Annotated in this window: 51 protein-coding genes (2 of these 51 cut by a window edge); 23 read left to right on the plus strand and 28 right to left on the minus strand. The window is 63.0% G+C overall.

What is annotated here, in order from left to right; all coding sequences use genetic code 11:
* From AC0L24_RS16205 to puuE, 12 genes are all read right to left on the minus strand, one after another.
* Positions 1-472, minus strand: partial view of a sigma-70 family RNA polymerase sigma factor gene (locus AC0L24_RS16205; protein ID WP_127268161.1) — the 5' portion only. It extends 95 nt beyond the left edge of the window; the window shows 472 of its 567 coding nt (coding positions 1-472); its start codon is at positions 470-472; its stop codon lies off the left edge, out of view.
* Between the two features lie 168 nt (positions 473-640).
* On the minus strand, positions 641-1492 hold the full coding sequence (locus AC0L24_RS16210; RefSeq protein WP_164873920.1) for an alkaline phosphatase family protein: 852 nt from the start codon (positions 1490-1492) through the stop codon (positions 641-643).
* Positions 1493-1578: 86 nt separating this feature from the next.
* A complete protein-coding gene (locus AC0L24_RS16215; protein WP_127268159.1) occupies positions 1579-3168 on the minus strand; it encodes an ABC transporter substrate-binding protein in 1590 nt (529 codons plus the stop codon).
* A 182-nt stretch (positions 3169-3350) separates the two neighbouring features.
* Entirely contained in the window at positions 3351-5006 is a 1656-nt protein-coding gene (locus tag AC0L24_RS16220) for an ABC transporter ATP-binding protein (RefSeq protein ID WP_127808227.1), read from the minus strand.
* Positions 5006-5830 carry an ABC transporter permease gene (locus AC0L24_RS16225; RefSeq protein ID WP_127268157.1) on the minus strand — a complete coding sequence of 275 codons (825 nt, stop codon included), beginning with the start codon at positions 5828-5830 and terminating at the stop codon, positions 5006-5008. The genes AC0L24_RS16220 and AC0L24_RS16225 overlap by 1 nt, the downstream gene beginning before the upstream one ends.
* Positions 5831-5839: 9 nt before the next feature.
* Positions 5840-6799: an ABC transporter permease gene (locus tag AC0L24_RS16230; protein WP_127397242.1), complete on the minus strand. Its 960-nt coding sequence runs from the start codon at positions 6797-6799 to the stop codon at positions 5840-5842.
* 15 nt (positions 6800-6814) lie between these two features.
* Positions 6815-8401 (minus strand): ABC transporter substrate-binding protein, encoded by a 1587-nt coding sequence (locus tag AC0L24_RS16235; protein WP_473563962.1) that lies wholly within the window; start codon positions 8399-8401, stop codon positions 6815-6817.
* A gap of 154 nt (positions 8402-8555) precedes the next feature.
* A complete protein-coding gene (locus tag AC0L24_RS16240) occupies positions 8556-10541 on the minus strand; it encodes a CocE/NonD family hydrolase (RefSeq protein WP_127808226.1) in 1986 nt (661 codons plus the stop codon).
* Positions 10542-10623: 82 nt separating this feature from the next.
* A complete protein-coding gene (locus AC0L24_RS16245) occupies positions 10624-11217 on the minus strand; it encodes a nucleoside deaminase (protein ID WP_127328578.1) in 594 nt (197 codons plus the stop codon).
* 67 nt (positions 11218-11284) lie between these two features.
* Positions 11285-11776: an ureidoglycolate lyase gene (locus AC0L24_RS16250; protein WP_127808225.1), complete on the minus strand. Its 492-nt coding sequence runs from the start codon at positions 11774-11776 to the stop codon at positions 11285-11287.
* A complete protein-coding gene (locus AC0L24_RS16255; protein WP_127808224.1) occupies positions 11773-12636 on the minus strand; it encodes a bifunctional allantoicase/(S)-ureidoglycine aminohydrolase in 864 nt (287 codons plus the stop codon). The genes AC0L24_RS16250 and AC0L24_RS16255 overlap by 4 nt, the downstream gene beginning before the upstream one ends.
* 10 nt (positions 12637-12646) lie before the next feature.
* Positions 12647-14065, minus strand: a complete 1419-nt coding sequence (gene puuE, locus AC0L24_RS16260; protein ID WP_292680246.1) for an allantoinase PuuE — start codon at positions 14063-14065, stop codon at positions 12647-12649.
* 202 nt (positions 14066-14267) lie between these two features.
* On the opposite strand from puuE, the gene uraH reads away from it, so the two are divergent.
* The 4 genes from uraH (at position 14268) to xdhC (ending at position 19780) form a co-directional block, all read left to right on the plus strand.
* Positions 14268-14642 carry a hydroxyisourate hydrolase gene (gene uraH / locus AC0L24_RS16265; protein WP_127808222.1) on the plus strand — a complete coding sequence of 125 codons (375 nt, stop codon included), beginning with the start codon at positions 14268-14270 and terminating at the stop codon, positions 14640-14642.
* 3 nt (positions 14643-14645) lie between these two features.
* On the plus strand, positions 14646-16127 hold the full coding sequence (xdhA, locus tag AC0L24_RS16270; protein WP_127808221.1) for a xanthine dehydrogenase small subunit: 1482 nt from the start codon (positions 14646-14648) through the stop codon (positions 16125-16127).
* 208 nt (positions 16128-16335) lie between these two features.
* Positions 16336-18696, plus strand: coding sequence for a xanthine dehydrogenase molybdopterin binding subunit (gene xdhB, locus AC0L24_RS16275; RefSeq protein ID WP_127811278.1), 2361 nt, complete (start codon positions 16336-16338; stop codon positions 18694-18696).
* A gap of 73 nt (positions 18697-18769) precedes the next feature.
* A complete protein-coding gene (gene xdhC, locus AC0L24_RS16280) occupies positions 18770-19780 on the plus strand; it encodes a xanthine dehydrogenase accessory protein XdhC (RefSeq protein ID WP_127811277.1) in 1011 nt (336 codons plus the stop codon).
* Here xdhC and AC0L24_RS16285 read toward each other — a convergent pair.
* The 3 genes from AC0L24_RS16285 to AC0L24_RS16295 all read right to left on the minus strand — a co-directional run bounded on the left by AC0L24_RS16285 (position 19777) and on the right by AC0L24_RS16295 (position 23091).
* Positions 19777-21057, minus strand: a complete 1281-nt coding sequence (locus AC0L24_RS16285) for an LLM class flavin-dependent oxidoreductase (RefSeq protein WP_127808220.1) — start codon at positions 21055-21057, stop codon at positions 19777-19779. The two genes, xdhC and AC0L24_RS16285, sit on opposite strands and share 4 nt — an antisense overlap.
* Complete coding sequence (locus AC0L24_RS16290; protein ID WP_127808219.1) at positions 21054-22067, minus strand: LLM class flavin-dependent oxidoreductase; 1014 nt, start codon at positions 22065-22067, stop codon at positions 21054-21056. Before AC0L24_RS16290 ends, AC0L24_RS16285 begins: the two co-directional genes overlap by 4 nt.
* A gap of 103 nt (positions 22068-22170) precedes the next feature.
* Positions 22171-23091, minus strand: coding sequence for a LysR family transcriptional regulator (locus tag AC0L24_RS16295; RefSeq protein ID WP_027039874.1), 921 nt, complete (start codon positions 23089-23091; stop codon positions 22171-22173).
* A 162-nt stretch (positions 23092-23253) separates the two neighbouring features.
* On the opposite strand from AC0L24_RS16295, the gene AC0L24_RS16300 reads away from it, so the two are divergent.
* The 5 genes from AC0L24_RS16300 to AC0L24_RS16320 all read left to right on the plus strand — a co-directional run bounded on the left by AC0L24_RS16300 (position 23254) and on the right by AC0L24_RS16320 (position 28358).
* Entirely contained in the window at positions 23254-24471 is a 1218-nt protein-coding gene (locus AC0L24_RS16300) for a urate hydroxylase PuuD (RefSeq protein ID WP_127808218.1), read from the plus strand.
* Position 24472: 1 nt separating this feature from the next.
* Positions 24473-25783 (plus strand): guanine deaminase, encoded by a 1311-nt coding sequence (gene guaD / locus AC0L24_RS16305; RefSeq protein WP_127808217.1) that lies wholly within the window; start codon positions 24473-24475, stop codon positions 25781-25783.
* A gap of 30 nt (positions 25784-25813) precedes the next feature.
* A complete protein-coding gene (locus tag AC0L24_RS16310; RefSeq protein ID WP_473563963.1) occupies positions 25814-26533 on the plus strand; it encodes an aspartate/glutamate racemase family protein in 720 nt (239 codons plus the stop codon).
* Between the two features lie 65 nt (positions 26534-26598).
* Positions 26599-27096: a heme-degrading domain-containing protein gene (locus tag AC0L24_RS16315; RefSeq protein WP_127808215.1), complete on the plus strand. Its 498-nt coding sequence runs from the start codon at positions 26599-26601 to the stop codon at positions 27094-27096.
* Positions 27093-28358: a glycerate kinase type-2 family protein gene (locus AC0L24_RS16320; RefSeq protein WP_292336448.1), complete on the plus strand. Its 1266-nt coding sequence runs from the start codon at positions 27093-27095 to the stop codon at positions 28356-28358. The genes AC0L24_RS16315 and AC0L24_RS16320 overlap by 4 nt, the downstream gene beginning before the upstream one ends.
* 63 nt (positions 28359-28421) lie before the next feature.
* Here AC0L24_RS16320 and AC0L24_RS16325 read toward each other — a convergent pair whose 3' ends face one another.
* From AC0L24_RS16325 to AC0L24_RS16340, 4 genes are all read right to left on the minus strand, one after another.
* Positions 28422-29879 carry a UdgX family uracil-DNA binding protein gene (locus AC0L24_RS16325; protein WP_473563964.1) on the minus strand — a complete coding sequence of 486 codons (1458 nt, stop codon included), beginning with the start codon at positions 29877-29879 and terminating at the stop codon, positions 28422-28424.
* 2 nt (positions 29880-29881) lie between these two features.
* Positions 29882-31117 (minus strand): putative DNA modification/repair radical SAM protein, encoded by a 1236-nt coding sequence (locus AC0L24_RS16330; protein ID WP_473563965.1) that lies wholly within the window; start codon positions 31115-31117, stop codon positions 29882-29884.
* An 86-nt stretch (positions 31118-31203) separates the two neighbouring features.
* A complete protein-coding gene (locus AC0L24_RS16335) occupies positions 31204-32610 on the minus strand; it encodes a glutamine synthetase family protein (RefSeq protein WP_128307375.1) in 1407 nt (468 codons plus the stop codon).
* Positions 32611-32621: 11 nt separating this feature from the next.
* Positions 32622-34001, minus strand: coding sequence for an aspartate aminotransferase family protein (locus tag AC0L24_RS16340; RefSeq protein ID WP_127808211.1), 1380 nt, complete (start codon positions 33999-34001; stop codon positions 32622-32624).
* Between the two features lie 156 nt (positions 34002-34157).
* Here AC0L24_RS16340 and AC0L24_RS16345 point away from each other — a divergent pair, with 156 nt between their 5' ends.
* Positions 34158-34610: a hypothetical protein gene (locus AC0L24_RS16345; protein WP_127808210.1), complete on the plus strand. Its 453-nt coding sequence runs from the start codon at positions 34158-34160 to the stop codon at positions 34608-34610.
* Positions 34611-34616: 6 nt separating this feature from the next.
* On the opposite strand, the gene AC0L24_RS16350 is transcribed toward AC0L24_RS16345, so the two are convergent.
* Together AC0L24_RS16350 and AC0L24_RS16355 are read right to left on the minus strand one after the other, a co-directional pair.
* Positions 34617-35591: a WD40 repeat domain-containing protein gene (locus AC0L24_RS16350; RefSeq protein ID WP_127266499.1), complete on the minus strand. Its 975-nt coding sequence runs from the start codon at positions 35589-35591 to the stop codon at positions 34617-34619.
* Between the two features lie 257 nt (positions 35592-35848).
* Positions 35849-36901 (minus strand): CobW family GTP-binding protein, encoded by a 1053-nt coding sequence (locus tag AC0L24_RS16355; RefSeq protein WP_473563966.1) that lies wholly within the window; start codon positions 36899-36901, stop codon positions 35849-35851.
* 196 nt (positions 36902-37097) lie between these two features.
* Between AC0L24_RS16355 and AC0L24_RS16360 the strand changes: the two genes are divergently transcribed.
* Positions 37098-37829, plus strand: a complete 732-nt coding sequence (locus AC0L24_RS16360; protein WP_473563967.1) for an intradiol ring-cleavage dioxygenase — start codon at positions 37098-37100, stop codon at positions 37827-37829.
* On the opposite strand, the gene AC0L24_RS16365 is transcribed toward AC0L24_RS16360, so the two are convergent.
* Positions 37793-37978, minus strand: coding sequence for a hypothetical protein (locus AC0L24_RS16365; RefSeq protein ID WP_127266502.1), 186 nt, complete (start codon positions 37976-37978; stop codon positions 37793-37795). The two genes, AC0L24_RS16360 and AC0L24_RS16365, sit on opposite strands and share 37 nt — an antisense overlap.
* Positions 37979-38044: 66 nt before the next feature.
* On the opposite strand from AC0L24_RS16365, the gene AC0L24_RS16370 reads away from it, so the two are divergent.
* Entirely contained in the window at positions 38045-38515 is a 471-nt protein-coding gene (locus tag AC0L24_RS16370) for a MarR family winged helix-turn-helix transcriptional regulator (RefSeq protein ID WP_127396003.1), read from the plus strand.
* A gap of 24 nt (positions 38516-38539) precedes the next feature.
* Here AC0L24_RS16370 and AC0L24_RS16375 read toward each other — a convergent pair whose 3' ends face one another.
* Entirely contained in the window at positions 38540-39409 is an 870-nt protein-coding gene (locus tag AC0L24_RS16375) for an AraC family transcriptional regulator (protein ID WP_292702808.1), read from the minus strand.
* A 49-nt stretch (positions 39410-39458) separates the two neighbouring features.
* On the opposite strand from AC0L24_RS16375, the gene AC0L24_RS16380 reads away from it, so the two are divergent.
* From AC0L24_RS16380 to AC0L24_RS16405, 6 genes are all read left to right on the plus strand, one after another.
* Positions 39459-39866 (plus strand): DUF2000 family protein, encoded by a 408-nt coding sequence (locus tag AC0L24_RS16380; protein WP_128307228.1) that lies wholly within the window; start codon positions 39459-39461, stop codon positions 39864-39866.
* A 192-nt stretch (positions 39867-40058) separates the two neighbouring features.
* Positions 40059-40943 carry a DMT family transporter gene (locus tag AC0L24_RS16385; RefSeq protein WP_164748949.1) on the plus strand — a complete coding sequence of 295 codons (885 nt, stop codon included), beginning with the start codon at positions 40059-40061 and terminating at the stop codon, positions 40941-40943.
* A gap of 77 nt (positions 40944-41020) precedes the next feature.
* Positions 41021-42043 carry a LacI family DNA-binding transcriptional regulator gene (locus AC0L24_RS16390; protein WP_127396005.1) on the plus strand — a complete coding sequence of 341 codons (1023 nt, stop codon included), beginning with the start codon at positions 41021-41023 and terminating at the stop codon, positions 42041-42043.
* Positions 42040-43023: a 2-hydroxyacid dehydrogenase gene (locus tag AC0L24_RS16395; RefSeq protein ID WP_127808206.1), complete on the plus strand. Its 984-nt coding sequence runs from the start codon at positions 42040-42042 to the stop codon at positions 43021-43023. Before AC0L24_RS16390 ends, AC0L24_RS16395 begins: the two co-directional genes overlap by 4 nt.
* A gap of 82 nt (positions 43024-43105) precedes the next feature.
* Positions 43106-43489, plus strand: a complete 384-nt coding sequence (locus AC0L24_RS16400; RefSeq protein WP_292702904.1) for a hypothetical protein — start codon at positions 43106-43108, stop codon at positions 43487-43489.
* A gap of 180 nt (positions 43490-43669) precedes the next feature.
* Positions 43670-44341 (plus strand): outer membrane protein, encoded by a 672-nt coding sequence (locus tag AC0L24_RS16405; protein WP_127808205.1) that lies wholly within the window; start codon positions 43670-43672, stop codon positions 44339-44341.
* A 34-nt stretch (positions 44342-44375) separates the two neighbouring features.
* Here AC0L24_RS16405 and AC0L24_RS16410 read toward each other — a convergent pair whose 3' ends face one another.
* A complete protein-coding gene (locus AC0L24_RS16410) occupies positions 44376-45149 on the minus strand; it encodes a gamma-glutamyl-gamma-aminobutyrate hydrolase family protein (RefSeq protein ID WP_127808204.1) in 774 nt (257 codons plus the stop codon).
* A gap of 263 nt (positions 45150-45412) precedes the next feature.
* On the opposite strand from AC0L24_RS16410, the gene AC0L24_RS16415 reads away from it, so the two are divergent.
* Positions 45413-46522: a TRAP transporter substrate-binding protein gene (locus AC0L24_RS16415; protein ID WP_013528215.1), complete on the plus strand. Its 1110-nt coding sequence runs from the start codon at positions 45413-45415 to the stop codon at positions 46520-46522.
* A gap of 84 nt (positions 46523-46606) precedes the next feature.
* Here AC0L24_RS16415 and AC0L24_RS16420 read toward each other — a convergent pair whose 3' ends face one another.
* The 4 genes from AC0L24_RS16420 to AC0L24_RS16435 all read right to left on the minus strand — a co-directional run bounded on the left by AC0L24_RS16420 (position 46607) and on the right by AC0L24_RS16435 (position 51112).
* A complete protein-coding gene (locus AC0L24_RS16420; protein ID WP_164873918.1) occupies positions 46607-47635 on the minus strand; it encodes a zinc-dependent alcohol dehydrogenase family protein in 1029 nt (342 codons plus the stop codon).
* Positions 47636-47653: 18 nt separating this feature from the next.
* Entirely contained in the window at positions 47654-49435 is a 1782-nt protein-coding gene (locus AC0L24_RS16425) for a TRAP transporter large permease (protein WP_473563975.1), read from the minus strand.
* Positions 49435-50019, minus strand: coding sequence for a TRAP transporter small permease subunit (locus AC0L24_RS16430; protein WP_127266510.1), 585 nt, complete (start codon positions 50017-50019; stop codon positions 49435-49437). Before AC0L24_RS16430 ends, AC0L24_RS16425 begins: the two co-directional genes overlap by 1 nt.
* Positions 50020-50206: 187 nt before the next feature.
* A complete protein-coding gene (locus AC0L24_RS16435; protein ID WP_127808203.1) occupies positions 50207-51112 on the minus strand; it encodes a branched-chain amino acid ABC transporter permease in 906 nt (301 codons plus the stop codon).
* Positions 51113-51260: 148 nt separating this feature from the next.
* Between AC0L24_RS16435 and AC0L24_RS16440 the strand changes: the two genes are divergently transcribed.
* The 4 genes from AC0L24_RS16440 to AC0L24_RS16455 form a co-directional block, all read left to right on the plus strand.
* Positions 51261-51872 carry a CGNR zinc finger domain-containing protein gene (locus tag AC0L24_RS16440; RefSeq protein WP_127271073.1) on the plus strand — a complete coding sequence of 204 codons (612 nt, stop codon included), beginning with the start codon at positions 51261-51263 and terminating at the stop codon, positions 51870-51872.
* On the plus strand, positions 51865-52401 hold the full coding sequence (locus tag AC0L24_RS16445; RefSeq protein ID WP_127269757.1) for a hypothetical protein: 537 nt from the start codon (positions 51865-51867) through the stop codon (positions 52399-52401). The genes AC0L24_RS16440 and AC0L24_RS16445 overlap by 8 nt, the downstream gene beginning before the upstream one ends.
* A 219-nt stretch (positions 52402-52620) precedes the next feature.
* Positions 52621-56115, plus strand: a complete 3495-nt coding sequence (locus tag AC0L24_RS16450; RefSeq protein ID WP_127808202.1) for an indolepyruvate ferredoxin oxidoreductase family protein — start codon at positions 52621-52623, stop codon at positions 56113-56115.
* A gap of 144 nt (positions 56116-56259) precedes the next feature.
* A protein-coding gene (locus AC0L24_RS16455; RefSeq protein WP_127321216.1) for a putative bifunctional diguanylate cyclase/phosphodiesterase crosses the window boundary here: on the plus strand, positions 56260-57671 show its 5' portion. Its footprint extends 901 nt past the window's final position; the window shows 1412 of its 2313 coding nt (coding positions 1-1412); its start codon is at positions 56260-56262; the stop codon falls past the right edge of the window.

The following is a 57671-nucleotide window of genomic DNA, read 5'->3' on the forward strand; positions in this document are numbered from 1 at the left end:
TGTCGAGCACCTCGCCGATCTCGCTCACCGACTGTCCGTGATAATAGGCAAGATCGATGACCACGCGATGCTCTTCGGGCAAGGTGTCGACGAAGCGCCGCAGGGCGGCGGCCTTGTCTTCCTTCATGGTGACGACTTCCGGCGTGTCCGCGCCATCGGGCACCGCGGCGGCGGCCTCGTCGTCGATCCAGTCTTCCTTCTTCTTGCGCAGAAAGGACAGCGCCTTGAAACGGGCGATGCCGAGCAGCCATGTCGAGACTTCGGAACGCCCTTCGAAGCCGGGCGCCTGGCGCCATAGCTCGAGGAAGACTTCGTTGGCGATATCGTCGGCCATCATTTCCGATCCCGTCTGGCGCGCCACGAAGCGGTAGACCCGCGCGTGGTGACGCATGAACAGGAGCCGCACGGCGGCACGGTCGCCCTTCGCGACCCGGTCGACGAGAGCGCGATCGGTCTCCGTCGCTGCCGTCATGGCCGGTCGAGCCGCCTGGCTCCTGTCTGCTCTGTCGCTGATCGGTCCAAAAAGGTTCATCCTCCGCCAAGGAATTTTGCGGAGGCTAACCGAAGTAAGGAAGTGTTGCCAGAGGCAGGGTCTTCCCTTCCCCCACAAGGGGGGAAGGGAAGAGTTCTGCGCGCCCGCTCACTCCAAGAAAGATTTAGCCTTCATCGTCTCCGGTATTGCCACACCCAGCCGGCTCAGCACTGTCGGCGCCAGCTGCAGCTGGTCGAGCAGCGTGTCGGCCTGCGGACCCTTACCTTGTCCAAAATAGTACAGCGCGAAATCCTGCATCTCGTCGTCATGGCCGCCATGATGGCCACGATCGGTCTGGCCGTGATCGGCGGTGACGATCACCTCATAGCCGGCTTCGATCCAGCGCGGCAGGAAGGCGGCCAGCATCCCGTCCATCGCATAGACGGCATGGTCCATCTCGTGGCAGTCGTGGCCGAAGCGGTGTCCCATCGAGTCCAGCGTGCAGGTGTGCAGGATGCCGTAGTCGATGCCATGGCGTTTCGTCAGCATCGTCAGCGTCGCGAACAGGTCGACATCGCTCGGCGTCATCTGGTTGCGAAGATTGTACCCGGTCATGGTGTGGAAGCGGCCATGCGTGATCGGCCCGCCTGGCTCGTCGAATTCCATGTCCTCGACCAGGTCGAACGGATAGCCGCGGAAGAATTCCGACCAGTAGGAATGGGTCACCGCCCCCGTCTTGCCGCCTGCCTTGCTGACTTCGGAGAAGATATCGGGCTGCTCGACGCGGAACCGGTTCTCGTTGGAGAGAATCCCGTGCACCTGCGGTGAGACCCCGGTGTGGATCGACGCATAGCAGCAGGCCGAGGTCGACGGCAGCACCGAGCGTATCTTCCAGACGCGCGCCTCGCCCGATTGCACCCAGCCTTCGAGATTGCCCATCAGCCGGCGCCAGTTCCGGTAAGGCACGCCGTCGAGGATGATCAGCAGAAGCTTGGACTTGAGCGCCACGGGCTGCTCCATGCGGTTGGCGGTTGAAACGGGAACGCCGTGTGCCGTCTTGGGCACACGGCGTTCTTGCTAGATGAAATCGGACGATCAGAGTCCGCTCAAGCGTTGAGCCAGCACTCGGCAAGCGCGTAGCCGTCCATCATTTCGCCGATAGGGCTCTTGGCATAGCCGCCGATCTTGCTGGTGGCGGCCGCGTCGATGAACTGGTTGAAGAAGGGCACGATCAGCCCGCCTTCGTCACGCATCATCACTGCCATGTCGTGGTAGATCGCCTGGCGCTTGGCCTGGTCGAGCTCGCCGCGCGCGGTAAACAGCATCTTGTCGAATTCCGGCCGCTTGAAGCGCGTGTCGTTCCAGTCGGCGGTCGAGACATAGCCGGTGGAATACATCTGGTCCTGCGTCGCGCGTCCGCCCCAGTAGGAGAGCGAGAAAGGCTGCTTGTTCCAGACCTCCGACCAGTAGCCGTCGCCGGGCTCGCGCTTGATCTCGATCTTGATGCCGGCTTTGGCGCAGGACTGCTGATAGAGCTGTGCGGCATCGACGGCGCCCGGGAAGGCGACGTCCGAGGTGCGCAGCACGATCGAGCCGCTGTGGCCCGATTTCTTATAGGCTGCCGCCGCCTTGTCCGGATCGAACTTGCGCTGCTCGATGTCGGCGGAAAACAGCGGATAGGCCTCGTTGATCGGGAAGTCGTTACCCACCGAGCCATAGCCGCGCAGGATCTTTTCCAGCATCTCGTCGCGGTCCATGGCAAGCTTCAGCGCCATCCGCAGATCGTTGCTGTCGAAGGGGGCGGTGTCGCAGAACATGTTGAACGGATAGTAGCCCTTGCCCGAGACGTTCTCGATGGAGACGCCCGCGATGCGCTTGACCAGATCGACGACCTTCGGCTCGACGCGGTTGATCATGTGCACCTGGCCGCCCTGCAGGGCGGCAAGCCGTGCGGTCGCGTCATTGATGACGATGATCTCGACCTGGTCGGCATGGCCGGCCTTGTCGCCCAGCCAGTAATTGGCGAAGCGCTCGCCGCCATGGCGCACGCCGGGCTGGTTGACGCTAACCTTATAGGGACCGGCGCTGATGCCGGCGTTCGGATCGTCCTTGCCGCCATTCGGCTGGATGGTGAGATGGTAGTCGGCCATCAGATAGGGGAAGTCGGCATCGGCGTCGCCGAGCGTGACGATGACCTCCTTGCCGCTCGCCTTGATCCCCTTGATGTTCTTGAGGATGCCGAGTGCTCCGGACTTGGACTTCTCGTCCGCATGGCGCTCAATGGTGGCAGCAACATCCTCCGCGCCGACCGTCTTGCCATTGTGGAACTCGATGCCGTCGCGGATCTTGATTGTCCATGTCTTGGCGTCGGCCGAGGCGCCAATCTCCTCGGCAATCAGGTTGACCAGCTTGTTGTCCGGGGTGAGGCGCACGAGATACTCGCCCCAAAGCTTGCCGAAGCTGAAGGTAACCTGGCTGAGGTTCAGCGCCGGATCGAGGCTGTTGGTGGATTCACCGCCCTGCAGACCGGCCTTGATGATACCGCCCTTCACCGCCGTCTGGGCAAATGCCTTGCCGGCCAGCGCCGGCATCAGGGCCGCCGATACGCCGAGCGCGGCGGCGCGCCCAAGAAAGGCGCGGCGCGATATCCGGCCTTGACCGGCGAGTTCGGCGAGATAATCGAGTTCAGTCTTCATGTCCTACCCCTGTTTTAAAAGTCGTGCGAGCAGCGCTCGTCCCGAAGGACGTTTGGCGCTCTTGTGTTGCATCCGGATGACGGTCGCCGGCGCCCCATGTGGCGGCTTGGTCTGGTGCAATTCCCAGGGGAAGCGCCATGCGCTTCTTCTGGGAGAACCGGTTCCAGTTTCCCCGAATTGCTTTAGTTGCCCGCGCTGGTCATGCGCCGTCCCTTGATTGCCTTTTCCAGCCAGCCGATTTCCATCTCTGGAACCGAGGAGAGCAGCAGGTCGGTGTAGGCGTCGAAGGGCGGGCTTAGCACCTGGCTCTTGGGGCCGTAGCGCACCACCTCGCCGCGATACATAACCGCGATCGAATCGGCGATCGACTTCACCGTGGCGAGGTCGTGCGTGATGAAGAGGTAGGCGACGTTCTCCTCCTTCTGCAAATCGAGCAGCAGCTTGAGGATGCCGTTGGCGACCAGCGGATCGAGCGCAGAGGTCACCTCGTCGCAGATGATCAGCTTCGGCTTGGCGGCAAGCGATCGGGCAATGCAGACACGCTGTTTCTGGCCGCCGGAAAGTTCGGCCGGATAGCGGTCGGAAAAGCCCTTGCCCATCTCGATCTTGTCGAGCAGTTCGGCGACGCGCCTGTCGCGCTCGCGGCCGCGTATGCCGAAATAGAATTCGAGCGGCCGGCCGATGATGGTGCCGACGGTCTGGCGCGGGTTCATCGCCACGTCGGCCATCTGGTAGATCATCTGCAACTGGCGCAAATCTTCCTTCGGCCGGTCGGCCAGCCGATTTGCCAGCGGACGCCCGTCGAAGGTGACGGTGCCCTGTTCGGGCGGCAGCAGGCCAGTGATGGCGCGTGCCAGCGTCGATTTGCCGGAGCCTGACTCGCCGACGACGGCCAGCGTCTGACCCGGATAGATGTCGACCGAGACGTTCTTCAGCACCTTGATGTCGCTGCGGCCATAGGCGGCGGTGACGTTCTTCACCGACAGGAATGGCGACGTGCCGGGTTTCTGCTCCTGATGCTCGATCTCATGCACCGAGACCAGCGCATTGGTGTATTCCTGGCGCGGCTCCTTGATGATCTGCCTTGTGCCGCCCCATTCGACCAGCCTTCCATGGCGCAGCACCATGATCTCGTCTGAGACCTGGGCGACGACGGCAAGGTCGTGGGTGATGTAGAGCGCAGCGACATGGGTGTCGCGGATGGCATCCTTGATCGCCGCCAGCACGTCGATCTGCGTCGTCACGTCGAGCGCCGTTGTCGGCTCGTCGAAGACGATCAGGTCCGGCTCGGAGCACAGCGCCATCGCCGTCATCACGCGCTGCAACTGGCCACCCGAAACCTGGTGCGGAAAGCGCTCGCCGATGGTTTCAGGGTTCGGCAGGCTGAGCTTCTTGAACAGCGCAACCGCGCGCTTCTCGGCCTCGGCCCGCGTTGCCGTACCGTGCAGCAGCGTGGCTTCCACCACCTGGTCCATCAGCCGGTGCGCCGGGTTGAAGGCGGCTGCCGCCGATTGCGCGACATAGCAGACCTCGCGGCCGCGTAATTTGCGGAAGCCGTCCTTGCCGCCCTTGAGGATGTCGCGACCGTTCAGGATCACCTCGCCGCCGGTGATGCGCACGCCGCCGCGGCCATAGCCCATCGACGACAGGCCGATGGTCGACTTGCCGGCGCCGGACTCGCCGATCAGGCCGAGCACCTTGCCTTTTTCAAGCGTCAGCGAGACATCGTGCACCAACACGATGTTCTTTGGCGGCTCGCCGGGCGGGAAGACGGTGGCTTCGATGCGCAGGTTGCGGATGTCGAGCAGCAGGCCTGATTTCGCTTTGGTGTCGGCCATCACCCGCGTCCTCCCTTGAGGCTGGTCGTCCGGTTGAGCACCCAGTCGGCAACCAGGTTGACGGAAATCGCCAACAGGGCGATCGCCGCCGCCGGGATAAGCGCGGCCGCGATGCCGAAGACGATGCCATCCTTGTTTTCCTTGACCATGCCGCCCCAGTCGGCGTCCGGTGGCTGCACGCCAAGGCCGAGGAACGACAGCGTCGACAGGAACAGCACGGCATAGATGAAGCGTAGGCCGAGTTCCGAAACCAGCGGCGACAATGCGTTGGGAAGGATCTCGCGGAAGATGATCCAGCCGCTGCCCTCACCACGCAGTTTCGCCGCCTCGACATAGTCCATGACGTTGATGTCGACGGCGACCGCGCGCGACAGGCGATAGACGCGGGTCGAATCCAGAATGCCCATCACCAGGATCAGCGTCACCAGATTGGTCGGCAGCACTGACAGCACGACGAGACCCATGATCAGCGTCGGGATCGACATCAAGAGATCGACGAGGCGCGACAGCAGCGTGTCGAACCAGCCGCCGAAGACGGCCGCCGAGAAGCCGAGGATGGCGCCGAGCGAGAATGACAGTGCGGTGGCCAGCACCGCGATGAACAAAGTGATGCGGGCGCCGTAGATCATGCGAGACAGAAGATCGCGGCCGAGATTGTCGGTGCCCAGCAAATGGGCAGCCGACATCGGTTCCCAGACGTCGCCGACGATTTCGCCATTGCCGTGCGGCGCGATCCAGGGGGCGAAGATCGCCGCCAGCACGAACAATGCCGTCAGCACGATCCCGATCAGCGCGGGGAGGGGGATGCGTTTGATATCGAGCATATCCGCCCCCTATTTCGGATGTCTGAGACGCGGATTGGCGACGATCGCCGCTATGTCCGCAATGATATTCAGGCTGATATAAACGGCGGCGAAGATCAGGCCGACCGCCTGCACCACCGGCACGTCGCGTTTGGTGACGTGGTCGACCAGATACTGCCCCATGCCCGGATAGACGAAAATCACCTCGACCACGACGACGCCGACGATCAGGTAGGCGAGGTTGAGCATGACGACGTTGATGATCGGCGCGATGGCATTGGGGAAGGCGTGCTTGCGGATGACGTTGAAGGCCGACAGGCCCTTCAGTTCCGCCGTCTCGACATAGGCCGACTGCATGACATTGAGGATCGCCGCGCGTGTCATGCGCATCATGTGGGCGAGCACGACCAGCGTCAGCGCGGCCGCCGGCAGAGCGATCGCCTGCATGCGCTCGCCAAAAGGCATGCCGTCATAGACGGTCGAGATGCCAGGGAAGATTTGCCATTTCACGGCGAAGAAATAGACCAGCACATAGCCGATGAAGAACTCGGGAAAGGAGGTCGAGGCCAGCGCCAGCCCGGAGATCAGCTTGTCGACCCAGCCATTGCGGTAGCGCACCGCGATCAGGCCGAGAATGATCGCCAGCGGCACGGCGACGATCGCCGCCCAGAAGGCGAGAAACAGCGTGTTCCACAGCCGTCCCTTGATCGACGTGGCGATATCCTGGCCGCTCGACATGGCGGTACCCAGGTCACCTGTCACCACCCCGCCGAGCCAGCGGAAATACCTGATATAGGCCGGATCGTTGAGGCCGAGCTGCTCGCGCAGATTGGCGAGCGACTCCGGTGTCGCCGATTGCCCAAGAATGGCTTGCGCGACATCGCCGGGCAGGATCTGCGTGCCGGCGAAAATCAGGACCGAAACGGCCAACAAGAGGAGAATGCCCAGCGCGATGCGCTGGGCAATCAGTTTCAGGATGGGTGAAGACATATCCGCAAAGCCGGCTCAGGCCTGCAGCCAGCACTTCGCCAAGGCGTAACCGTTCATCAGCTCCTGATGTGGATCGTCGACCCAGCCGTCGACCTTGGCGCCTGTTGCGTCGATGAACTGGTTGAACATCGGCAGGATCAGGCCGCCTTCGTCGCGGACCATGACAGCCATGTCGTGGTACATCGCCTTGCGCTTGGTCTCGTCAAGTTCGGCCCGGGCCGCCAGCACCATCTTGTCGAAATCCGGGCGCTTGAAACGCGTGTCGTTCCAGTCCGCCGTCGACAGATAGGCGGTCGAGTACATCTGGTCCTGCGTCGAGCGGCCGCCCCAGTAGGAGGCGCAGAAGGGCTGCTTGTTCCAGACTTCCGACCAGTAGCCGTCGCCCGGTTCGCGTTTGATCTCCAATTTGATGCCGGCCTTGGCCGCGCTCTGCTGATAGAGTTGCGCGGCATCCACGGCGCCGGGGAAGGCGACGTCGGAAGTCCGTAGCAGCACGGCCCCGTCATGGCCCGACTTCTTGAAGTGGAACTTGGCCTTGTCGGGATCGTATTTCCGTTGCTCGATATCGCTGAACAGCGGGTAGGAAGCGTTGATCGGGAAGTCGTTGCCGATCGAACCGTAGCCACGCAGGATCTTGTCGAGCATTTCTTCGCGGTCGATGGCCAGCTTGAGCGCCATGCGCAGATCGTTGTTGTCGAAGGGTGCGGTGTTGCAATGCGCGATGAAGACATAGTGGCCGGGACCCGCGTGGTTGCGGATGGTGACGCCCGGCAGGCGCTTGATCAGATCGACGATCTTTGGCTCGACGCGGTTGATCATATTGACCTGGCCGCCCTGCAGGGCGGCCGTGCGCGCCGTCGCATCGTTGATGACGATGATCTCGATCTGTTCGGCGTGGCCCATCTTGTCGCCCTGCCAGTAATTGGCGAAACGCTCGCCGCCATGGCGCACGCCGGGCTCATTGGTCGTGACCTTGTAAGGACCGGCCGAGATGCCTGCGTCGGCCTTGTCCTTGCCGCCATTCGGTTGGACGATCAGGTGGTAGTCGCTGAGCAAATAGGGCAGATCGGCATTGGCTTCCTTCAGGGTCAGCACGACTTCCTTGCCGCTGGCCTTGATGGTCTCGATGCCCTTCATGTAGCCGAGCGCGCCGGATTTCGACTTCTCGTCGGAATGGCGCTCAAGTGTGGCGGCCACATCCTCGGCGGTCACCGTCTTGCCGTTGTGGAATTCGACGCCGTCGCGGATCTTCAGCGTCCACACCTTGGCGTCGTCCGACGAGCCGATCTCCTCGGCGATGCGGTTCTCGAGCTTGCCTTCCGGCGAAAGCTCGACGATCAATTCGCCCCACATCTTGCCGAAGGCGAACGGCACCTGAGTCATGAACAGTGCCGGATCAAGGCTGTTGGTGGACTCGCCGCCGACAAGTCCGGCTTTCAGTGTACCGCCCTTGACCGGACCTGCCGCGCGTGCAGCGCTTGAAAGCAGCGAGTTGGCGAAGGGCGCGGAGATACCGAGCGCCGCCGCCCGGCCGAGAAAATCACGACGGCTCAGTTTGCCCGACGCGACACGCCGGCTAAGAAATTCCAGTTCGTTCGACATTTTGAGTTCCTCACTCTGTTGGTTCGACTCTGCGGTCGTTTTTCTTATTTCTTGTGAGGAGAATAATGACCGCAAGGGAAAGCGGTAAGCAAGACCGAATGCGACATGCCGTGGCGTAAATCGTACGTCGCAATTGGACCAATGAACTCGGTGCTCAAAGAAGCGCGCGCGGCACCTTCTCCTCGAAATTGCGCTCGAAGACGAGCGTTTCGTCCTCATAGGCCTCGATTCTGGCGCTGACGATGAAGTTTTGCGCGTCCGACCGCATTTCGGCTGTCGTTTCGGTGCGTACCGACCATCCGTTTCGCGACAGGGTCTGCGTCCAGTGCGTCTTCCCCGAGGCCGACAGCGGATCATCGGGGTGGATCGTCCAAGTCTCGCGGGCGATGCTGCCATTGGCCAGGCCATGAGCGAGATCGCGCACCTCGCCGAAATCATCAACGATGGAAAGCGTCACGATTCCCGTCTTTTCGTCACGATCGATATGGCGCTCGGAATTGCTGGCGCGGATCGTCTCCGTTGCCCAGGGAGTGGCACCTTCCGGCTCGGCGAACGCCGCTTCGTCGTCTGTCGCCAGCGGCCGCAGCGGCAAGCGGAGCGTCGCCGCCGACAAGGTCAGACGGACCGGCTCCGGCGACGGCCAGATGGCAGGCCAATAGGCGTTCGAAACGGCAACGCGCAGGTGGTGGCCGGCAGGCACGCGGTAGGCGCATTGATCGAGCACTACGCGCGCAGACACGGTTTCACCCGGCACCAGCGCCTCCGGAAATTCGTGCGAATTGCGGTGGGTCAGATTGAGTACGCCATAGGAGATCAACTCCGAGGCGCCGTCGGGATGCACATCGCAAAGCCGGACCGCGATGTTGGCCTGCGGACGATCAGAGGATAGCTGCAGCTCGACCTCCGGGGCGCCGACGATGTCGATCGGCTCGCTGAGTTCCGGCTGGTCGAAACACGCCGACAGGGCATCGTCGGGGCGCTGATCGCCAGGCAGTTCGGGGCCGAAGGTGAAAGGAAAATACTCGCCGCCGGCCAGGCCGCAGCTTTGCGGCGAGGCCACGATGGCGGGTTTTTCCGTTGCGGGGATCAGATCGACCGTCTGCGTCTTGATGTTGGACGATGGCCATTCCTGCTCCGCCACCCAGCGGCCAGGCCGCTCGGGGTGCCAGCGCGCTGGGCGCACGCTGTCCATGACATAGGCGCGGTAGGCCGGGTCGGACTCGACACCGGTGTCGACACCCTTCAGCCAGCGGTCCCACCAGCGCAGAGCCTCCTGCAGGAAGCCGATGGCGGGTTTTGGTCCTGCGTAGTGCGGGTATTTGTGGATCCATGGCCCGATAATGCCCTTGACCGGGGCTTCGATGTTGCTGGCCAGATGCGAGACCGTGTTGCGGTAGCCGTCATGCCAGCCGCCGATCGACAGCACCGCGGCTTTGACGGCGGAGAAATCCTCGCAGATCGAGCCGCGCTTCCAGTAGGCATCACGGTGCTGGTGTTTCAGCCACAGCGGCGCCAGGAAGGATTGGTTCTCCAGCCGGGTCAGCCACAGATCGCGCCATCTGTTGTCGCCGGCCAGCAGCGGGTCCGGTGGCCGCGACGAGTAGGACAGCATGGTCGAGGCCCAGCCGAAGTTCTCGATCAGCAGGCAGCCGCCCTTGTAGTGGATGTCGTCGGCATAGCGGTCGACGGTCGAGCATAGGCTGATCACGGCTTTCAGCGCCGGCGGCTGCTTGGCCGCCACCTGCAGGCAGTTGAAGCCGCCCCAGGAAATGCCCATCATGCCGACATTGCCGTTGCACCAGGGCTGGCTTGCCGCCCAGGCGATGACGTCGCAGGCGTCCTGCAATTCCTGCTCGGAATACTCGTCGTCCATCAGCCCTTCGGAATCGCCATTGCCGCGCATGTCGACGCGGATCGAGGCATAGCCGTGGCCGGCGAAATAGGGATGCGTCAGCTGATCGCGAAAGATGGTGCCGTCGCGCTTGCGGTAGGGCAGGTGTTCGAGGATCGCCGGCACCGGATCGTCGCCCGCATCCTCCGGCATCCACACCCGCGCCGAGAGCCGGCAGCCGTCCGGCATGACGATCCCCATGTCCGGGAATTCGACGACCTTGCGGGAAAATTCGGTGACTGTTTTCATGGCATGCTCCAGGATCGTCAGATGATGGAGCCGGTGGGGTCGCGTCGTGGGCCAGCCAACGAATTCGGCTGGTCAATCCGCGTCAATTCAGCGGAATGTCGTTATCGTCCTTATTCGCCTGATAGACGCCGGACAACTCATCGTAGCGCGCCGAAATCGCGCCGATACGTGTTTCCAGCCGTTGCCGTTCGGCCTCGGGCAAAGCTCGCACCAGCCGGCGAATGGAAAAGCTCTTCCAGTAGGCGTTTTCGGCGTTGTAACCGCCGGGATCGAGGGTGAAGACCTCTTTCAGGATTTTCAGATCGTGCGGGATGGCAAAGCTGTCGCGCGAATCCTCGTGGCTGAACAGATAGTAGAAATTGTCGAAGCCGGTCCAGGTGATAGCCGACAGGCAGAGCGAGCAGGGTTCGTGCGTGGCGATGAAGATGGCGTCTTTCGTATCGACGCGTTCAGCCCTGGGCATTTCGTAGAAGCGCTTCAGGCAGTGCACCTCGCCGTGCCAGAGCGGGTTTTCCATCTCGTTGTTGGTTTCGGCCAGCACCAGCGACCGGTCGTCCTTGCGCAGGATCGCGGCGCCGAACAGCTTGTTGCCATGGGTGACGCCGTCGGCCGTCTTCGGCACGATGTCGTGCTCGATAACGTCGAGCAGGCGGTCGATCAGCGAAATATCCGTCATCAGGGGGTCTCCTGCCGCATGTCGCCCAAAGTGCCCCCGGGTTTGGGGTAACGACACGCACAAAAAATTAAGGGAGATGGATCTCGTAGGCGTGCGAGAAATGGAACTCTTCGAGGTTGGAGCCGTCGCCGCCACGGTCGACGATCAGGAAATCCTGAGGCTCGCCGAGCGGCGTCAGCACGCCATGCCAGAGATTGCGCCGGTAATTGATGCCTTGGCTGGGTGCGGTGATGAAGGCATGCGGCTCATCAGGCCCTTGCTTGCCGTCATGGCAGACGACGACCAGGAATGGACGCGGCGACAGCGGGATGAAGGCCTGGCTGCCGAAGGGGTGGCGCTCGACCATGCTCAGCTTCAGCGGCAGTTCGTAAGGCGTGCCGCGCACCATCGAGATTAGCACGCGGGCATTCGGTCCGATCGCCTCGGCGGTCGCCAGATCGTGATAGCGTTCCGCGCGGCCGCCATTGATCGGGTAGTGGTTGTCGCCGCCCATATCGATGACGTCGCCGAACGGAGCAAAGCTCTCGCGGGTCAGTGGCCGCGTAATGATCCGCGTCACGGCGTCCGCCCAGGGACACCGGCGCCGCCGAGCTTGGCGTGCCGGTTGACGTCCTTGTAGAGCAGATAGCGGAATTTGCCCGGGCCGCCGGCATAGCAGGCCTGCGGGCAGAAGGCGCGCAGCCACATATAGTCGCCGGCCTCGACCTCGACCCAGTCCTGGTTGAGGCGATAGACCGCCTTGCCTTCCAGCACATAGAGCCCGTGCTCCATGACATGGGTCTCGGCGAAGGGAATGACCGCACCCGGTTCAAGCGTGACGATGGTCATGTGCATGTCGTGGCGCAAATCGGCTGGATCGACGAAACGCGTCGTCGCCCAGCGGCCCTCGGTGCCGGGCATCGGCGTCGGCGCGATCTCCTGTTCGTTGGCGAAGAAGGCCTCCGGCACATCGAGACCGTCGACCGCCTCGTAAGCCTTGCGAATCCAGTGGAAGCGAACATCGGCTTTGCCTTCGTTGCGAACCTTCCAGCCGCTGGCCGGCGGCAGGAAGGCAAAGCCGCCGGGCCTTAAACTATGCTTTTTGCCCTGAAGCAGAACCGTCAGCTCGCCTTCGACCACGAACAGCGCACCTTCGGCACCGGCATCGGGTTCAGGCCGGTCGCTGCCGCCGCCTGGCGCAACCTCGACTATGTATTGCGAGAACGTCTCGGCAAAACCCGACAGCGGTCGCGACAATATCCAGACGCGGGTCTCGTCCCAGAACGGCAAGGCACTGGTGACGATATCCTGCATCACACCCCGAGGAATGACGGCATAGGCCTGGGTGAAGACGGCGCGACCGGTCAGAAGCTCGCTCTGGCCGGGGAGGCCGCCATGTGGCGCGTAATAGGTTCGCTCGGGCATCCTGATCGTATCCATGGGTTCAAACCTATTGCGGAAGCATGTCCTTGAGGCGGAGCAGTGCGATGCGCTCGACCTGTTTGCAGGCGGTCTCGAATTCAACGCCGCGATTGTTGCCGATGCGCGCCTCGAACTCCGCCAGGATTTCTTGCCTCGTCTTGCCCTTCACCGCGATGATGAAGGGGAAGCCGAAGGTGGTGACGTAGGCGGCGTTGAGCTTGGAAAACAGTTCGCGCTCCTTGTCGGTCAGCGCGTCGAGGCCGGCCGAGGCCTGTTCCCTGGTCGATTCCGCCGTCAGCCGTTTGGCCTTGGCCAGCTTGCCGGCAAGGTCGGGATGGGCGTTGAGCACCGAAAGCCGCTCGGTTTCGCTGGCGGACCGGAAGATGCGGCAAAGCGCATTGTGCAGACCGCCTGAGGTGTCATGCGCCGGGCCCAGTTCCAGTTCATAGGCGCGTTCGGCGATCCAGGGCGAATGCTCGAACACGCCGCCGAAAGTGTGGACGAAGGTCTCGAATTCCATCTTCGATGGGCGGAGCGCCGGCGGTTGATAAGGATTGACCTCTTGCCAGTGCCTGGCGATGTCGATGCGCCTCGCCAGCCAGACCTTGTCGTGCGACTTCACATAGTCGACGAAGCGCTTCAGCGCCGCCACCCGGCCCGGCCGCCCGACGAGGCGGCAATGCAGGCCAATGTTCATCATGCGCGGCCGGCCGGCCTGGCCCTCGGCATAGAGCGTATCGAAGCTGTCCTTCAAATAGGCAAAGAACTGGTCGCCCGAATTGAAACCTTGCGGCGTGGCGAACCGCATGTCGTTGGCGTCGAGTGTATAGGGAATGATGAGCTGCGCGCCGCCCTCATGCTCGAACCAGTAGGGCAGCTCGTCGTCATAGGTGTCCGACACATAGTCGAAACCACCTTCTTCCGCCACAATCCGCACTGTGTTGATCGATGTGCGACCCGTATACCAGCCGGTCGGGCGCACGCCGGTCACTTCGTAGTGCAGCTTGATCGCCGCCTTGAGGTCGCGGCGCTCATCTTCGGCGCTGTGGTCGCGGTAGTCGATCCATCTCAGCCCGTGCGAGGCGATCTCCCAGCCGGCTTCCTGCATGGCCGCCACCTGATCCGGCGAACGGGCGAGTGCGGTGGCGACGCCGTAGCAGGTGATCGGCACTTGCGACTCGGTGAACAGCCGCAGCAGCCGCCAGAAGCCGGCGCGGGCACCGTATTCGTAGATGGATTCCATGTTCCAGTGACGCTGGCCCATCCAGGGTGCCGCGCCGACGATTTCCGACAGGAAGGCTTCAGACGCCTTGTCGCCATGCAGCACGCAGTTCTCGCCGCCTTCCTCGTAGTTGACGACGAACTGCACGGCGACATGTGCCCCGCCAGGCCATTTCGGGTCCGGCGGATTGGCTCCATAGCCGCGCATGTCTCTGCAGTAACGCATCGTCCCTCCCGCCGGGCACGGCCCGAAGTATGATCAGGATATCGAAAGGGTGCTTCTCGCATTCCCCCGAAAATTTTTGAAAGTGTTTTTGTCGCACTCCGCTCGACCGGGACTTATGCATCGCCTTTAATTGGCGCACAATTCACTGTTGATACTTGATCGTACCGGGTCAATTCGCTCGTACCGGAAATGGAGGCGGCCAATGGCAGAAACGTCGAATGCCGATGGCGGGCGTCTGACGACCCATGTCCTCGACACGGCGACCGGCAAACCGGCGGCGGGACTGTCGATCGCGCTTTATCACCTCGACGGCAAGGCACGGACACATTTGAAGACCGTTGTCACCAATGCCGACGGCCGTTGCGACAAGCCGCTGCTCGTCGGCGCGGAGTTCCGCACCGGCGAATACGAACTGGTCTTCGCCGCCGGCGACTATTTGCGCCAGCAGGGGTTGAGCCTGCCGAAACCGGCCTTTCTCGATGTGATACCGATCCGCTTCGGCATGGCCGAGCCCGTGCACTATCATGTGCCACTGCTGGTCTCACCTTACGGCTACTCGACATACAGGGGGAGCTGAGGCATGGCCAAAATCAGCATCCGCAAAGAAATCCGCTTCATCCTCAACGGCAGGGACGTCGCGCTTTCGTCGGTGGCGTCAGACGCGACCCTGCTCGACTGGCTGCGGCTAGAGCGGTCGCTGCGCGGCACCAAGGAAGGCTGCGCCGAGGGTGATTGCGGCGCCTGCACCGTGTTGGTCGGCAAGCTCTCGGCCGGCGGGCTGGTCTATGAAAGCGTCAATGCCTGCATCCGTTTCCTCGGCTCGTTGGACGCCACCCATGTCGTGACCGTCGAGCATCTGCGCGGCGTATCAGGCCAACTGCATCCGGTGCAGCAGGCGATGGTCGATTTCCACGGCTCGCAATGCGGCTTCTGCACGCCGGGCTTCGTCATGTCGCTCTATGGCCTGTGGATGAAGTCATCGAATCCGTCGAACGCGGATATCGAAAAGGCCTTGCAAGGCAATCTCTGCCGCTGCACCGGCTACGAGGCGATCATCCGCGCGGCGCATGCCATTTCCAGCTACGGTAAGGCGGCGGAGGATCCGCTGGCCGCGGAGCGCAAGGCGATCACCGAGAGGCTCGAGGCCCTGCATGACGGCGCCCGGGTCGAGATCGGTTCGGCCAAGGCGCGGCTGGTCGTGCCGGCCGATGTCGATGATTTCGCCGCCGTGCTGGACAAGGAACCCGGCGCCACCATCGTCGCCGGCTCGACCGATGTCGGCCTCTGGGTCACCAAGCACATGCGCGATATTTCGCCGGCCATTTTCATCGGCAATCTCGACGGACTTTCCACCATCTCGGAAGAAAACGGCATCATTTCGATCGGCGCGGGCGTCACCTACACTGATGCCTTCGCGACATTGGCGAAGCGTATCCCGGCGCTGGGGCCGTTGTTCGATCGTATCGGCGGCGAACAGGTGCGCAACATGGGCACCATCGGCGGCAACATCGCCAACGGCTCGCCGATCGGCGACACGCCGCCGCCCTTGATAGCGCTCGGCGCGCAACTGACGCTGCGCCGTGGCAAGAAGCAGCGCACGATCGCGCTGGAGGATTTCTTCATCGCCTATGGCAAGCAGGACCGGCAGCCGGGCGAATTCGTCGAGGCGGTGCACGTTCCTGTTCCCGCCAAGGGCACAAAATTCGCGGTCCACAAAATCACCAAGCGCCGCGACGAAGACATTACCGCAGCCCTCGGCGCCTTCTTCTTGACGCTGGCCAGCGATGGCACGGTCGCGGAGGTGCGCATTGCCTATGGCGGCATGGCGGCGACGCCGAAGCGGGCGTCTTCTGTCGAAAAAGCGCTGCTCGGCAAGCCGTGGACCGAACAGACGGTTGAAGCGGCGATGGGCGAATATGCAAGGGATTTCACCCCTCTGACCGACATGCGAGCCTCGGCCGAATACCGGGCGCTAGCGGCAAAGAACCTGTTGCTGCGCTTCTTCGCCGAGACCACGGATACCCGGGCACCATTCCAAGTGTCACGCAACGAGGCGGCATGATGAGCACCAATGCCAGTGAACAAACAGCCGAACGGTCGCGAGTAGCGTCCTTCTCCCCGTTCACGGGGAGAAGATGCCGGCAGGCAGATGAGGGGCGGCGCCGTCGTCGATCTTTGTCTGCAAGGCTGTCGACGTCGGCGCTGCCCCTCATCCGACCCTTCGGGCCACCTTCTCCCCGTGAACGGGGAGAAGGGAAAGGGCGCGCATGATGAACAAGCACGCTGCCCCTAACCTCAAGGCTGAAAAGATCGCCGGCGGCGTCGCCACCGATCAGCGCCACGATTCCGCGCACAAGCATGTCAGCGGCACCGCCGTCTACATCGACGACATGCCGGAACCGGCCGGCACGCTGCATGGCTGCCTCGGGCTTTCCACCGCCACGCATGCCACCATCGCCAGCATGGATCTCTCGGCGGTGCGTACAGCGCCCGGCGTTGTCGGCGTGCTGACGGCCAGTGACGTGCCGGGCGAGAACGATATTTCGCCGACTGGCCGTCACGACGAGCCGGTGCTGGCCGACGGCAAGGTGCAATTCTACGGCCAACCAATCTTCTGCGTCATTGCGCAGACCCGCGAGCAGGCGCGCCGCGCCACCAGGTTGGCCAAGGTCGAATACAAGGAATTGCCCTTCGTCACCGACATTGGTGCGCTCGATCCTAGGAAGGACAAGCTCGTCACGCCGCCACTGACGCTGAAGCGCGGCGATGCCGCTACAGCGATCCGTCAGGCGCCGCGCCGGTTGAAGGGAAAAATGCGCATCGGCGGCCAGGAACACTTCTACCTCGAAGGCCATATCGCCATGGCCATTCCGGGCGAGGATCAGGACGTCACCATCTATTCCTCGACCCAGCATCCGAGCGAAGTCCAGCATATGGTCAGCCACGCGCTCGGCGTGCCGAGCAACGCCATCACGGTGGAAATCCGCCGCATGGGCGGCGGCTTCGGCGGCAAGGAGACGCAGGGCAACCAGTTTGCCGCATTGGCCGCGATCGCCGCGAAGAAACACCATCGCGCCGTGAAAATCCGGCCCGACCGCGACGACGACATGATCGCCACCGGCAAGCGTCATGATTTCCTCGTCGACTACGAGGTCGGCTTCGATGACGAGGGCAATATCCTCGGCGTCGATTTCATGTTCGCGGCGCGCTGCGGTTTTTCGTCGGACCTTTCCGGCCCGGTGACCGATCGCGCGCTGTTCCACTGCGACAACAGCTATTTCTGGCCAGCGGTGCATGCCCAGTCGGCGCCGCTCTACACCAACACCGTGTCGAACACCGCGTTTCGGGGTTTCGGTGGCCCGCAAGGCATGGTTGGCGCCGAGCGCGTCATCGACGAGGTGGCCTTTGCCGTCGGCAAGGATCCACTCGAAATCCGCAAAAAGAATTTCTACGGCACCAGTGGTGATAGCGAGGGGGGCCGCAACATCACGCCCTACCACCAGACGGTCGAGGACAACATCATCCAGCGCATCGTCGCCGAGTTGGAGGAAAGCGCCAGCTATGCGCGGCGGCGGCGTGAGATATCGGCCTTCAACGCCAACAGCCGTTTCATCAAGCGCGGCCTGGCGCTGACACCGGTCAAGTTCGGCATCTCGTTCACCGCCACCCACTACAACCAGGCCGGCGCGCTGGTGCATGTCTACACCGACGGTTCGGTGCATCTGAACCATGGCGGCACCGAAATGGGGCAGGGCCTCTATATCAAGGTGGCGCAGGTGGTGGCGGAAGAGTTCCAGATCGACCTCGACCAGGTCAAGATCACCGCGACCACGACCGGCAAGGTGCCGAACACCTCGGCCACGGCAGCGTCGTCTGGCTCGGACCTCAACGGCATGGCGGCGCAGAACGGCGCTCGCCAGATCAAGGATCGGTTGACCGATTTCGCCGCCGAAAAATACCAGGTGCCGCGCGATCAGGTGCTGTTCCTGCCCAACCGGGTGCGCATCGGCAACCAGGAAATCGCCTTCGCCGACCTCGTCAAGCAGGCCTATATGGCCCGTGTCCAGCTGTCGGCGGCGGGTTTCTACAAGACGCCGAAAATCCACTGGAACCGCGACAAGGGCGAGGGCCGCCCCTTCTATTATTTCGCCTATGGCGCGTCGTGTTCGGAAGTCTCGGTCGACACGCTGACCGGAGAATACATGGTGGAGCGCACCGATATTCTCCACGACTGCGGCCGCTCGCTGAACCGAGCCATCGACATCGGCCAGATCGAGGGTGGCTTCATCCAGGGCATGGGCTGGCTGACGACGGAAGAACTGTGGTGGGACGCCAAGGGCCGGCTGCGCACGCATGCGCCGTCGACCTACAAGATCCCGCTCGCCTCCGATCGGCCGAAGATCTTCAACGTCACCTTGGCCGACTGGCCGGAAGCGGGCGAGCCGACCATCCACCGCTCCAAGGCGGTCGGCGAGCCGCCGTTCCCGCTCGGCATGTCGGTGCTGCATGCGCTGTCGGATGCGGTGGCCAGTGTCGCCGACAACAAGATTTGCCCGCGCCTCGATGCCCCCGCCACACCGGAGCGCGTGCTGATGGCGATCGAGAGGCTGAAGAAAGAGGCCGTCGCCTGAGTCTGGCGCAAGGTCGGCAATGCGTGCAATCCGGGCCGAAAAAACCTATATTTCCCGCACGGGAATGCGAATGATGAATTCGAAAGTGCAAAGCCTGAGAGACTTCCTTGCCAGCGCCGACTGGATTGCCCTGGTCGAAGTGGCTGGCACAAAAGGTTCGACGCCACGCGAGAAGGGCGCATTTATGCTCGTCTCGCGGGCGGCGATCTTTGGCACGATCGGCGGCGGTCAGCTCGAATACATGGCGATCGACAAGGCCAGGCAGATGCTCTTCTCCCCCCTTGAGGGGGAGATGTCGGCGAAGCCGACAGAGGGGGTCCTATCAGAAGGCACCGCCAGGGCGTTGAGCCCGGTCGATCCGACCCCACCCGGCAGCTTCGCCGCCACCCTCCCCTCGAGGGGGAGGGGAACCCGCATCGAGGTTGACAAAGTCTGCGCTACCTTGGACGTCCCGCTAGGCCCGGAAATCGGCCAATGCTGCGGCGGGCGCGTCGAAGTGCTGATCCGGCTCGTCGATGCCGCGCTTGCCGCCGAACTGGTTGCGGTTGCGGAAGCCGAAGAGGCACACCTGCCATATGTCTACGTCTTCGGCGGCGGCCATGTCGGCCAGGCGTTGGCGTCGACGATAGCACTTCTCCCCGTGCATTGCGTCGTCATCGAGACGCGGGCCGAGGCACTGGAAGGCATGCCGGAAACCGTCGAGCCGCGGTTGACGCCGATCCCCGAGTCCGAGGTGCGAAACGCTCCCGCCGGCACCGCCTTCGCCATCCTGACCCACGATCATGCGCTGGATTTCCTGATCGTCGCCGAGGCGCTGAAGCGCGGCGACACCGCCTATGTCGGCATGATCGGCTCGAAGACCAAGAAAGCGACGTTCAGGAACTGGTTCCTGAAATCAGCGGCAGGCAGCGAGGCCGAGTTTGCCCGCCTCGTCTCGCCGATCGGCGGCGATACGGTCAAGGACAAGCGCCCGCAGGTCATCGCGGCGCTGGCGGCAGCCGAGATCATGACGGCGCTGGTCAGTCACAACGCAACCTCAAGTGCCGACCATCAAATTCCGCATGGCAGGGTGATGGCAGGCTAGGCTGCGCCGCAGTTAACCGGCTGTTTCAAACCCAGTTGGTCGCGCAATGTGCGGCCCTCGTACTCCTTGCGGAACAGGCCGCGTCGCTGCAATTCCGGCACGACGAGCATCGCAAAGGCATCGAGTTGGCCGGGGAAATAAGAGGGCATGACGTTGAAGCCGTCGACGGCACCGCCTTCGAACCGCGCCTGCAACTCATCGGCCACCTGGGCCGCCGTGCCGACGATGCGCCAATGGCCACGCGCGCCGGCGAAATGCCGGGCAAGCTCGCGGATAGAGAGGCCGTCGCGGCGCGATTGCTCGATGACCAGCGCCTGCCGGCTTTTCATCCCCTCGCTCTCCGGCAGGTCCGGCAGCGGCCCGTCGATCGGATAGCGCCACAGATCGGAGATGCTGAGATAGCTGGACAGCAGCGCCACACCGACGTCGTCGGGGATCAGCGCCTGTAATTCGTCATATTTTTCACGGGCCTCCGCTTCGGTCTCCGCCACCACTGGCGCGACGCCCGGCATGATCTTGATGTCGTCAGGCTCGCGCCCGTAGGCCGCCAGACGTCCCTTGAGGTCGTCGTAAAAGGCCTTCGCTTCCTCGAAGGTCTGCGCCGCGGTGAACACCACATCGGCGGTGCCGGCGGCAAGGTCGCGGCCGACATCCGAGGCGCCGGCCTGGACCATCACCGGCGCGCCCTGCGGCGAACGCGGCAGATCGAGCGGGTCGCGAACCGAAAAGCTCTGGCCGTCATGTCCGGATCCAGAAGCGCCATCGAGCTTGCCGTTCCAGAGCCCGGTTACCACCTCGGCGAATTCGCGCGCGCGCTCATAGCGATCGGCATGGGGCTTGAGGCCGGTCGAGCCGAAATTGGCGGCCTCGACGGGGCTGGCCGAGGTGACCAGGTTCCAGCCGGCCCTGCCGCCGCTCAGATGGTCGAGCGACAGGAAGGCTCGCGCCAGGCCATAGGGCTCGTTGTAGCTTGTCGAGGCTGTCGAGACGAGGCCGATGCGGCTGGTCTGGACGGCGAGCGCCGAAAGCAGGCTGATCGGCTCGAAGCCGATCGAGCGCGAGGTCTGGCTGGCGATGCCGACATTGGCCTCGCGCAGGCCGGCGGCGTCCTCGCAGAAGATCATGTCGAACTTCGCCGCCTCCGCCGTGCGCGCCAGCTGGATGTAATGATCGATGTCTATGCCGGCGGTGACGTGTGCCTTGGGATGGCGCCAGGCCGCGATGTGGTGGCCTGTCGCCCACAGGAAGGCGCCGAGCTTCATCTGGCGAGCGGTCATCGGTCACCTCCGCCGGCAAGCCCGAGATGCGAGCGCAACGTCGTGCCGCGATAGTTCTCTCGAAACAGGCCACGCTGCCTCAGTTCCGGCAAAACCAGATCGACGAAATCGTCGAGCGCTGAAAGCTGTGCCGGCATCAGGATGTTGAACCCGTCGCAGCCTCTCGCCCGGAATTCCTTTTCCAGCCTGTCGGCGCGGGCAGCCGGCTTACTATCGGCGGTAGGCGCGACGTTCGTCAGCACTTTCACAGCGTCCGGATCGCGTCCGCACGCCGTGACACGGCGCCGGATATCGTCGTAGCGTTCTGTCGTGCCGTCCAACGGTCCGCCATCCAGCAGGATGACATCGGCGGTGCGGGCGGCAATATCCAGGTCGGCTTCGCTCAGGTCCGACAAGACGAGCACTGGCGTATCCTGCGGCGAACGGGCGACGTTCAGCGGTCCGCGCACGGAAAAGAACCCGCCCTTGTGGTCGAGCAGATGCATCTTTTCGGGGTCGTGGAAGCGGCCGCCGCTCTGGTCGAACAGCATCGCGTCCGCGTCCCAGCCCCGCCACAGACCTTGCACGATGCCGATATATTCCTCACTGCGACGGCGGAAATCGTCAGGCGAAAATCCTTCGGCCCGGCTGAAATTGGCTGCTTCCCGTGGCGCTTGCGTCATGGTTGCGTTCCAGCCACTGCGGCCATGGCTGATAATGTCGAGCGAGGCGAAACGGCGCGCCAGATTGTATGGCTGGTGGGCGACGGTCGATGCCGCGGCGACCAGTCCGATCCTGCTTGTGACAGTCGCCAATGCGGCCAGCAAAGTGGTCGCTTCGAAGGGCATCGGGCTGTTCGCGGCACCGCCGCCGGACGCCGGTGCGGAATCGGCAAGCAGCACCATGTCCAGGCCCGCTGCTTCGGCCTTTTGCACGAAACCAGTCAGGCGGCTGAATCCCGGTTCCGGCGATGGATCGGCGATCCCCGGAAACAGCGAAACGGCAAGATGCATTGTGGCGCCGCTGTCCATCGATGGTGCCTGCGAGACGAAATACCACCCGAACTATGTTCGCCACTTCAGGGGATGGCAACCGCTGGCGCTGGGCCAACCGCCGGGCACGTGGAGGCCAGCATTATTTCCCAGCTAGCAGATCGTTGATCAGTCGCTGGCAGCGCTCGGCCATGAAGTCGAGCAGCAGCCGCACTTTTGGATCCTGCAGCTTCTTGTGCGGATAGACGGCGGCGAACTGCACCGGTGTCGGCGGCGTGCTGCTCAGGATCACCTTCAGCCGCCGGTCGCGGATGAACGGCTCGACCTCAAAGCGCGGCTTGTTGATGATGCCGCGGCCTGAAAGCGCCCAGCCGGTCAGCACGTCGCCATCGTCGGTGTCGTAGGGTCCGTGTACCTCGAACTTCTGCGGGCCCGTGGGGGTCTGCAGCGTCCACACATATTCGCGCGCGCCGGAATAACGCAGCATCAGGCAGTCGTGCTTCTTGCCGATCAGTTCCTGCGGCTCGATCGGTTCGCCGCGCGCCTCGAGATATTTCGGCGCCGCCACCAGCACGCGCTCGCATTCCATGATGCCGCGCATCCTGAGGCTGGAATCCTCGATGATACCGAGCCGGAAGGCGACGTCGATGCCTTCCTTCATGATGTCGACATTGTGGTCCGAAAGCCTCAGCCTCACCTCGATGTCTGGGTATTTGTCGTGAAAATCGGGAATGCCCGAGGCCACCAACCGACGGCCGAGGCCCAAGGGGGCGGTGACGCGGATGGTGCCGCGCGGCTGACCGGAAAGCGCCGAGACCGCGGCTTCCGCTTCGGTGATCGCCTCCAGCACCTGCTTTGCGCCCCCGTAAAAAACCGTGCCATGCTCGGTCGGCATCAATTGCCGCGTCGTGCGGTTGAACAGACGCACGCCCAGGTGCTTCTCCAACTCCTTGATGCGGTTGGAGGCGACCGCCGGCGAAATCCGCATGTCGCGCCCGGCCGCCGACAGATTGCCGAGTTCGACCACGCGAACGAAGACGGCAATGTTGTCGAGATAGGCCATGCGGTTTCGTGGCTTTCCTGAGGCCGCTTTCGGGCGGCTCCCATCCTGCTGCGTGTGACTACCCTAGTATTTTCCATTTTTTTTTGAAAGTCATCGTGCACCTCGCCTCTTTCCGTTTGCGCTCCAAGCCGTAAAGTCGCCCAATCGGCAGGGACGATTTCAATGATGGATTTCGCGATTTTCTGGGACTGGCTGAGTTTTGCCGTGCGCTGGCTCCACGTCGTCACCGGCATCGCCTGGATCGGCTCGTCCTTCTACTTCGTCGCGCTCGACCTCGGCCTGCGCCAGCGTCCCGGCATGCCCGTCGGCGCCTTCGGCGAGGAATGGCAGGTGCATGGCGGCGGCTTCTACCACATCCAGAAGTATCTGGTGGCACCAGCCGAAATGCCGGAACACCTGACCTGGTTCAAGTGGGAATCCTACGCCACCTGGCTGTCCGGCTTCGCCATGCTGTGCGTCGTCTACTACGCCGGAGCCGATCTGTTCCTGATCGATCCCAACGTGCTGCCGATGTCGGTGCCTACAGGCATCCTGCTGTCGCTGGCGACGATCGGCGTCGGCTGGGTGGTCTATGATCTGCTGTGCCGCTCGCCGCTGGGAAAAAGCGATACCGGCCTGATGCTGGTGCTCTACTGCGTGCTGGTGTTCATCGCCTGGGGGCTGACGCACCTGTTCACCGGCCGCGCCGCCTTCCTGCATCTGGGCGCCATCACCGCCACGATCATGTCGGCCAATGTCTTCATGGTTATCATCCCAAACCAGAAGATCGTTGTCGCCGACCTCATCGCCGGCCGCAAGCCCGATCCGAAATATGGCAAGATCGCCAAGCAGCGTTCGCTTCACAACAATTATCTGACGCTGCCGGTGCTGTTCCTGATGCTGTCGAACCACTATCCGCTGGCGTTCGGCACTGAGTTCAACTGGGTCATCGCCTCGCTGGTGTTCATCATCGGCGTGCTGATCCGGCACTATTTCAACTCGATCCATGCCCGCAAGGGCAATCCGACCTGGACCTGGATGGCGGCACTCGTCCTGTTCATTGTCATCATCTGGCTGTCGACCGCGCCGAAGGTGCTGACCGGCGAACCCAGGGAATCGGCATCGGCGCAAATCTATGTCGCTTCGGCGCATTTCCCGGCCGTGCGCGACACCGTGCTCGGCCGCTGCTCGATGTGCCATGCGGCGGAGCCGGTCTACGAAGGCATCTATCATGCGCCGCAGGGCGTGATGCTCGACACCGACGCGGATATCGCCAACCACGCCCGCGAGATCTATCTGCAGGCCGGCCGCAGCCACGCCATGCCGCCCGCAAACGTCTCGCAGATCACCGACAAGGAACGGGCGCTGCTGGTGGCCTGGTTCGAAGGCGCGGGGAAATAGCATGACCTCGACACTCCTGCGCGGCCGCACGCTGTCCTTCGCGCGCTGGCCGCAGACCATCGACGATCATTCCGCCTGGCGCTACGAGGAGGATGGTGGCCTGCTGATCCGCGACGGCAGGATCGTCGCCGCTGGCACCTATGCCGATGTTGAAAAGCAAGCCGGCGAGGTAGCGAAAAAAATCGACCACCGGCCGCATCTGCTGCTGCCCGGCTTCATTGACGCGCATGCGCATTTTCCGCAGATGCAGATCATCGCCTCCTATGGCGCTGAGCTGCTCGACTGGCTGAACACCTACACCTTTCCGGAAGAGACGAAGTTCGCCAACGCGCAACATGGCCGCCGTATCGCGCGGCTGTTCCTCGACGAGATGGTGCGCCACGGTACAACGACGGTCGCCGCCTACTGCTCGGTGCACAAGGCTTCGGCGGAGGCCTTCTTTGCCGAATCGCATGACCGCAATATGCTCAACATCGCCGGCAAGGTGATGATGGATCGCAATGCGCCCGACGGCGTGCTCGACACGCCGCAATCGGGTTACGACGACACGAAGGCGCTGATCAAGGAGTGGCATGGCAAGGGACGGCAGCTTTATGCCATCACGCCGCGCTTCGCCATCACCTCGTCGCCGGAGCAGATGGAGATGGCGGCCGCGCTGTGCCGCGAACATCCCGATTTGCACATGCAGACGCATCTGTCGGAGAACCACGCTGAGATTGCCTTCACGCAGGAACTCTACCCGTGGTCGCGCGACTATACCGACGTTTACGAGCACTACGGGCTGTTGGGCAAAAAGAGCCTGTTCGGGCACTGCATCCATCTCTCGGAGCGCGAAGCGGATGCGCTTTCCGACAGTGGCTCGGTGGCGGTGTTCTGCCCGACTTCCAACCTTTTCCTCGGCTCCGGCCTGTTCGATTATCAGCGCATTCGTCGCCGCGACAAGCCGCTCCGCATCGCCGCCGCCACCGATGTCGGCGGTGGCACCAACTACTCCATGCTGCGCACCATGGACGAGGGCTACAAGGTGATCGCGCTGAATGGCGAGAAGCTCAACCCGTTCCAGTCCTTCTGGCAGATGACGCGCGGCAATGCCGAGGCGCTGTCGGTGGCCGACAAGATCGGCACGCTGGACGAGGGCACCGATGCCGACATCGTCGTGCTGGACGCCAGGGCAACGCCGGCGATGCGGCTCAGGATGGAAACGGTCGAGACGCTGGCGCAGGAACTGTTTCTCCTGCAGACGCTTGGCGACGACCGCACCGTGCGCGAGGCCTATGTCGCGGGGCGCGCAGCGAAGAGCGATCTGCTATAGTGCAGCGGCAGGTGCGAGGGGAGCCCGTCGATGACCGTCCGTCAGAATAAACTCATCGGTATGGTAGGCGGGATGAGTTCGGAATCGAGCGCGATTTACTATCGGCTGCTCAATCAGGCCGCGCATCGGCGCCTCGGCGGACATCACAATGCCAAGTCGGTCCTGTTCACGTTGGATTTCGACGAACTGAACGAGATGGCCGCGCTCGGACGCTGGGATGATCTCGCTGAAACGGTAGCCGAAGCGGCGCGAAACCTGGAAAGGGCCGGCGCCGATTTAGTGATGCTCACCTCAGTCACCGCACACCGTGTGGCCGACCAAGTGGAGGCTCAGCTTTCCGTCCCACTGCTGCATGTCGCCGATGCCACAGCGCAGGCCATTCAGTTACGGGGCTTCGCGCGTGTGGGGCTGTTGGGAACGCGATATACGATGGAGCAGGATTTCTTCTCGGGACGTCTGCGCCAGCGTCATGGCCTCGAAGTCCTCACACCGCCGCAGCAACAACGTGAAGCCTTGCACAGTATCATCATCGATGAGCTGACGTTGGGCATCGTGAAGCAGGACTCAATGGCTGCGCTGATGGATATGGCATTGGACCTCCAGGCGCGCGGCGCGCAGGCGGTGATCTTAGGTTGCACCGAGCTTCCGCTGTTGGCCGCTTTGGACGACTATCCGTTGCCAGCTTTCGACGTCACCCAACTTCATGCCGAGGCGGCGCTGGACATAGTCCTAGCAGATGGGCGCGCCTGACCGCTGACGTCTTGACCGCGCCGCGATAGTCGGCGAAAGCCAACAACGACATCGGGAGCGAGACAGTGGCCGACGACATCGAGACTATTAAAAGACAGGAAGCCACGCTCGTCTTTTCGGAGTTCGACGAGGCCATTGCCTTTGAGATCGGTACCGCGATTCGCGATAGGGCTTTGGCCGGCAACCTGCCAATCATCGTCGATATCCGGACCTTCGACCGGCCGCTGTTCTATGCCGCGCTGCCGGGCTCGAATGCTTCCAATCCCGACTGGGCGCGGCGCAAGATCAATGTGGTCGAACGGTTCCTGAGAAGCACCTATCGCATGGTGTTGGAACAGCAGCGCCCCGACCGCACCTTCAAGATTGGTGAGGGGCTGGATATTGCCGACTACGTGCTGGCCGGCGGTGGCTTTCCGGTGACCGTCAAGGGCGCCGGCGTCATTGGTGTGATCGCCGTCTCCGGACTGCCGGAGCGCGAGGATCACGGCGTCGTCGTCGATGCGCTGTGCGATCATTTGGGCGTCGACAAGCGCGGCCTGGCATTGCCTCCGGAAGCCGAATGACCGTGCTTGATCCCAAGACATTCTTGATCTCCATCTTCGACGCCGCCATCGCCGCCGCCGATCCGGAGCGAACCATCCGGGATCATCTGCCGGCCAAGCCAAAGGGCCGTACCATCGTCATCGGCGCGGGCAAAGGCTCGGCGCAGATGGCGGCAGCGTTCGAGAAAGTGTGGGACGGCCTCATCGAAGGGCTGGTCGTCACCCGCTATGGCTATGGCGCGACCTGCGAGCGCATCGAGATCATCGAGGCGGCGCATCCGGTGCCGGACGCTGCCGGTCTGGAAGCCTCGCGGCGCCTGCTCGCCAAGGTCCAGCGTCTGACTGAGGATGATCTGGTGGTGGCGCTGATTTCCGGCGGTGGCTCGGCGCTGTTGCCGTCGCCGGCCGGCAGCCTGACGCTGGCCGACGAGATCGCCGTCAACGAGGCGCTGCTCGCCTCGGGTGCGCCGATCGCGGCGATGAACACCATCCGCAAGCACCTTTCCACCATCAAGGGCGGCAGGCTGGCAGCGGCCGCATGGCCGGCCAGGGTGGTATCGCTGATCGTCTCCGATATTCCCGGCGACAATCCGGCAATGGTCGCCTCCGGCCCAACCGTACCCGATACAGGCATCCGCGCCGACGCGCTGGCCTCGATATCGGCCTATGGCATGAAACTGCCGGCCTCGGTGATGGCGCATATCAATTCGCCGGCCGCCGATGCGCCAAGCCCGGATGACGAGCGTTTTTCGCGCAACGAGGTGCATCTGATCGCTTCGGCCGGGGTATCGCTGGAAGCCGCCGCTGCGGAAGCGAAACGGCAGGGTGTCGAGGCCTTTATCCTCTCCGATGCCATCGAGGGCGAAGCGCGCGAGGTGGGCGGCGTCCATGCCGCGATCGCGCGCGAAGTGGCGACGCGCAACCGACCATTTTCGAAGCCGGTGTTGGTCCTGTCGGGCGGCGAGACAACCGTCACGCTACGGGCAAAAGGCAAGGGCGGCCGCAATTCGGAATTCCTGCTCGCCTTTGCTATCGGCATCAACGGCGTCGAAGGCATCCACGCATTGGCCGCCGACACCGATGGCATCGACGGTTCGGAAGACAACGCCGGCGCCTTCGCCGATGGCTCGACCGTGTCGCGCATGCGCTCGGCCGGTGTCGATGCCAAGGCCATGCTTGCCGGCAACAATGCCTGGACGGCCTTCAACGCGGTTGGCGATCTCTTCGTACCCGGCCCGACCGGTACGAATGTCAACGATCTCAGGGCAATTCTGATCAGGTAGCTGAAGCAATTCCAGGAAAAGTGTGAAGCGGTTTTCCGTCCGGAATTGCGCAAAGCAGACTAATCAGGCGGCCATCAGCCGCTTCACCAGCTTCATATCCTGCAGGAACCGTTCGCGTTCAGCCTCCTTGTCCGCGGACTCGCGGATGCGCAGAATGAAGGAGGGATGGATGGTGATGAACACGCGCAATCCGTCCTCGCGCTCGATCACTTGTCCGCGCATCTTTGTCACCGGGATCGCCTTGCCGAGCAGTGACATCGCCGCCGTCGCGCCCAGTGCCACGGCGAGGTTCGGCTTGATCAGCTCGAATTCCTGGTCGATCCACCAGCGGCAGGCCTGAATCTCACCGGAATTCGGCTTGGAGTGGATGCGGCGCTTGCCGCGCGGCTCGAACTTGAAGTGCTTGACCGCGTTGGTGACATAGACCTTTTGCCGATCGACACCGGCATCATCCAGGATCGCATCGAACACCTTGCCGGCCGGACCAACGAAAGGTTTGCCGGCAAGATCCTCCTGATCCCCCGGTTGTTCGCCGACGAAGATCACCTTGGCATTGTCGGGACCTTCACCGAAGACGGTCTGCGTCGCGTCGCGCCACAGCGGGCAGCGGCGGCAGCCTTTCGCTACCTCACGCAACTCGGGAATCGTGTCTGGATCATCTTCCGGTGCTTCGGCGGGCTGCTTCGGCCAATGCCGTGCCTGCACCTTGGCGTGGTGCGGCGCGGGTGTTGTCGGCATCTTCGCAATCATGTCCTTGGCGGCCTTGTCCGCTCCTGCGATCATGTCTGGAATGAGCGAAGCCTCGGGAAGGTTCCGCCAATATTTCTTCGGCATCTCCTTCTGCATGGCCTTCACCTTCAATCGCGCCGGATTGAAGATGTTCTCGAAATAGATGCGCCAGAGCGCCTCGGTGTCGTCTTGGTCCGGCGCATCGCCCTTGGCCGCGCCCGGTCCGATAGCCAGCCTTTCGCCATCCCAATCGGCGGAGGCGTAGGGCGTCAGGATCGTCCAGCGCATGCCGGTGAAACGCCTGACGAAGAAATCGGCGTTGCGCTCGACGATGAAATGATCCGGCTCGAACCAGGCGACATAACGCTCATCGGCACCGTCGCCGATTTTCCGGAAGCGTACGAAGGCATGCATCTTGTGGCTGTCGCGCCGAACCGCCTTTTCCATGGCCTCAAGCCGCCTGGTGTCGGGATCCGACGCGATTTCCAGCAGTTTAGGCTCGTCGCGCAACCGCCAAAGCATTCGGTAGAGAAAGGCAAACCGGCCGGGATCGGAATGGCAGAACGCCGTTTCGGCATGCCCGATGAAGTCGCGCGGCACGACGAGTTGCGCGCCCGCAGGCACTTCAGGCAATTCTGTCTGATCAAGGCCCGGCGCGACATGCCAGCCGACGTCCTCGGGCCTGACCTCATTCAGGGCCAGCCGCCGTGCCGCGTCACGCCAGCCGGCAAAATCCGTCTCGCTGTCGAGCCGTACACTGTATCTGGCGAGATCAAGTTCAGCAGGCCGCATGATTAAAACAACGATAATTGTTCGCAGGAGGGGGCGATCCTGTCGCGCAGGCCGGCCTTGTCGGTCAGCGCACCAGGCGACCAGCATTCGGCGATGATGAACGGCCTGAGCTTGGCGATCGACTGGCAGACCCGCCCGACATCCTCCAGCCGCATGCGCCGATGCCGGCGCGTCTCCAAAATCTTTGCCACCACCTTGGTGCCGAGACCCGGCACCCGCAGCAGAGCTTCGCGGTCGGCGCGGTTGATGTCGACCGGAAACTGCCCCCGGTTGCGCAGCGCCCAGGCGAGCTTCGGGTCGATGGCGAGATCGAGCATGCCGTCGCTGCTCCCGGCGAGGATTTCCGGCTGCGAAAACCCATAGAACCGCATCAGCCAGTCGGCCTGATAGAGCCGGTGCTCGCGCATCAGCGGTGGTTTCAGCAAGGGCAGCGACGATGACGAATCCGGAATGGGGCTGAAAGCCGAGTAATAGACGCGCCGCAGATGATAGCTGCCATAGAGCCGCGCGCTGGTGTGAAGGATGCCGTCGTCGGATGTCTTGTCGGCGCCGATGATCATCTGCGTCGACTGGCCGCCCGGCGCAAAGCGTTCGCGCTTTTTGGTTTTCAAAGTCGGCTCGGCCTTCTCCTCCATCTTCTGGCGCAGCCTGGCCATGGAAAGCCGGATTGTCTCCGGCTTCTTCTCGGGCGCCAACCGCTTCACACCCTCGTCGGTCGGCAGTTCGACATTGATCGATAGCCGGTCGGCATAAAGCCCTGCCTTCTCGATCAGTTCGGCCGAACTTTCCGGAATGGTTTTCAGGTGGATATAGCCGGAGAACTTCTCCTCCAGCCGCAGCCTGCGTGCCACCTCGACCATCTCGCCCATGGTCTCGTCCGGCGAGCGGATGACGCCTGAAGACAGGAACAGGCCTTCGATGTAGTTGCGCCGGTAGAAATCCATGGTCAGCTTCACCACCTCGTCGATGGTGAAACGGGCGCGCCGCACATTGGAGGACGAGCGGTTGATGCAATAGCTGCAATCGTAGATGCAGAAATTGGTCAGCAGGACCTTGAGAAGGGAAATGCAGCGGCCATCCGGCGCATAGGAATGGCAGATGCCCATGCCCTCGGTGGAGCCGATGCCGCCTGATTTCAGCGAGTCCTTTTTCGCCGCACCCGAAGAGGCGCAAGAGGCATCGTATTTGGCGGCGTCGGAGAGGATCGCCAGCTTTTCACGGACGGTAAGTGCGCTCATATGTTCATGATATGTTCTAAACAGGAGATCCGCTACCTCATTTGATGGAGGCGGCGAAAAAGTGATCGCCGCCCATCATGAATCCATCAAACCTCGTGCAGATAGAGGTGGTAATCCAACTCGCTGACCGTGCGTGCCACCCGCAGATATTCGGACTGTTTGATCGCCACGAAGGTCCGGTGCAGGTCCTCGCCGAGCGCGTTCTTCAGGAAGCTGGACGTCCGCGCCGCTTCGATCGCGGCGCGCCAGTCGACAGGCATGGTCGTGCGCGTGACCGCTGCCTCATAGCCGTTGCCGGTCGTTTCGGGACCCGGATCGAGGCCTTCATCCATGCCCTTGATGATTCCGGCGAGCACGGTTGCGGCGATCAGGTAGGGATTGGCGTCGACGCCGGACGGCCGGTGTTCGATGCGCCGGTTCTTGGCGTCGCCGGCCGGCACGCGCAGCGCCACCGAGCGGTTGTTGACGCCCCAGGTCGGCGCCACCGGCGCATAGGATTGCGAGACGAAACGCCGCCAGGAATTGGCATGCGGTGCAAACACCAGCATCGATTCCGCCATGGTCTGGATCAGGCCGCCGAGCCCCTGCAGCAGCGGCAGCGACCAGCTCTCGCCCCCAGCTTCGGCAAAGACGTTTCGGCCGGCCTTGTCCTGCAGCGAAACATGGAAATGCATGCCCGAGCCGGCATATTTCTCGATCGGCTTGGCCATGAAACAGGCGGTGACGCCATGGCGGCGCGCCTGCGCCCGCACCAGCCGCTTCAGCATGACCAGATCGTCGGCCGCCCGCATCACATCCTTGCGGTAGTTCAGCGTCAATTCGTACTGGCCGGGCGCATATTCGGAAATCACCGTCTCGGCCGGAATGCCTTGCGCCTTGGCCGCCGCATAGATGTCGGAAAACAGCGGCTCCATGCCGTGCAGATGGTCGACCGAATAGACTTCGGTCTTGCCCGAGACGCGGCCATCGAGCACCGCGCGCGCCGGCTGCACCTTGCCGTCAGCGTCGCGTTCGTTGGCCAGCAGGAAGAATTCGAGCTCGAAGGCGCCGGCCGGATAGAGACCTTTGGCCGCGAGGATCTCCACCTGCCGCGCCAGCGCCAGCCGCGGATCCGACGACATCGGTCGGCCGTCGAGCATGTACATCGCCATCAGCAACTGGCCGCGCGGCGGGCTCGTACCGTAGAGCGGCACCAGCGTGCCGGGGATCGGCCATGCCCTAAGGTCGCCATCACCGGTCGTCCAGATCAGTCCGGTCTCGTGCACATCCTCGCCGGTGATGTCGAGGCCGAGGATCGAGATCGGCATATGGCGGCCGCCCTCGAAGATGCTCTTCAGTTCATGCCGGCGCACGATCTTGCCACGGCCGACGCCATTGGCATCGGTCAGCACGATATCGAAGGCCTCGATCTCGGGATGGGCGTCGAGAAAGGCGTGCGCCTCGGCAGGTGTCGAGCCCGAAGGTGAGGTTATCATGGCATTAGGGTGGTCCATCGCCGCTTGTCTCATGCCGCAAGCTTCGCCGCAACCGCGCCGAAGGCGGTGATCAGCCGGTTGACCTGGGCAGCCGAGGTCGCCGGCGAGATCAGCATCATGTTGTGGAAGGGTGCGATCAGCACGCCGCGATTGACCAGCGCGACATGGATGGCGGCCTCCAGTTCCGGTGCATGCGCCATTTCCGCCTCGGCGCCATTGCGCAGCGGACCGGGCGCACAGATGAACTCGACACGAGCGCCGACGCGGGAAACATGCCAGGGTAGGCGATAGCGATCGATCACGCCGGTCAGCCCGGCATCGAGCCGCCGCGCCAGATGATCCATCCGGTCGTAGTTTTCCTGCGTCATCACCTCTTCGAGCGTGGCGCGCATCGCCGCGAACTGAAGCGGGTTGGCCGAGAGTGTCGTGCCCATGCCGGAATAGCCCGGCTCCTTGGTCCTGTTGTAATCCGCGTAGCGTGAGGCAACGTCGTCGCTCATGCCCCAGACACTGGCCGGCACGCCGCCGGCGATCGGCTTGCCCAGCACGAAGAAGTCCGGGTCGAGACCATATTTCCTCGTGTAGCCGCCGGGGCCGGTCGAGATCGTGTGCGTCTCGTCGATCAGAAGCAGCGTGCCGGTTTGGCGTGTCAGTTTGCGCAGGGCGTCATGGTAGCCCGGATCGGCCAGCACCATGCAGGAATTGGTCAGCACTGGCTCGGCGATGACGCAGGCGACGTCCTTATCCCCAAGCGCGGCTTCGAGTGCTGAAACATCGTTGAACTCGATGACCTTGGCCGTGCGGGTCAAGTCGCGGAACTCGCCCGCCAATCCTGGCCTGTTGACGGGCTTGCCGTCGATCAGCCGCACCATCGTTTCGTCGACCGAGCCATGATAGCAGCCGTTGAAGACCAGGATTTTTTCGCGGCCGGTGACGGCACGGGCAACGCGCAATGCAAAGCGGTTGGCGTCGGTCGCCGTCGTCGCGATCTGCCAGAACGGCAGGCCGAAGCGCTGCTGCAGCAGCGGCCCGATGGCCAGCGCATCTTCCGAAGGCAGCATATAGGTCAGGCCGCGTCCGGCCTGCCGGCGGATGGCGCGAGCCACCGGTGGCGGCGAATGGCCGAACATCGAGCCAGTGTCTCCAAGGCAGAAATCGTCGAGCTTGTTTCCGTCGATGTCGGTGATGTTCGCGCCCCTGGCGTTGTCGACCAGGATCGGGAACGGCGTCGGCCAATCGTTCATCCAGTGCATCGGGACGCCGCCGAAGAAGCCGGGCAGGCCGTTGCCGATCTTGGCTTGCGATTTTGGCCGCGCCTTGCGGAAGGCTGCCCCCTCGGTTTCGCGCAAATCGGCAATGCGGTCGCGGCCGATGCCGCCGATGGACGTGTTGGACGTGTCGCTGTGCATGAAAACCCCTCTGGTCGATCCCTCTTAGCCAATCCGTGTCCGCATCCGCAATTGGCCGCGCATCTGCCCTGCGTTGGCTCAGCCTTTGGCGGCGGCGCTTGACCGTGCTGCCGAAGTCAGCGCCAATATGAGCGGGAATTGAGGTGGAGGGGTAAAATGCGAACGATCATGTGTGTGGCAATGCTTCTGTCGTCGGCTGGCGCTGCCTTCGCGTCGGGTGGCATCTGGTGCTCCACCGAGGACACGGCGGCGACATTCGAGGTCGAGGCAGGCGTCACCAGAGGCATGGGCGGGCCGACCTTCAACTTTCGCGGCAACCTCGAAATTCTGAGCCGGCCTGCCGGCGACAGCCTGCGCAAGACCGTGTTCGAGGATTCCAACCTGACGCAGTACTGGCTCGACGGCAAGGAATTGCGGCTGAACATCTATCGCGAGCACGAGGTCGCGCAAAAGATCAATTCGGTCGAACTGACGATCCTGACCAAGACCAGCGACGAAGGCGTCTACGACGGGAGCTATACGCTCTCCATCTACGACGCCGCGGCGGATACGGACCAGGACGGCAAACCGGTGGAAATCAGCGGCAAAGTGTCGTGCGGAGCGGAGTGAGCGGGGTCAGGCCGTGATATCGATGACGCCGCAATCGCCGGCGGCACTGCCGAAGGCGACCCGGCGTTCTTCCTTGTCCCACATCATCGAGGTGATGGCGCCCTTGCCCGGCCGTCGCAACAGCACTTCCTTGGCGTCGGCAAAACGCACCGCCATCACCATGCCGTCATCATAGCCGACGGCAACGACATCCTGGCTCGGGTGGCAGGCGACAGCCGTCACCATGGCGTTGCCGCGCGTGCCGAGCTCCAGCGGTGCCTTGCCCATTGGACCATCCTTGCCTGAAAACGGCCAGACGATCGCCGCCGGCGCGCCGGAACTCGCCAGCCACTTGCCCTTCACACTCCACGACAGGCTTTTGACCTTGCCGGGATAGCCGGTCATGCGCATGTGCTTGCCGTCGGCGAGCTTCCAGCCGTGCAATGCGTTCTCTTGCATGGTGGTGACGAGGAAGGCGCCATCGGGAGAGAAGGTGATGCCGGTGTGGGCGCCGGCCCATTCAAGCTCCACCGGCTTGCCCTCGGCGGCCGGGAAATGCAGCGTCGCGCCATTGTAGCGGGCGACACCGAAGCGCATGCCCTTGGGCGAGAAGGCCAGCCCCTCGACCGAACGCGGATGGACGAATTCCCTCGTCTTGCCGTCGGCGAATCGCACGAAGGCGGTCTTGCCTGAGGCATAGGCGATGGCGCCTTGCGGCCCGGCGGCAACGCTGGTGATCCACTTCTTGGCCGCGCTTGCCAATTCCGTGACCTCGCCGCCCGCTTTCACGGAAAACACCTTGCCGTCCTCGCCGCCGGTGATCAGCCGGTCATTGGCCGCATCATGGAAGGCGGCAAGCACCCCGTCATTGGCCTGAATTGTCTTGTGGCCATGGTCGAGCCGATGGACGGCGCCGTCGGCCATCGCAAAATGAGGCACGTCGCCGAGAAAGACGGCGGCGATGCAATGGCCTTCGAGATCAAGCGGGGCGACGGTTGGCATGGGAGATTATTCCATTCGAGATTTATGCTGGTCGTCTAACCTCGCTGGGTCGCCAGCGCGGCTGGGTGCGGCCGGCCTTCTCCCCTTGTGGGAGAAGGTGGATCGGCGCGCAGCGCCGAGACGGTTGAGGGGTGGGTGACGGATCTCCGTCAGCGCCAAGCTGGAACACCCCTCATCCGACCGAGCTTCGCCCGGCCACCTTCTCCCACAAGGGGAGAAGGAAGGAGGGGCAGCGCTAGCGCTATAAAGTCTCGAAATCAAGCCGCCTGGCAGGCGTCAAAACTCTTCTTCAGCCGCTCGGCGTCGAGTTCCCTGCCGATGAACACCAGCCGGCTCTCATGCTTCTCACCGTCCTTCCAGGCGCGCTGGTGGTCGCCCTCGATGATCATGTGCACGCCCTGGATGACATAGCGCTCATCATCGCCCTTGAGCGCGATGATGCCCTTCAGCCGCAGGATGTTGGGGCCTTCCATCTGGGTGATCTTCTCTATCCATGGGAAGAATTTCTTCGGGTCCATCTCACCGCCGCGCAGCGACACCGATTGCACCGTCACGTCATGGATGTCGGAAGCATGCGCATGATGGTGGTGCCCGTCATGATCATGGTGGTGATCGTGGCTGTCATGGTCGTGGTCATGATGATCGTGATCGTCATGCGCTTCGAGGAAGTGTGGATCGTTTTCCAGCGCCCTCGGCAGGTCGAAGGCGCCGCGGTCTAGCACTTCGGTCAGGGCGACGCCGGCTCGGGTCGTGCGGTGGATCTTCGCCGCCGGATTGATGGCGCGGATCGTCGCCTCGACCTTGGCGAGCTCTTCTGATGTGACGAGGTCGGTCTTGTTGAGCACGACGACGTCGGCGAAGGCGATCTGGTCCTCGGCTTCCCTGGAATCCTTGAGCCGCAGCGGCAGGTGCTTGGCGTCGACCAGCGCCACCACCGCGTCGAGCCTGGTCTTGGAGCGCACGTCGTCATCCATGAAGAAGGTCTGCGCCACCGGCACCGGATCGGCGAGCCCGGTGGTCTCGACGACGATGGCATCGAAGCGGCCGGGTCGGCGCATCAGGCCCTCGACGACACGGATCAGGTCGCCGCGTACCGTGCAGCAGACGCAGCCATTGTTCATCTCGTAGATTTCCTCGTCGGATTCCACGATCAGGTCGTTGTCGATGCCGATTTCGCCGAACTCGTTGACGATGACGGCGTAGCGCCTGCCGTGGTTTTCCGACAGGATGCGGTTGAGCAGCGTCGTCTTGCCGGCACCGAGATAGCCGGTGAGAACGGTTACGGGGATCTGCGTCTGTGCGTCGCTCATGGCTTGCCTCGAATTATCTGGGCCTCGGAAATTCGGCCTGAGAAAAGGGAATGTCGGCTCCATATAGGATGTGCGCCGGGCTTTTGCACGGGGCAAACCGATGGGCCAAACCGGCTTGCTGCATTGCCGAATCGTTGGCGAAAGCCGTTGTGATCGCCTAGATCAGGGCGACAGAGGCCAATTCGAGAGGCAAGATATGTCCGGCAAGCCATCCTCGTTCTCAATGAGCCGGCGCCAGGCGCTCGGTTTGATCGCGGTCACCGCCGGCGGTGGTGCCTTCCTGCCCGCCGCCGCGATGGCAGACCAGACTTCACCCTATGCCGGACTGGCCTTGTTCGAAAACGGCGCCGGTGTCTGCACCATCACGCCCGAGGCGACCGAGGGACCGTTCTATTTCGATCCGAAGCTAGAACGTGCCGATGTCACCGAAGGCAAGAAGGGCATAGCCCTTGCTGTCCGGCTGCAGGTCGTCGACGCGGCCTGCCGTCCGCTGGCCGGCGCTCGCGTCGACATCTGGCATTGCGACGCGCAAGGTGCCTATTCCGGCTACCCCGGACAGGGTGACGGCCGCGATCTCGACACCTCGGGCCAGACCTTCCTGCGTGGTTGGCAAAGGACCGACGCGAGTGGCATCGTTTCCTTCGCCACGATCTATCCCGGCTGGTATCGCGGCCGCACCACCCACATCCATTTCAAGGTCTTTCCCGACGACAGTTCGGTGATGACCGGACAGTTGTTTTTCCCGGACAGCCTCAGCGAGCAGATTTTCACCACGGCCGCACCCTACAACGACCGGTCGGGCGAGCGCGACACCTCGAATGCCGCGGACGGCATAGCCAGGCGGGCCGGACCGCAATCGCAGGCTGCGCTGCGCGAGCTGGAGGATGCCTATCAGGCGCTGATGATCATCGCGGTGAAGTCCGGCTGAGCGGCGGTCACTCCATCACTTTGCTCGCGGCGAAAATTCCGGCTGGGAATTCGTTTGTCATCTAACTGAAATAAACATCTGGCATTAGCCACGGCGGACACCACAATGCTTGCCGGCAAAGCTGTTTGAAGCTCCGGAATCTTTTTCATCGTCGATTGCCAACCGGCCGGCTGCCTCTATGCTGCCCGCACCGGTACGGCCGAAGAGGGATGACCATGGCCAAGGCGGATAAGACTGCGACAATGAGCCGGCTGCATTCGGCGGCAAGGCTGGCAAGAACGGCGCTGGCGGCCCGGCTTCTGGCGCACGGCTTCTATGCCGGCCAGGATCAGATCATGCTGGCGCTCGACCGTGAGGACGGCCAGACGCCGGGCAATCTTGCCGGACGCCTCGGCGTGCGCCCACCTACCATCACCAAGACAATCAACCGGCTGCAGGCCCAGGGTTTTCTGGAAAAACGCGCCTCCTCGGCCGACGCTCGTCAGGCGCATATTTTCCTCACCGACACCGGTCGCGACATCATCCACGCCATCGAGAAATCGGTGAAGAAGACCGAAAAGCTGGCGCTGAAGGGTCTCGACAAGAAGGACCAGAAGTCGCTGTTCAAACTGCTTGCCCGCATCGAGGCCAACCTCTCGAACGAGGAACTGGTGCTCATCGACGACGACGCCGAATCGGACGACTGACCGGCGGATTGTCGCGGCAGGCGATCAGGCCGCCGCGGCAGAGCCCTGGATCAGCGACGACCAGCGTCCCGGTGTCATGCCGAACGCCTTCTTGAATTGCCTGATGAAATGGCTCTGGTCGCTGAAGCCGGCTTCGACCGCGATCTGTGCCAACGGTTCGCCGGCGGCGATCATCCGCCGCGCCCGCTGAAGCCGGCGCATCACCAGGAAGCGATGTGGACTGGTGGAGAAAGCGGCACGGAAATGCCGTGACAAGGCATAGCGATCAAGCCCGGTTACAGCTTCCAGTTCGCCGGAACGCACCGGCCGGTTCAGGTTTTCCGTGAGATAGTCGCGCGCCAGCGCAGCCGCCCGCCACGCCGTCCTGGTCATCGGCTTCGCCGACTGGCCGCCATGCCGGATCAGGCCTTGCACCAGTTGCGTCAGGAAGTCGTCGACGAACAACTCGTCGAGTTCCTGCTCCAACGGACCCAGCGCCGAAAGCAGCGTTGCGCAAAAGGCGGCGTCCGTCACCACGCCATCCCTGACAAAAGGCAGCGAAGCGCCGCCAAGGCAGCCGAGCATCAGCGACGGCTCCAGATAGAGCATCCGGTAGCGCAGGCCGTCCTCGGTGCCGGCGCCGCCGTCATGCAACTCGTCGGGATGCAGCACGATGATCTGGCCCGGAAGGCTGTGGCGCGCAGCGCCGAGATAGCGAAACGTCTGCACACCGTGCAGCGTCACCCCGATCGCATAGGTGTCGTGGCGATGCAGGTCGAAGGCGCTGCCATGGAAGCGCGCCTCGATCCGCTCCATGCCTGCGGGATCGGGGGCGGAGATGATACGGTTTTCCGCCGCATCGACGCACAAACGTCCAAGACCCTTGTAGGCCTGGCTGTCTAGATCGTGCGACATCATCTCCTTCAGCCTCGCATTGGGGCACAAACCGAATGGCCAATGTCTCATGTTCGATACGAAATTTGCAATCGTGCTCAGGGAAGATCTGCCGGTCTGGCAGAAACTCAACGTCACCGCTTTCCTGACCAGCGGCATCGTCGCGCAGTTTCCCGATATCATCGGTGCACCCTATCGCGACCGCGCCGGCAATCTCTACAACCCGCTGTCGATCCAGCCGGTCATCGTTTTGTCCGCCGACCAGACGACGCTGGGCACCATCCACCGGCGCACGCTGGAGCGCGGCGTGACCACCTCGCTCTATGTCGAGGAAATGTTTTCGACCGGCTTTGACGCGGCCAACCGTGCCGTCTTCGCCGAATTCGCGCCTGAAGACGCCAAGGTGGTCGGGATCGCGCTTCGCGCCGACAAGAAGCTGGTCGATAAAATCACCAAGGGCGCCCGCATGCACGCCTAGCCAAGGCACTACGCCTGCCGGCGGCTCTTGTTGTGCCAGCAGGCTTTCATGTCGCGGCAGTCGACAATTGGCTTGCCGGGAGCCGGCAATTCCCGCAAAGGTGGGCTCCAGCCCAGCTTCCCACCCGGCCTGCAAGTGAGTGCTCCCCAAAGACATGTAGAAAGCGCGACGCCCCCGGTGGCGATCGTGTGCATGCTTTCCACCTATGTCTTCTTCACCTTCCTCGACACATCAAGCAAATACCTCGTCCTTGCCGGCGTTTCCGTGCTGGTCGTTGCCTGGGTGCGCTTTGCCGTGCATGTCGTGCTGGTCGGCGCGCTGCTGCGCGGCTGGCGCCAACCGGTGCGGTTTCGTCCGGTCAACCTGCCGGCGCATATCCTGCGCGGGGCGTTCCTGTTCGGATCGACCATATTTAATGTCCTGGCGCTCAAATCCCTGCAACTGGCCGAGACCACCTCGATCTATTTCTTCGGGCCGATGGTGATCACGGCACTGGCCGGTCCGCTGCTTGGCGAGTGGGCCGGCTGGCGGCGCTGGCTGGCCATCCTGGCGGCCTTTGCCGGCGTCCTCATCATCACCCGGCCGGGCGTCGGCGTTTTCGGCATCGGACATCTCTTCGCGCTCGGCTCGATGCTGTCGAACTGCTTCTACGTCATCATGACGCGCCGCATGTCGGCGACCGAGACATCGGAGAGCCTCATCCTGTTTTCGGCGTTGGCGCCGGCGCTGTTGCTTCTGCCCCTGCTGCCGTTTTCGTTTTCCCTGCCGCATGACGGTTGGCACTGGTTCGTGCTGCTGATGCTCGGCGTGTTCGGCGGCGTCGGTCACTGGCTGCTGGTCCAGGCCTACCGGCTGGCGACAACCACGGCTTTGGCGCCCTATCCCTATTCGCAGATGGTGTGGATGATCATTTCCGGCTGGATCGTCTTCAAGCAGTTTCCCGACCGCTGGACATTGGTCGGCGCCGCCATCATCGTCGCCAGCGGTCTCTACATCGTCCATCGCGAGCATAGGCTTCGGCTGCGGAGCCGCGCGGCCTCGGATGTCGAGGCCGAGGCGTTGGCAAAAAAACTTTGATTTGCCCCCGATCGGTGGCATAACGCCGCCTTTAAACAGTTTAGGTCTGGAAATTCAGGTCCGGGGAGCACACGTCGCTGGCACAAAAAATCAAGCTTTCGACGATCGCGGATGCGCTCGGCGTGTCCACGGCTACGGTCTCGCTGGCGCTGCGCGACAGCCCTCTGGTTGCCGGTACCACGCGTGACCGCATCAAGGAACATGCCCGCGCCATCGGCTATATCTATAACCGACGCGCCGCCAGCCTGCGCACCTCGCGTTCCGGCATTGTCGGCGTCGTCGTCCACGACATCATGAACCCATTCTTCGCCGAGATCCTGCGCTCAATCGAAAGCGAGCTCGACCGCAGCCGTCAAACCTTCATCCTGTCCAATCATTACGATCAGCTCGAAAAGCAGCGCACCTTCATCGACACGCTTTTACAGCTCGGCGCCGACGGCGTCATCATGTCGCCGGCCATCGGCACGCCGGCTTCCGACATCCTGATGGCCGAGGAGAACGGCCTGCCGGCTGTGCTGATCGCGCGCACCGTCGAGGGTGCCGACGTGCCGGTCTTTCGCGGCGACGACTCTTATGGAACAGGCCTCGCCACCAACCATCTGATCTCGCTCGGCCACAAGCGCATCGCCATGATCGGCGGCACCGACCAGACCTCGACCGGCCGTGACCGCTACCAGGGCTATGTCAACGCGATGGAGGCGGCCGGGCTGGAAGTCAGGCCGTCATGGCGCATCGCCGGCCCACGCACCAAGCAGGCCGGCTTCGAGGCCGCCGGACAGTTCCTGGCGCTGAAGGACAGACCGACGGCTGCCTGCTGCTGGAACGACCTTGTCGCCATCGGCCTGATGAACGGCATTGCCCGTGCCGGCCTTGTGCCCGGCATCGACATCTCCGTTACCGGCTATGACGACCTCGAAGAGGCGGCGATCGCGACGCCGGCCCTGACCACCGTCTGGAACGGCCAGCGCGAGGTTGGCCGCCGCGCCGCCAGCGCGTTGCTCGACAAGCTCAACGGCCAGACGGTGCGGCCCTCGCAGGAATTGATCAAGCCGGAACTGCATGTGCGTCAGTCGACCGGCAAGCCGGTGGAGCGTGCATGACCAAGGCCGAACAGTTGCAGACCGTCGCCATCCTGGTGCCGGGCGATTTCAACGACCATGCGGTCGACCGCATCAACCGTACGTTCAGGCGTGTCAGAATAGAACGCGCCGATCCGTCCCTCATCACCGACGAGATGCGCAGCGATGTGCGCGGCATCGCTTCGTTTGCCGGCATCAACGCGGCGATGATGGATGCATTGCCCAACCTCGAGCTCATCGCCTCCTTCGGCGTCGGCTATGATTCGGTCGATGTCAGCCATGCCCGAGCGAAGAACATCATGGTCACCAACACGCCCGACGTGTTGACCGAGGAGGTCGCCGACACCACGATCGGGCTGTTGATCAACACCATCCGCGACCTGCCGCGCGCCGAAACCTGGCTGCGCGACGGCAGCTGGCTGCGCAACGGCAACTATCCGCTGAGCCGGCTGACCTTGCGCGGGCGCAGTGTGGGTATTTTCGGCATGGGCCGCATCGGGCAGGCCATCGCCCGGCGTCTGGAAGCTTTTGGCTTGCCGGTCGCCTACCACAACCGGCGCCGTGTCGAAGGTCTTTCCTACCAGTATCATGCGACCCTGAAAGGGCTTGCAGAAGCCGTCGATACGCTGATTTCGGTCGCGCCGGGGGGCGCCTCGACGGAGAAGGCGGTCAATGCCGAAATCCTGTCGGCACTTGGCGCCAACGGCGTCTTCGTCAACATCGGCCGTGGCAGCACTGTCGACGAAGCAGCGCTTGCGGCAGCCCTTGTCACCGGCACCATCGCCGCCGCCGGCCTCGACGTCTTTGCCGACGAACCGAACGTGCCCAAGGCGCTGCTCAACGCGCCCAACACCTCGCTGCTGCCGCATGTCGGCTCGGCCTCGGACCACACCCGCCGCGCCATGGCGGATCTGTGCGTCGACAATCTGGTGTCCTGGTTCACCGAGCGTCGGCCGTTGACGCCGGTCCCCGAGACAGCAGAAGTCAAGGCTAGAAACTGATCGGTGGCCGCCACATTTATTAACGTCAGCTTAACCATTTGGAATCATTGTTCAACCTGTCCGTGTCCGTGGATGAAAAATGATGAAAGCACTTTCCGCATTGATCGCTGCCGCAGCGCTGTTTGGCGGCATTCAGCTGTTTCATGGCGGCAGCCGAGAAAGCGGGGCCAACGAGGCCGCCCCGTCCAACAGCTACAGGCTGGTCGCCAATGGCGATGAGGCGGTCTGTGCAGTCAGCCGCGGGGCCGAAATTTCGGACGGTTTGTCGCTGGTCACCGTTGCTCCGAAATGCCGCCGGCTCTTGCCCGGCATAGAGCAGGCGAAGTTCTGGCGCGAGCAAAACGACGGCACGGTCGCCTTCAGCGCCAACGGCGTCGATCCGATCGTCACCTTCGCGGCTGCCGATGGCGACGGCTACGAATCTTATGCCCCGGCGCTACCGTTGCTGTCGCTGAATAGCTATTAATGCCCAGCGGCCTATTCTGCCGCTTCAAAGGGCAGGTATCGCACCGCCATGGCGGTTTAGCCAGCCAATCATAGTGGCCGTTCTGCCACGCCGATTGCGAAAAGAAGTTCCACGCTATTTTAGCATCTTGCGATACAAACGAAGATAGATCGTTATGCACCATTCAATTGGGGGCCTAACGTGAAATCCATCCTTCTCGCATCCACCATGCTTGTCGCCCTTTCGGGTGGCGCTTTCGCTGCCGACGCGCTTGTCGAAGCTCCGGTGGCTTACGAATGGAGTGGCTACTATGTGGGCGCGCAGCTTGGATACAATTGGGGGCACGTCGATAGCCACGACGTCAATATCGACGACGGCAGTTCCGATTGGGCTGACGCGTGGAAGTCCGACGGAGTGATTGGAGGTATCCACGCCGGCTACAATCAGGCCTTCAATTCGATCGTTCTTGGCGTCGAGGCCGATCTCGAAGCCTCGGGAGCGGGCGGCTCCGTGGATTCCGCGTATGCGGGCAATATCAAAACCAAAATCGACGTTCAGGGCTCGTTGCGCGCACGTCTTGGCTATGCGGTGGGACCGGCTCTCCTGTACGGTACGGGCGGTCTCGCAGTCGCTCACTTCGATACCAAATATGACGACGGCACCACGACGGATAGCTCGTCCAACACAAAGGCAGGTTGGACTGTGGGCGCTGGTATCGAATATGCCTTCGCGCAAAACTGGACGACGCGGGTCGAGTATCGCTACAGCGATTTTGGCACGTTCTCCGACAATCCAGCGACCGACAGTTCCTGGCTTTACCCAACCGACGTGACGACTCAAACCGTACGCTTCGGCGTCAGCTATAAGTTCTGATCGCGGGTTCGCGCCAGGGGGCGGACCCGGTCGTTTACTCTGCCGCCGTACGCGCTGCCTGGCGGATCAGGGCGTGGCCCCTGACCGCATCGCCGAAGGCCCGGAATATCTTCACCGAATTGCTGTCCGACTTGACCCAGTATTCCGGGTGCCATTGCACGCCGACGGCGAAGGCGCGGGCGTCGCGCACCGAAACCGCCTCGACCGTGCCGTCGGTGGCGACGGCCTCGACCTGCAGCTTCGAGCCGAGCCGGTCGATGGCTTGGCGGTGCAACGAATTGACCTTGATGTCGCCGGCACCGAACACACCGGCCAGGCAACTGTCAGGTTTGATCGAAATGGTCTGGTGGATGGCGAAGCGTTCGTCCTGCTTATCGCTCACCGGCGCGCGGTGGTCGAGCGAGCCCTCGCGCTCCTGGATCTCGGTGCCGAGCGTGCCGCCCAGCGCCACGTTCAATTCCTGGATGCCGCGGCAGATGGCGAGCAGCGGCACGCCGCGTTCGATCGCCCGGCGGATCAGCGGCAGCGTCGTGGCGTCGCGCGCCGGATCATAGGGGCCATTGGCTTCGCTGGCGTCGCCGCCATAGAGCGAGGGATGCACATTGGATTTCGAGCCGGTGACCATGACGCCGTCGACCGACGATAGAAGTTCGTCGAAATCGAGCCGGTCGCCGAACGATGGCACCAGCACCGGAAACACGCCGGCGCCGGTGACCGCCGCTTCCAGATATTGTTGTGGGGCGGCGTGCCAGGTGTAGTTGTCGAACTGACGGACGTCGGTCGATATGGCGACGAGCGGCTGATGCATTTTTGCTCTGTGTTCCATCTGGGCAAGGGATACCTGCCGCTAAAATAGGCGATCCCCGGTTGTTTTTCCATGCCAAGTTTCGGCGTGTCGCATGGGCCACGAAACGGCCTGTTAGACTATAGTTGCAGGGCAGCCGGGCTTCGCCGTCAAATCGGGTCGGCCTGCTGGACTCGACTTCTTGCCCGTGTATTGTCTCGAACGAACCGACAGGGAAACCGAGGATTTCCTGACGTCGGCCTGTTGATCCAAAAGGGAGGAAGTTCATGGATCGTCGTTCATTCATTCGCAAGGCCGGTGTCACCGGCGTCGGTGCCGCCGCGGCGGCGGCCACGCTGGCAGCGCCTGCAATCGCCCAGTCCAATCCCAAGGTGACATGGCGGCTGGCGTCGTCCTTCCCGAAGTCGCTCGATACCATCTATGGCGGCGCCGAGGTGTTCTCGAAGATGCTGTCGGAAGCCACCGACGGCAATTTCCAGATTCAGGTTTTTGCTGCCGGTGAGCTGGTGCCTGGCCTGCAGGCCGCCGACGCCACCACGGCCGGCACGGTCGAGGCCTGTCATACGGTGGCATATTATTACTGGGGCAAGGACCCGACATGGGCGCTCGGTGCGGCGGTTCCCTTTTCGCTCAACGCACGCGGCATGAATGCCTGGCACTACCATGGCGGCGGCATCGACCTGTTCAACGAGTTTCTCGCCACGCAGGGCCTTTTCGGCCTGCCGGGCGGCAACACCGGCGTCCAGATGGGCGGCTGGTTCCGCAAGGAAATCAACACGGTGGCCGACCTTTCCGGCCTCAAGATGCGAATCGGCGGTTTTGCCGGCAAGGTGGTGCAGAAGCTCGGCGTCGTGCCGCAGCAGATCGCCGGCGGTGATATCTATCCCGCGCTGGAGAAAGGCACCATCGACGCGGCCGAATGGGTTGGTCCCTATGACGACGAGAAGCTCGGCTTCTATAAGGTCGCGCCCTATTATTACTATCCCGGCTGGTGGGAGGGCGGCCCGACCGTCCACCTGATGTTCAACAAGGCGAAGTACGAAGAACTTTCGCCGACGTACAAGTCGCTGCTGCACACTGCCGCGCAGGCGGCCGACGCCAACATGCTGCAGAAATACGATTATCTGAACCCTGCGGCGGTGAAGCGACTGGTAGCCGGCGGCGCGAAACTGCGCCCGTTCAGCCAGGAGATCATGGCCGCCTGCTTCGAAAAGGCCAACGAGGTCTATACCGAAATGGAAGCCTCCAACGCCCCGTTCAAGAAGATCTGGGAATCGATCAAGGGCTTCCGCAAGGAGCATTATCTCTGGGCGCAGGTGGCCGAATACAATTACGACACCTTCATGATGGTCCAGCAGCGCAACGGCAAGCTGTAGTCGGCCGGACTTCTGCTCAAAAGCTCTCTGGGCGGAACCCGCTCAGGGAGCTTTTCTGTATATACCGGAGGCGAAACCGGCGCTTCAGCCTCGGCGCGGCACCACCAGAACCTTGACCTCGCCGGGCGCCGGCGGATTGGCGATCACCGCTGGCGCTTCTTCAAGCGACACCTGCCTGGAGATCAGCCTATCGATCTCGATCGTGCCGGAAGCAATGAGTTCGGCGGCACGGCGATGGGTGTAGGGATTGAGGAAGGAACCGAGCACCTTCAGTTCCCGGAACAGCAGGTCGAACGGCTCGAATTCAGCTTTCACGCCTTGCGGCGTCACGCCGACGATGACGACCGTGCCACCGGCGCGGGCCAGCCGCATCGACTGCTCGACGGTCTCTCGCACGCCCGCACATTCGAAGACGACGTCGACACCGCCTGGCACCAGCCCCACCGGTCCGGCGATGGCATCGATGACATCGGCGGTGGTTGGATCGATAGTCATTGTCGCGCCGAGGTCCTCGGCGAGGGCGCGCCGCGAGGCTTGCCTGGTCGAAAGGATGATGGTCGTGGCTCCCGCCAATCTTGCCAGCTGCACGGTGAGCAGGCCGATCACGCCGCCGCCAAGCACGACCACCGAGCTGCCCGGTTTGATCCCGGCAAGGTCGACGCCGTGCAGGCAACAGCCGAGCGGCTCGCAGAACGCGCCGTGCATGGGATCGAGACCCGCAGGCAGGACGAAAGCCTGCTTCTGCGGCAAGGCAAGGTATTCGGCAAAGCCGCCGTCGCGATGAATGCCGATGGCGCGCAGATTGCTGCAGAGATTGATTTGTCCCGCGTGACAACGCGCGCAGCGCCCGCAGGCGATGTTGGGGTCGCCGGTGACACGATCGCCGATGGCAAAACCCGAGACCGATTTTCCGATCGCCTCGACGAGACCGGAGAACTCATGGCCGGGCGTCACCGGCGGCGTGCACGGAAATTCGCCGTGAAACAGATGCCGATCCGTGCCGCAGACGCCGCAGGCTTCGATGCGCACCAGTAGCTCATCCGCACCGATGTCAGGCATGTCGACGTCGCGCAGCGTGATGCCGCCCACTGCTTCCAGCCGCACCGCTTTCATGGTTTTGACCATGCCGGTTCAGTTGAAGCTTGGCGGTTGCGACAGGTCGGGCTGTGGCGTTGCCGGCTTGGCCGGCGGCGCGTCGCCGAAGCTCGGCGGCTGCGACAGATCGGGGGCGGCGGGAGCCGTGCCGCCGCCGGCAGGCGCTGCGCCATCCGCCGGCGGCGTGCCGAGCGGCGACAGGCCGGGCATCTCCGGCACCTGGTAGTCGATCGTGCCCGGATCGACGGTCGTTCCCTTGTAGTGCATCACCATTTGCGGGAAGGCGATGGTCAACCCGATCATGATCACCTGGATGCAGACAAAGGGCACCGCGCCCCAATAAATCTGTCCGGTGGTCACCGGCGCGATTTGTTTGCCGGTGAGACGATCGAGATAGGGCACGCGCGCAGCCACCGAACGCAAGTAGAACAGCGCGAAGCCGAAGGGCGGGTGCATGAAGCTGGTCTGCATGTTGACGCCAAGGAGCACGCCGAACCAGATCAGGTCGATGCCGAGCTTGTCGGCGGCGGGCGCCAGCAGCGGTACGATGATGAACGCCAATTCGAAGAAGTCGAGGAAGAAAGCGAGGAAGAAGACGAGCATGTTGACGCCGATCAGGAAGCCGACCTCGCCGCCCGGCAGCGACGTCAAAAGGTGCTCGACCCAGATGTGGCCGTTGACGCCGTAGAAGGTCAGTGAGAACACCCGTGCGCCGATCAGGATGAAAAGCACGAAGGACGATAGCCTTATCGTCGAGGCCAGTGCCTGCTTGACGACGTCAAGCGACAAGCGCCCCTTTGCCGCCGCCATGATCAAGGCGCCGACGGAACCCATGGCGCCGCCTTCGGTCGGCGTGGCGATGCCCAGGAAGATGGTGCCCAGCACCAGGAAGATCAGCGCCAGCGGCGGGATCAGCACGATGATCACCTGCTGCGCGAGCCTGGACATCATGTTGAAATTCAGGCGTTTGTCGGCAATGGCGACGATGTAGATGAACAGGACTCCGGCAGTCGCGCCGAGAATGTCGGCATTGTCGCCATGCGCCGGCGCCAGATAACGATACGCCGCGTAGGAAACCGCTAATGTGACCAGCAAAGCCACCAGCAGCGACATCACGCCATGGCCGAGTGTACGGGCTTCCAGCGGCAGCGCCGGCATCGAGTTCGGCCGGATGATCGACATGATCAGGATGTAGGACATATAGAGGACGGTGAGCACGAGGCCGGGGATCAGCGCGCCGGCATACATGTCGCCGACCGAACGGCCGAGCTGGTCGGCAAGCACGATCAGCACCAGCGACGGCGGGATGATCTGGGCAAGCGTGCCGGAGGCGGCAATGACACCGGATGCGAGCCGGCGGTCATAGCCATAGCGCAGCATGATCGGCAGCGAGATCAGGCCCATGGCGATGACGGAAGCCGCCACCACGCCGGTGGTCGCCGCCAAGAGCGCGCCGACGAAGATCACCGCATAGGCAAGGCCACCGCGGATTGGCCCGAACAGCTGGCCGATCGTGTCGAGCAGGTCTTCGGCCATACCCGATCGCTCGAGCACGATGCCCATGAAGGTGAAGAACGGGATGGCCAGCAGCGTGTCGTTCGACATCACCCGGCTGCCGTAGAAATTATCCGGCAATGCGTGCAGGAGCGGCCAGGCGAGGTTGATCGATCCTCCGGAATAAGGCGACAGCAGCACGCCGATGAAGAAGAACATCAAGCCGTTGGCGGCCAAGGAAAAAGCGACGGGGTAGCCGATCAGCAGGAAGATGATCAGCGAAGCGAACATGATCGGCGCCATGTTCTGCGCGATGAACTCCATCACGAGCGCACCTCGTCGGCCAGCGCCTTGGCTTCGAGTTCGGCCTGTTCATGCACGGAAATGAACGGATTGGGATCGTCCATGTCGCCGCGCATGATGGCGATCTTCTTGATGATCTCGGAGATGCCCTGCAGCGCGAGCAGGAAAAAACCGACGAGCAGGATGGCCTTGGCCGGCCAGATGATCAGACCACCGGAATTGTTGGACATCTCGCCGCTGCGAAACGACAGCGACACATAGGGCACGAAATAGATCACCATCAACGTCACGAACGGCATCAGGAAAAAGAGATGCCCGAGCAGGTCGATCCAGTGCTGCACGCGGCGTGAAAACAGGCCGTAGACGACGTCGATGCGGATATGTTCGTTCTGCTTCAGCGTATAGGCGGCGGCCAGCATGAAGGCGGCGCCGAACAGATACCATTGCAGTTCGAGCCAGGCGTTCGAGGATATGTCGAACACCTTGCGGATAATGGCGTTGGCGGCGCTCACCAGGATCGCCAGCAGGATCAGCCACGATATCCACTTGCCGATGAATTCGTTGGCGCGATCAATTGTCCTGGATAGAGCAAGAAGCCCTGCCATGCATTCCTCCCTTGTACCGGAGGCGTGCCGGCTTCCCCCTTTTTGTCCGTCACGCCGCGTGGTCCAACGGTATGCCGCGCGTGGACTGACGGGTCAACAAGGATAGAGGGAGCAAATGTCATCGCATGGCAGACAGTGCCCAATACCGGCGATCTGCCCTGGCGTCATGCAACCAAAGTCTGACGTTTCAGGCGATTTTGCCGGTGTCGCGGCCGGCGCCGATCAGGATCAGCGTCGTGACCAGGAACAGATACATCCACGCATCGCGCCATTCGACCGGGAAATAGCCGGCCCACAGCGATTCGGCCATGCCGAAGGCGGCCGCGCCGAGTGCCGCGCGCGACGGCGAGAGATAGCCGCCGACCGCCGTCACGAACAGGATTTTCAGGCCGTAGACGAGGCCCGAGCCGAAGCTGACATTGCCGTAATAGAGCCCGGCCATCACACCGGCCAGCGCGGCGCAGAAGCCGCCGAACAGGACCGCGTGCCGGAACACCGCGCGCACGTCGACGCCGCACATAGCGGCTGCCTTGGGGTCGTCGGAGACGGCGCGCCAGCGCCGTCCGAAGCTCGACCGGGCAAATGCCCAGCTGGCCAGCGCGATTGCCGCCACCACCACGGCGCAGTCGATGAGCTGGATGAGCGTCAGCGTTGCCGTGAAGGTGGCGCCCTGCGCGAAAACGATAGGCTGCGCCAGCATCGGCGGGAGCCACAGATCATGCGTGTCGGCGGCGATGCGGCTCGCTTCGGACAGCAGCAGCAGGATGCCGAGCGTCGTCACCACAATTGCATTGGGCGTGCGGTCGGCCAAAGGTTCGAAGACACTGCGCGACAGCACGTGGCTGATCAGCGCGGCATAGAGGAACGCAGCGACGACGCCGAGCGCCACCGCCGCCAGCAGCGTCAGCCACAGCATCTGATAGCCGAAGGCCGCGGTCAGGATCATCGTCTGGCCGCAAAAGGCGAACAATGCGCCATAGGCGAGATTGGTGCGGTGCAGGATGCCGTTGGTCAGCACATAGCCAAAGGCGAGCAGCGCATAAAGCGCGCCCGAATGCAGCCCGTTCAGCACCTGCTGGAAGAAATAGAGCATGCAAAACCTCGAAGCATGCCGCCCAAAAGTGCGAAGCGGTCCTGGCCAACGACAGGCTCAAAAGGCTGCGAAGATCATCGCAGCCCAGAGTGAGGGTGCATCGCTGAATCTAACTTGTCAAATACGATTTATAGGTTAGATTTTCGCCATGACGGTATCCTGGACCCCGCACCGCTTCACCGGCGGCCTGCTTGCGCTCGACACAGCGAACACCGTCGTGCTGCGCGGCGATCCGGGGCGAACCTTCGATCGCTTCGACGATCCGGCCGAGATTGCCCGCTTCGCCGATGCGGCGAGCCGCTTTCGCGCTGCCGAACTTGGCGACAGGCCATTGGCGGTATCCTCGGCGGTGGCGATCGCACCCGTCGTGCTGTCGATCCGCGAGGCGACCGACCGGCTGTTTCGTGGAGCGGCGTCGAAGGGCGCGGTTGCCACCACTGATCTGCCCGGATTCCTGAGAGCCTGCGCCGATGGCCTTGCCGGCAGCCGGACCGAGATCGGTGCGCCGGGGCGGCCGTTCGGTGATCCCCTGACGCCGATCGCCTTCGAGGCGGCACTGGCGGTTTCGGCGTTGTCGCTTCTGCGTGACGACACCGTCGCGAGGCTGAGGATCTGTCCCAATTGCACCTGGCTGTTCGTCGACAGAAGCCGCAATTCCAGCCGCCTTTGGTGCGACATGGCGGTGTGTGGCAACAGGCAGAAGGCAAGCCGTCACTATCGTCGCCGTCGCATGGCGGAAAATGAGGTCAGGAATGCGTAGCGGCCTTTCCCGTTCGATCCTTGTCGGCGTGGCACTCATCGCGGCCGTTGCGCTGGGCGCCTGCCGCGATACCGGCAATGACGAAGGCAAGCTGTTCGAGATTTCCGGCAAGATATTCGTCTTCAACTACCGCCTCGCAAGGGCGACTTATGTCGTGACCCTGCGGCCGCTGAAGCCGATGGGAGAGGGCCAGGTCGCGGTCGCCAGCTTCCAGGATCCCGCCGGCGGCGCGCCTCTGGTGGTCGAGCAGAAGGTCTGGCCGAAGCTCGACAAGGTGACGCTGGAGAGTCCGGCACTGACCTGCGTCGTCAAGAACAAGCCCTATGCGATTGCCATCAGCATCAAAGGCGCCGACGGCGCGGTCCTGCAGAAGATCGACACCACGCTGATGTCGACGGAAGACCAGTCGATCCTGCCCGACCGGCCGCTGGTCATCGACCAGCTCTACACCGCCAATCCCGATCTCGTCGGCCATCCCGACGGCAAGCTGCCGGGCGAACCGAAGCCGGATTGCTCGAAGGGCGGCTGACGCGTCGCGGCCATCCGGGCCGCAGCTGAAATTTTCGTGCGCCGGGCAATGTCCGTGGATCGGTTTCATACCCGATTCAGGATGGCCGCGGACTGTCCGTTGCGCGTTGCCTGGCATCTGCGATTTTGTTTGACCTGCCTTGCAAGGGGAGAAAGGATGCGTCATCCGACCCCGACGTTGGCTGCCTGCCCCGCGTGGCCTCCGCAGAGGAAATGCCTGATGACGCTGCACGACGTCGCGCTCGACGACAAGTTCGATCTCGCAAAGGAGCGCATCTTCCTGTCTGGCGCGCAGGCGGTCATTCGCATGCTGCTGATGCAGCGCGAGCGTGATCGCCGCGCCGGCCTGAACACGGCCGGCTTCGTCTCCGGCTATCGCGGTTCGCCGCTCGGCGGCCTCGACATGCAGCTTTGGAAGGCGAAGAAACAGCTCGCCCAGGCTGACATCGTCTTCCAGCCGGGTCTCAACGAGGAGCTTGCCGCCACCGCTTGCTGGGGAACGCAGCAGACGGAACTGCTGGGCGAGGGCACTCATGACGGCGTCTTTTCGGTCTGGTACGGCAAGGGACCGGGTGTCGATCGCTCAGGCGACGTGTTCCGCCACGCCAACCTCGCCGGATCGTCGAAGCATGGCGGCGTGCTTGCGCTGATGGGCGATGACCATATGGCCGAATCCTCGACCAATGCGCACGCCACCGAATTCCTGTTCGTCGACACGATGGTGCCGATCCTCAATCCCGCCGGTGTCCAGGAGATCATCGATTACGGGCTCTACGGCTTTGCCATGTCGCGCTTTGCCGGTACCTGGGCGGCGATCAAATGCGTCAAGGATAACATCGAATCGACCGCCTCGGTCGATGCCGCGCTCGAGCGGCTGAACATCGTCGTGCCGGATTTCGACATGCCATCAGGCGGTCTCAACATCCGCCACGAGATCGATATGCTCGGTCAGGAGGAGCGGCTGCATGAGCACAAGCGCGCCGCGGCTTCCGCCTTCATCCTTGCCAACGGGCTGAACCGCATCGTCTATTCGGGCGGCCGCAACCCGAAGATCGGCATCATCACGCTGGGCAAGAGCTATCTCGATGTCCGTCAGGCGCTGGAGGACATCGGCATCGACGAGGCGGCCGCCAACCGCATCGGCGTGCGGCTGTTCAAGGTCGGCTGCCCCTGGCCGCTCGACCTGCATCACATCGCCGATTTCGCCCGCGGCCTCGACACCATTGTCGTCGTCGAGGAGAAGCGCTCGCTGATCGAAGTGCAGCTGCGCGAAAGCCTTTATGGCACTGCCACCCAACCGGTCATTATCGGCAAGAAGGACGAGCGCGGCGACTGGCTGTTTCCGGCCAAGGGCGCGCTCGATCCCAACGAGATCGCCATTGCGCTTGGCGAGAGGATCGTCAGGACCATCGGCCCGTCCGAAGAGATTTCGGCGCGGGTGGCGAAGCTGCGCCAGTTCCAGGCAATGCTCACCGAGGCCACCGACATCGGCTCGCGCACACCGTTCTTCTGTTCCGGTTGCCCGCATAATTCGTCCACCAAGGTGCCGGACGGCTCTATCGCCGCGGCCGGCATCGGCTGCCACTTCATGGCGCTGTGGATGGACCGCAACACCGTCGGTTTCACGGCCATGGGCGGCGAGGGCGCGCAATGGGTCGGCCAGGCGCCGTTCTCCAAGCGCGAGCACATCTTCCAGAATCTTGGCGACGGCACCTACAACCATTCCGGTACGCTGGCGATCCGCTTCGCGCTGTCGAGCGATGCCAACATCACTTACAAGATACTCTACAATGACGCCGTCGCCATGACCGGCGGCCAGCCGCACGAAGGCGGCCTGACCGTCGACATGATCGCCAGGCAGGTGCGCGCCGAAGGCGTCGACCGCATCGCCATCGTCACAGATGAGCCCGGCAAATATGCCGGCAAGGCCGAATTCCCGGCCGGCGCCACCATCCATCACCGCGATGACCTCGATCTCGTCCAGCGCGAGCTGCGCGAGGTCAAGGGCGTTTCGGTGCTGCTCTACGACCAGACCTGCGCCGCCGAAAAGCGCCGCCGCCGCAAGCGCGGTACCTTCCCCGATCCCGACAAGCGGGTCTTCATCAACGAGCTGGTCTGCGAGGGCTGCGGCGATTGCGGCGTGCAGTCGAACTGCGTCTCGATCCAGCCGGTCGAGACCGAATTCGGCCGCAAGCGCAAGATCGATCAGTCGAGCTGCAACAAGGATTTCTCCTGCGTCAACGGCTTCTGCCCATCCTTCGTCACTGTGCACGGCGCCAAGATCCGCAAGGCCGAGGGCCTGGCCGGCAAGGCCGATCCGCTGGAAGGCGTGCCTGTGCCGGCGCAATTCCCGCTTGGCGAGCAGGGCTGGGCGGCGATCATCGACGGCGTCGGCGGCACGGGCGTCGTCACCGTAGGTGCGGTGCTTGGCATGGCGGCGCATCTCGAGGACAAGGGCTGCGGCATGATCGACATGGCCGGCCTCGCCCAGAAGGGTGGCTCGGTGTTCACGCATGTCCGCATCGCCCGCACCCCCGACGACATCCATGCCATCCGCGTCTCGGCCGGCAAGGCCGATCTCGTGCTTGGCTGCGATCTCGTCGTTTCGGGCGCCAAGAAGGTGCTGACCGCGGTGCGCGAGGGCCACACCATCTTCGTCGCCAACACCGCCGAGATCATGCCTGGCGAATTTGCACGCTCGGCGGATTTTTCGTTGCCGATAGAGCGGCTGAAAAAGGCGATCCGTGCGGCCGCGGGCGACGACAAGGCGCATTTCTTCGACGCCACCCGCACCGCCACGGCACTTTTCGGCAACTCGCTCGGCGCCAACATGTTCATGCTCGGCTTTGCCTTCCAGCATGGCGGCCTGCCGCTATCCGCCGAGGCGGTCGAGAAGGCGATCGAGCTCAATGGCGAAGCCGTGGCGATGAACGTCGCCGCGTTCCGCTGGGGGCGTCGCGCTGCCCATCAGCCGGAATTCGTGCGCGGCCTCGTTGCCCAGCCGGGTCCAGCCGTGGCTGGGAAGGCCGGCCCGGGCACGGATGTCGCCGAGACACTGGACGATATCATCGCCCGCCGCGTCGCCTTCCTGACAGCCTATCAGAACGCCGCCTATGGCAGGCGTTATGCCGAAAAACTGGCCGTTTTGCGCGCCGCCGAAGCGAAGGCCATACCCGGGTCGACCACGGTATCGCAGGCCGCCGCCAGGAACCTGTTCAAGCTGATGGCGATCAAGGACGAATACGAGGTGGCGCGTCTTTACACGGACGGCTCTTTCGTCGCCGAACTTGGAAAACAATTCCAGAGCTACGAAAAGCTCGAATTCCACCTCGCGCCGCCGATCATGGGCCGTCGCGGCAATGACGGCAGCCCTAGGAAATCGAGCTTCGGCCCGTGGATGATGAAGGGTTTTCGCCTGCTGTCGGCGATGAAGGGCCTGCGCGGCACCGCCTTCGACCTGTTCGGCTACACCGCCGAACGGCGCATGGAGCGACGGCTGCTGGCGCAGTATGAGGCGGATCTGGAACTCATCGCCGGATCGCTGGCCCCGGCCAAGGTCGATGCGGCGGTTGCGCTGGCCTCGGTGCCGGCCCTCATTCGCGGCTATGGTCACGTCCGTCGAGCCAGCGCCGACAAGGCCTCGAGCGAACGCCAAAGGCTGCTCAAACGCCTATCGAGTACGCCGGCGCGGCCGAAACTTCAGGCCGCGGAATGATCGATACGCCTTGTTTACCTGAACGACAGTTTCCTTGCTTTCCGTTGCGTCACCCGGCTTGACGGCAGGAGCGGCGGGGCCTCTCTAAATCTTTCTTAAGGCGGATGTGGCACTGCTTGGCTCCCCAGGGTTGGGATTCAGGCGTTGAATCTGATAAAGAAGAACGAGATCCCGGTCGACGTCTACATTCCGTTCGTGGAAACCTTGTTTCGCGACGGGTTGACGCTTTCGATAGGATTCTTTGCCCAAACCCTGCTGGTCGTGCTGGTTTACTGGAAAACCATGGATCCGGCCTATCTCGCGGTCACACTCGGACTGCTGGCCGTCGCCTTCCTTCGTCTTCGCAACATCAGGAAATATCGTCACGCTCCTTCGCCTCAAAATTGGGAAGAGGCGCGTCGCCGCGAGAACGACTACATACTGTACGGCTCGATGCATGGCTTCATGCTTGGTGCCTTCTGCTTTGTCGGCATCTATCTTGCCTATGACCCATTCGCGGAAATAGCTGCCGTCTGCGTGACGCTTGCCTCCGCCACGTCTATTGCTGGCCGCAACTATGGTTCGCCCAGGATGGTCGTGATCTTCATTATGACCATGACTTGGCCGATCTCGCTGGGCTTCATCCTGCGGGGCGATCCCTATCACTTCATTCTCGGCCTGCTTTCGGCGCCATTTCTTTTTGCCATCAAGCGCTTCGCCGATCTGGTCCGCGAGGTGCTTTTCGCCGCCCTGTCCGAGGAAAAAAAGGCCAATCGCATCGCCCAGCGCTTCAACCGAGCGCTCAACACCATGTCGCACGGCCTTGTCATGCTCGGCCCGGACGGCCGCGTCGCGGTGGCCAATGCCGAGGCGGCGCATCTGATGTCGCTCAAGTCGCCCGACGCGCTGCTCGGCCGGTCGATCCATGGTCTGTTGATGCGCGGTGTCGCCGGCGGCATGCTGGCGCCCAAGGATTGCCGCTACATCGAGGCCCAGCTGACGCGTGCCCTGCGCGAGGGCCGCGACCGCAAGGTGCTGGTTTCCCTCGCCAACGGCCAGCATTACGAGTTCTCGGCTCGCGAAGGCAGCCAGGAACTGGGCGTCATCACCTTCGAGGACGTCACCGCCCGTGTCGAGGCGGAAGACAAGATCCGCTTCATGGCACGTTACGACAACCTCACCGGCCTGCCCAACCGCGCCTATTTCCATGAACTGGTCGGCGAGGCCATGGTATCCGGCGATCGCGATCGTCTCTGCGGCCTTGCGGTGCTCGACCTCGACGATTTCAAGAGCGTCAACGACACGCTTGGCCATCCGATCGGCGATGGCTTGATCTATGCCGTTGCCGAGCGGCTTGCCGCCATTGCCAGGCAAGATATCACGGTCAGCCGTTTCGGTGGCGACGAGTTCATGATCTTCTTCGACCGCGTCGAGGATGAGAGCCATCTGACCAGCCAGCTCGACGAGATTTTCGCCGGCCTGCAAGGGGAAGTCGACGTCGCCGGTCACGGGCTGCGTATTCAGGCCAGCGGCGGCGCGGTGCTGTCACGGGTCAAGGATACCGATGTCGACGCCAT

This window comes from Mesorhizobium sp. WSM4809 (genome assembly GCF_055811655.1).

Bases quoted from the DNA above. Each gene is read 5' to 3' on its own strand.
- AC0L24_RS16210 (WP_164873920.1), bottom strand. From the start codon at position 1,492: ATGGAGCAGCCCGTGGCGCTCAAGTCCAAGCTTCTGCTGATCATCCTC.
- AC0L24_RS16215 (WP_127268159.1), bottom strand. From the start codon at position 3,168: ATGAAGACTGAACTCGATTATCTCGCCGAACTCGCCGGTCAAGGCCGG.
- AC0L24_RS16220 (WP_127808227.1), bottom strand. From the start codon at position 5,006: ATGGCCGACACCAAAGCGAAATCAGGCCTGCTGCTCGACATCCGCAAC.
- AC0L24_RS16225 (WP_127268157.1), bottom strand. From the start codon at position 5,830: ATGCTCGATATCAAACGCATCCCCCTCCCCGCGCTGATCGGGATCGTG.
- AC0L24_RS16230 (WP_127397242.1), bottom strand. From the start codon at position 6,799: ATGTCTTCACCCATCCTGAAACTGATTGCCCAGCGCATCGCGCTGGGC.
- AC0L24_RS16235 (WP_473563962.1), bottom strand. From the start codon at position 8,401: ATGTCGAACGAACTGGAATTTCTTAGCCGGCGTGTCGCGTCGGGCAAA.
- AC0L24_RS16240 (WP_127808226.1), bottom strand. From the start codon at position 10,541: ATGAAAACAGTCACCGAATTTTCCCGCAAGGTCGTCGAATTCCCGGAC.
- AC0L24_RS16245 (WP_127328578.1), bottom strand. From the start codon at position 11,217: ATGACGGATATTTCGCTGATCGACCGCCTGCTCGACGTTATCGAGCAC.
- AC0L24_RS16255 (WP_127808224.1), bottom strand. From the start codon at position 12,636: ATGGATACGATCAGGATGCCCGAGCGAACCTATTACGCGCCACATGGC.
- puuE (WP_292680246.1), bottom strand. From the start codon at position 14,065: ATGCGTTACTGCAGAGACATGCGCGGCTATGGAGCCAATCCGCCGGAC.
- uraH (WP_127808222.1), top strand. From the start codon at position 14,268: ATGGCAGAAACGTCGAATGCCGATGGCGGGCGTCTGACGACCCATGTC.
- xdhA (WP_127808221.1), top strand. From the start codon at position 14,646: ATGGCCAAAATCAGCATCCGCAAAGAAATCCGCTTCATCCTCAACGGC.
- xdhB (WP_127811278.1), top strand. From the start codon at position 16,336: ATGAACAAGCACGCTGCCCCTAACCTCAAGGCTGAAAAGATCGCCGGC.
- xdhC (WP_127811277.1), top strand. From the start codon at position 18,770: ATGAATTCGAAAGTGCAAAGCCTGAGAGACTTCCTTGCCAGCGCCGAC.
- AC0L24_RS16285 (WP_127808220.1), bottom strand. From the start codon at position 21,057: ATGACCGCTCGCCAGATGAAGCTCGGCGCCTTCCTGTGGGCGACAGGC.
- AC0L24_RS16290 (WP_127808219.1), bottom strand. From the start codon at position 22,067: ATGGACAGCGGCGCCACAATGCATCTTGCCGTTTCGCTGTTTCCGGGG.
- AC0L24_RS16295 (WP_027039874.1), bottom strand. From the start codon at position 23,091: ATGGCCTATCTCGACAACATTGCCGTCTTCGTTCGCGTGGTCGAACTC.
- AC0L24_RS16300 (WP_127808218.1), top strand. From the start codon at position 23,254: ATGATGGATTTCGCGATTTTCTGGGACTGGCTGAGTTTTGCCGTGCGC.
- guaD (WP_127808217.1), top strand. From the start codon at position 24,473: ATGACCTCGACACTCCTGCGCGGCCGCACGCTGTCCTTCGCGCGCTGG.
- AC0L24_RS16310 (WP_473563963.1), top strand. From the start codon at position 25,814: ATGACCGTCCGTCAGAATAAACTCATCGGTATGGTAGGCGGGATGAGT.
- AC0L24_RS16320 (WP_292336448.1), top strand. From the start codon at position 27,093: ATGACCGTGCTTGATCCCAAGACATTCTTGATCTCCATCTTCGACGCC.
- AC0L24_RS16325 (WP_473563964.1), bottom strand. From the start codon at position 29,879: ATGCGGCCTGCTGAACTTGATCTCGCCAGATACAGTGTACGGCTCGAC.
- AC0L24_RS16330 (WP_473563965.1), bottom strand. From the start codon at position 31,117: ATGAGCGCACTTACCGTCCGTGAAAAGCTGGCGATCCTCTCCGACGCC.
- AC0L24_RS16335 (WP_128307375.1), bottom strand. From the start codon at position 32,610: ATGGACCACCCTAATGCCATGATAACCTCACCTTCGGGCTCGACACCT.
- AC0L24_RS16340 (WP_127808211.1), bottom strand. From the start codon at position 34,001: ATGCACAGCGACACGTCCAACACGTCCATCGGCGGCATCGGCCGCGAC.
- AC0L24_RS16345 (WP_127808210.1), top strand. From the start codon at position 34,158: ATGCGAACGATCATGTGTGTGGCAATGCTTCTGTCGTCGGCTGGCGCT.
- AC0L24_RS16350 (WP_127266499.1), bottom strand. From the start codon at position 35,591: ATGCCAACCGTCGCCCCGCTTGATCTCGAAGGCCATTGCATCGCCGCC.
- AC0L24_RS16355 (WP_473563966.1), bottom strand. From the start codon at position 36,901: ATGAGCGACGCACAGACGCAGATCCCCGTAACCGTTCTCACCGGCTAT.
- AC0L24_RS16360 (WP_473563967.1), top strand. From the start codon at position 37,098: ATGTCCGGCAAGCCATCCTCGTTCTCAATGAGCCGGCGCCAGGCGCTC.
- AC0L24_RS16365 (WP_127266502.1), bottom strand. From the start codon at position 37,978: ATGAAAAAGATTCCGGAGCTTCAAACAGCTTTGCCGGCAAGCATTGTG.
- AC0L24_RS16370 (WP_127396003.1), top strand. From the start codon at position 38,045: ATGGCCAAGGCGGATAAGACTGCGACAATGAGCCGGCTGCATTCGGCG.
- AC0L24_RS16375 (WP_292702808.1), bottom strand. From the start codon at position 39,409: ATGTCGCACGATCTAGACAGCCAGGCCTACAAGGGTCTTGGACGTTTG.
- AC0L24_RS16380 (WP_128307228.1), top strand. From the start codon at position 39,459: ATGTTCGATACGAAATTTGCAATCGTGCTCAGGGAAGATCTGCCGGTC.
- AC0L24_RS16385 (WP_164748949.1), top strand. From the start codon at position 40,059: ATGCTTTCCACCTATGTCTTCTTCACCTTCCTCGACACATCAAGCAAA.
- AC0L24_RS16395 (WP_127808206.1), top strand. From the start codon at position 42,040: ATGACCAAGGCCGAACAGTTGCAGACCGTCGCCATCCTGGTGCCGGGC.
- AC0L24_RS16400 (WP_292702904.1), top strand. From the start codon at position 43,106: ATGAAAGCACTTTCCGCATTGATCGCTGCCGCAGCGCTGTTTGGCGGC.
- AC0L24_RS16410 (WP_127808204.1), bottom strand. From the start codon at position 45,149: ATGCATCAGCCGCTCGTCGCCATATCGACCGACGTCCGTCAGTTCGAC.
- AC0L24_RS16415 (WP_013528215.1), top strand. From the start codon at position 45,413: ATGGATCGTCGTTCATTCATTCGCAAGGCCGGTGTCACCGGCGTCGGT.
- AC0L24_RS16420 (WP_164873918.1), bottom strand. From the start codon at position 47,635: ATGAAAGCGGTGCGGCTGGAAGCAGTGGGCGGCATCACGCTGCGCGAC.
- AC0L24_RS16425 (WP_473563975.1), bottom strand. From the start codon at position 49,435: ATGGAGTTCATCGCGCAGAACATGGCGCCGATCATGTTCGCTTCGCTG.
- AC0L24_RS16430 (WP_127266510.1), bottom strand. From the start codon at position 50,019: ATGGCAGGGCTTCTTGCTCTATCCAGGACAATTGATCGCGCCAACGAA.
- AC0L24_RS16435 (WP_127808203.1), bottom strand. From the start codon at position 51,112: ATGCTCTATTTCTTCCAGCAGGTGCTGAACGGGCTGCATTCGGGCGCG.
- AC0L24_RS16440 (WP_127271073.1), top strand. From the start codon at position 51,261: ATGACGGTATCCTGGACCCCGCACCGCTTCACCGGCGGCCTGCTTGCG.
- AC0L24_RS16445 (WP_127269757.1), top strand. From the start codon at position 51,865: ATGCGTAGCGGCCTTTCCCGTTCGATCCTTGTCGGCGTGGCACTCATC.
- AC0L24_RS16450 (WP_127808202.1), top strand. From the start codon at position 52,621: ATGACGCTGCACGACGTCGCGCTCGACGACAAGTTCGATCTCGCAAAG.